At 73.5% G+C, this 56,876-nt stretch carries 49 protein-coding genes (2 of these 49 running past the window's edge); 26 read left to right on the forward strand and 23 right to left on the reverse strand.

Features of this window, described 5'->3' with window-relative positions; translation table 11 throughout:
- Positions 1-298 carry the 3' end of an efflux RND transporter periplasmic adaptor subunit gene (locus Cch01nite_RS10165; RefSeq protein ID WP_203752618.1) on the forward strand. 434 nt of this gene lie to the left of the window's left edge, so the window shows 298 of its 732 coding nt (coding positions 435-732); its start codon lies off the left edge, out of view; it ends in the stop codon at positions 296-298.
- Positions 299-306: 8 nt separating this feature from the next.
- Positions 307-2,445 carry a glycosyl hydrolase gene (locus Cch01nite_RS10170; protein ID WP_203752620.1) on the forward strand — a complete coding sequence of 713 codons (2,139 nt, stop codon included), beginning with the start codon at positions 307-309 and terminating at the stop codon, positions 2,443-2,445.
- Between the two features lie 99 nt (positions 2,446-2,544).
- On the opposite strand, the gene Cch01nite_RS10175 is transcribed toward Cch01nite_RS10170, so the two are convergent.
- From Cch01nite_RS10175 to Cch01nite_RS10185, 3 genes are all read right to left on the reverse strand, one after another.
- A complete protein-coding gene (locus Cch01nite_RS10175) occupies positions 2,545-3,846 on the reverse strand; it encodes a hypothetical protein (RefSeq protein WP_203752623.1) in 1,302 nt (433 codons plus the stop codon).
- Between the two features lie 66 nt (positions 3,847-3,912).
- Positions 3,913-5,214 (reverse strand): hypothetical protein, encoded by a 1,302-nt coding sequence (locus Cch01nite_RS10180; RefSeq protein ID WP_239070244.1) that lies wholly within the window; start codon positions 5,212-5,214, stop codon positions 3,913-3,915.
- A 184-nt stretch (positions 5,215-5,398) separates the two neighbouring features.
- Positions 5,399-5,596 carry a hypothetical protein gene (locus tag Cch01nite_RS10185; protein ID WP_203752626.1) on the reverse strand — a complete coding sequence of 66 codons (198 nt, stop codon included), beginning with the start codon at positions 5,594-5,596 and terminating at the stop codon, positions 5,399-5,401.
- A gap of 234 nt (positions 5,597-5,830) precedes the next feature.
- On the opposite strand from Cch01nite_RS10185, the gene Cch01nite_RS10190 reads away from it, so the two are divergent.
- Entirely contained in the window at positions 5,831-7,153 is a 1,323-nt protein-coding gene (locus tag Cch01nite_RS10190) for a uracil-xanthine permease family protein (RefSeq protein WP_203752629.1), read from the forward strand.
- A 20-nt stretch (positions 7,154-7,173) separates the two neighbouring features.
- On the opposite strand, the gene Cch01nite_RS10195 is transcribed toward Cch01nite_RS10190, so the two are convergent.
- The 5 genes from Cch01nite_RS10195 to Cch01nite_RS10215 all read right to left on the reverse strand — a co-directional run bounded on the left by Cch01nite_RS10195 (position 7,174) and on the right by Cch01nite_RS10215 (position 10,193).
- Entirely contained in the window at positions 7,174-7,806 is a 633-nt protein-coding gene (locus tag Cch01nite_RS10195; protein ID WP_203752632.1) for a LytR C-terminal domain-containing protein, read from the reverse strand.
- The gene (locus Cch01nite_RS10200; protein WP_203752635.1) at positions 7,803-8,099 is read right to left on the reverse strand and encodes a type II toxin-antitoxin system VapB family antitoxin; all 297 of its coding nucleotides are present in this window, start codon (positions 8,097-8,099) and stop codon (positions 7,803-7,805) included. The genes Cch01nite_RS10195 and Cch01nite_RS10200 overlap by 4 nt, the downstream gene beginning before the upstream one ends.
- 73 nt (positions 8,100-8,172) lie before the next feature.
- Positions 8,173-8,655: a hypothetical protein gene (locus tag Cch01nite_RS10205; protein ID WP_203752638.1), complete on the reverse strand. Its 483-nt coding sequence runs from the start codon at positions 8,653-8,655 to the stop codon at positions 8,173-8,175.
- A gap of 114 nt (positions 8,656-8,769) precedes the next feature.
- The gene (locus Cch01nite_RS10210) at positions 8,770-9,849 is read right to left on the reverse strand and encodes a fatty acid desaturase family protein (RefSeq protein ID WP_203752641.1); all 1,080 of its coding nucleotides are present in this window, start codon (positions 9,847-9,849) and stop codon (positions 8,770-8,772) included.
- A 140-nt stretch (positions 9,850-9,989) separates the two neighbouring features.
- The gene (locus Cch01nite_RS10215; RefSeq protein WP_203752644.1) at positions 9,990-10,193 is read right to left on the reverse strand and encodes a cold-shock protein; all 204 of its coding nucleotides are present in this window, start codon (positions 10,191-10,193) and stop codon (positions 9,990-9,992) included.
- A 460-nt stretch (positions 10,194-10,653) separates the two neighbouring features.
- Between Cch01nite_RS10215 and Cch01nite_RS10220 the strand changes: the two genes are divergently transcribed.
- The 7 genes from Cch01nite_RS10220 to Cch01nite_RS10250 are packed head-to-tail and all read left to right on the forward strand — an operon-like array spanning position 10,654 to position 18,831.
- Positions 10,654-10,746 (forward strand): potassium-transporting ATPase subunit F, encoded by a 93-nt coding sequence (locus Cch01nite_RS10220; protein ID WP_203752648.1) that lies wholly within the window; start codon positions 10,654-10,656, stop codon positions 10,744-10,746.
- 8 nt (positions 10,747-10,754) lie between these two features.
- Positions 10,755-12,407: a potassium-transporting ATPase subunit KdpA gene (gene kdpA / locus Cch01nite_RS10225; protein WP_203753306.1), complete on the forward strand. Its 1,653-nt coding sequence runs from the start codon at positions 10,755-10,757 to the stop codon at positions 12,405-12,407.
- Complete coding sequence (gene kdpB / locus Cch01nite_RS10230; protein WP_203752651.1) at positions 12,404-14,521, forward strand: potassium-transporting ATPase subunit KdpB; 2,118 nt, start codon at positions 12,404-12,406, stop codon at positions 14,519-14,521. Before kdpA ends, kdpB begins: the two co-directional genes overlap by 4 nt.
- Positions 14,518-15,159, forward strand: coding sequence for a potassium-transporting ATPase subunit KdpC (gene kdpC / locus Cch01nite_RS10235; protein ID WP_203752654.1), 642 nt, complete (start codon positions 14,518-14,520; stop codon positions 15,157-15,159). Before kdpB ends, kdpC begins: the two co-directional genes overlap by 4 nt.
- Complete coding sequence (locus Cch01nite_RS10240; RefSeq protein WP_203752657.1) at positions 15,156-17,657, forward strand: DUF4118 domain-containing protein; 2,502 nt, start codon at positions 15,156-15,158, stop codon at positions 17,655-17,657. Before kdpC ends, Cch01nite_RS10240 begins: the two co-directional genes overlap by 4 nt.
- Complete coding sequence (locus Cch01nite_RS10245) at positions 17,654-18,334, forward strand: response regulator (protein WP_203752660.1); 681 nt, start codon at positions 17,654-17,656, stop codon at positions 18,332-18,334. The genes Cch01nite_RS10240 and Cch01nite_RS10245 overlap by 4 nt, the downstream gene beginning before the upstream one ends.
- 11 nt (positions 18,335-18,345) lie before the next feature.
- Positions 18,346-18,831: a hypothetical protein gene (locus tag Cch01nite_RS10250; protein ID WP_203752675.1), complete on the forward strand. Its 486-nt coding sequence runs from the start codon at positions 18,346-18,348 to the stop codon at positions 18,829-18,831.
- Positions 18,832-18,845: 14 nt separating this feature from the next.
- Here the strand turns inward: Cch01nite_RS10250 and Cch01nite_RS10255 are convergent, their stop codons facing one another.
- Together Cch01nite_RS10255 and Cch01nite_RS10260 are read right to left on the reverse strand one after the other, a co-directional pair.
- On the reverse strand, positions 18,846-18,992 hold the full coding sequence (locus Cch01nite_RS10255) for a hypothetical protein (protein WP_203752678.1): 147 nt from the start codon (positions 18,990-18,992) through the stop codon (positions 18,846-18,848).
- Positions 18,968-19,402, reverse strand: a complete 435-nt coding sequence (locus Cch01nite_RS10260; protein ID WP_308439235.1) for a HipA domain-containing protein — start codon at positions 19,400-19,402, stop codon at positions 18,968-18,970. The genes Cch01nite_RS10255 and Cch01nite_RS10260 overlap by 25 nt, the downstream gene beginning before the upstream one ends.
- 202 nt (positions 19,403-19,604) lie before the next feature.
- Between Cch01nite_RS10260 and Cch01nite_RS10265 the strand changes: the two genes are divergently transcribed.
- The 4 genes from Cch01nite_RS10265 to Cch01nite_RS10280 all read left to right on the forward strand — a co-directional run bounded on the left by Cch01nite_RS10265 (position 19,605) and on the right by Cch01nite_RS10280 (position 24,106).
- Positions 19,605-20,222 (forward strand): hypothetical protein, encoded by a 618-nt coding sequence (locus tag Cch01nite_RS10265; protein ID WP_203752697.1) that lies wholly within the window; start codon positions 19,605-19,607, stop codon positions 20,220-20,222.
- Positions 20,223-20,293: 71 nt separating this feature from the next.
- Positions 20,294-20,656: a hypothetical protein gene (locus tag Cch01nite_RS10270; RefSeq protein ID WP_203752700.1), complete on the forward strand. Its 363-nt coding sequence runs from the start codon at positions 20,294-20,296 to the stop codon at positions 20,654-20,656.
- A 9-nt stretch (positions 20,657-20,665) separates the two neighbouring features.
- The gene (locus Cch01nite_RS10275) at positions 20,666-21,274 is read left to right on the forward strand and encodes a hypothetical protein (RefSeq protein ID WP_203752703.1); all 609 of its coding nucleotides are present in this window, start codon (positions 20,666-20,668) and stop codon (positions 21,272-21,274) included.
- A 258-nt stretch (positions 21,275-21,532) separates the two neighbouring features.
- Positions 21,533-24,106, forward strand: a complete 2,574-nt coding sequence (locus Cch01nite_RS10280; protein ID WP_203752706.1) for a rhamnogalacturonan lyase — start codon at positions 21,533-21,535, stop codon at positions 24,104-24,106.
- A 143-nt stretch (positions 24,107-24,249) separates the two neighbouring features.
- Here Cch01nite_RS10280 and Cch01nite_RS10285 read toward each other — a convergent pair whose 3' ends face one another.
- The gene (locus Cch01nite_RS10285; protein WP_203752722.1) at positions 24,250-26,940 is read right to left on the reverse strand and encodes a glycosyl hydrolase 53 family protein; all 2,691 of its coding nucleotides are present in this window, start codon (positions 26,938-26,940) and stop codon (positions 24,250-24,252) included.
- A gap of 232 nt (positions 26,941-27,172) precedes the next feature.
- Here Cch01nite_RS10285 and Cch01nite_RS10290 point away from each other — a divergent pair, with 232 nt between their 5' ends.
- The 6 genes from Cch01nite_RS10290 to Cch01nite_RS10315 all read left to right on the forward strand — a co-directional run bounded on the left by Cch01nite_RS10290 (position 27,173) and on the right by Cch01nite_RS10315 (position 32,713).
- Positions 27,173-27,838: a TetR/AcrR family transcriptional regulator gene (locus Cch01nite_RS10290; RefSeq protein WP_239070247.1), complete on the forward strand. Its 666-nt coding sequence runs from the start codon at positions 27,173-27,175 to the stop codon at positions 27,836-27,838.
- A 52-nt stretch (positions 27,839-27,890) separates the two neighbouring features.
- Positions 27,891-28,826: an ABC transporter ATP-binding protein gene (locus Cch01nite_RS10295; protein ID WP_203752728.1), complete on the forward strand. Its 936-nt coding sequence runs from the start codon at positions 27,891-27,893 to the stop codon at positions 28,824-28,826.
- A complete protein-coding gene (locus Cch01nite_RS10300) occupies positions 28,823-30,460 on the forward strand; it encodes an ABC transporter permease (RefSeq protein ID WP_203752731.1) in 1,638 nt (545 codons plus the stop codon). Before Cch01nite_RS10295 ends, Cch01nite_RS10300 begins: the two co-directional genes overlap by 4 nt.
- 73 nt (positions 30,461-30,533) lie before the next feature.
- Positions 30,534-30,914, forward strand: a complete 381-nt coding sequence (locus Cch01nite_RS10305; RefSeq protein ID WP_203752734.1) for a YchJ family protein — start codon at positions 30,534-30,536, stop codon at positions 30,912-30,914.
- Positions 30,915-30,968: 54 nt separating this feature from the next.
- Positions 30,969-31,847 (forward strand): ABC transporter ATP-binding protein, encoded by an 879-nt coding sequence (locus Cch01nite_RS10310; RefSeq protein ID WP_203752737.1) that lies wholly within the window; start codon positions 30,969-30,971, stop codon positions 31,845-31,847.
- A 65-nt stretch (positions 31,848-31,912) separates the two neighbouring features.
- Positions 31,913-32,713, forward strand: coding sequence for an ABC transporter permease (locus Cch01nite_RS10315; protein ID WP_203753322.1), 801 nt, complete (start codon positions 31,913-31,915; stop codon positions 32,711-32,713).
- 4 nt (positions 32,714-32,717) lie between these two features.
- On the opposite strand, the gene Cch01nite_RS10320 is transcribed toward Cch01nite_RS10315, so the two are convergent.
- Positions 32,718-33,326, reverse strand: a complete 609-nt coding sequence (locus tag Cch01nite_RS10320) for an SRPBCC family protein (RefSeq protein WP_203752740.1) — start codon at positions 33,324-33,326, stop codon at positions 32,718-32,720.
- Positions 33,327-33,426: 100 nt separating this feature from the next.
- On the opposite strand from Cch01nite_RS10320, the gene Cch01nite_RS10325 reads away from it, so the two are divergent.
- The gene (locus tag Cch01nite_RS10325; RefSeq protein ID WP_203752754.1) at positions 33,427-34,959 is read left to right on the forward strand and encodes an ATP-dependent DNA ligase; all 1,533 of its coding nucleotides are present in this window, start codon (positions 33,427-33,429) and stop codon (positions 34,957-34,959) included.
- A gap of 3 nt (positions 34,960-34,962) precedes the next feature.
- Here Cch01nite_RS10325 and Cch01nite_RS10330 read toward each other — a convergent pair whose 3' ends face one another.
- Positions 34,963-35,142 carry a hypothetical protein gene (locus Cch01nite_RS10330; protein ID WP_203752757.1) on the reverse strand — a complete coding sequence of 60 codons (180 nt, stop codon included), beginning with the start codon at positions 35,140-35,142 and terminating at the stop codon, positions 34,963-34,965.
- A gap of 359 nt (positions 35,143-35,501) precedes the next feature.
- Between Cch01nite_RS10330 and Cch01nite_RS10335 the strand changes: the two genes are divergently transcribed.
- Positions 35,502-37,343, forward strand: a complete 1,842-nt coding sequence (locus Cch01nite_RS10335) for a copper resistance CopC/CopD family protein (protein ID WP_203752760.1) — start codon at positions 35,502-35,504, stop codon at positions 37,341-37,343.
- Here Cch01nite_RS10335 and Cch01nite_RS10340 read toward each other — a convergent pair.
- The 9 genes from Cch01nite_RS10340 to Cch01nite_RS10380 all read right to left on the reverse strand — a co-directional run bounded on the left by Cch01nite_RS10340 (position 37,271) and on the right by Cch01nite_RS10380 (position 52,857).
- Positions 37,271-39,907 carry a S8 family serine peptidase gene (locus tag Cch01nite_RS10340; RefSeq protein ID WP_203752762.1) on the reverse strand — a complete coding sequence of 879 codons (2,637 nt, stop codon included), beginning with the start codon at positions 39,905-39,907 and terminating at the stop codon, positions 37,271-37,273. The genes Cch01nite_RS10335 and Cch01nite_RS10340 overlap by 73 nt on opposite strands.
- Complete coding sequence (locus Cch01nite_RS10345; protein WP_203752765.1) at positions 39,891-40,454, reverse strand: hypothetical protein; 564 nt, start codon at positions 40,452-40,454, stop codon at positions 39,891-39,893. The genes Cch01nite_RS10340 and Cch01nite_RS10345 overlap by 17 nt, the downstream gene beginning before the upstream one ends.
- Positions 40,455-40,461: 7 nt before the next feature.
- The gene (locus tag Cch01nite_RS10350) at positions 40,462-41,454 is read right to left on the reverse strand and encodes a multicopper oxidase domain-containing protein (protein WP_203752782.1); all 993 of its coding nucleotides are present in this window, start codon (positions 41,452-41,454) and stop codon (positions 40,462-40,464) included.
- Between the two features lie 26 nt (positions 41,455-41,480).
- Complete coding sequence (locus tag Cch01nite_RS10355; RefSeq protein ID WP_203752793.1) at positions 41,481-43,502, reverse strand: multicopper oxidase domain-containing protein; 2,022 nt, start codon at positions 43,500-43,502, stop codon at positions 41,481-41,483.
- Positions 43,495-44,772, reverse strand: a complete 1,278-nt coding sequence (locus tag Cch01nite_RS10360) for a multicopper oxidase domain-containing protein (RefSeq protein ID WP_203752804.1) — start codon at positions 44,770-44,772, stop codon at positions 43,495-43,497. Before Cch01nite_RS10360 ends, Cch01nite_RS10355 begins: the two co-directional genes overlap by 8 nt.
- A 22-nt stretch (positions 44,773-44,794) precedes the next feature.
- On the reverse strand, positions 44,795-50,032 hold the full coding sequence (locus tag Cch01nite_RS10365; protein ID WP_203752807.1) for a hypothetical protein: 5,238 nt from the start codon (positions 50,030-50,032) through the stop codon (positions 44,795-44,797).
- A 190-nt stretch (positions 50,033-50,222) separates the two neighbouring features.
- Positions 50,223-51,380 (reverse strand): sensor histidine kinase, encoded by a 1,158-nt coding sequence (locus tag Cch01nite_RS10370; protein ID WP_203752810.1) that lies wholly within the window; start codon positions 51,378-51,380, stop codon positions 50,223-50,225.
- Positions 51,352-52,023: a response regulator transcription factor gene (locus Cch01nite_RS10375; protein WP_203752813.1), complete on the reverse strand. Its 672-nt coding sequence runs from the start codon at positions 52,021-52,023 to the stop codon at positions 51,352-51,354. The genes Cch01nite_RS10370 and Cch01nite_RS10375 overlap by 29 nt, the downstream gene beginning before the upstream one ends.
- A gap of 252 nt (positions 52,024-52,275) precedes the next feature.
- Complete coding sequence (locus Cch01nite_RS10380) at positions 52,276-52,857, reverse strand: DoxX family protein (protein ID WP_203752816.1); 582 nt, start codon at positions 52,855-52,857, stop codon at positions 52,276-52,278.
- Between the two features lie 244 nt (positions 52,858-53,101).
- On the opposite strand from Cch01nite_RS10380, the gene Cch01nite_RS10385 reads away from it, so the two are divergent.
- On the forward strand, positions 53,102-53,974 hold the full coding sequence (locus Cch01nite_RS10385) for a universal stress protein (RefSeq protein ID WP_203752819.1): 873 nt from the start codon (positions 53,102-53,104) through the stop codon (positions 53,972-53,974).
- A 3-nt stretch (positions 53,975-53,977) separates the two neighbouring features.
- On the forward strand, positions 53,978-54,493 hold the full coding sequence (locus tag Cch01nite_RS10390; RefSeq protein WP_203752822.1) for a flavodoxin family protein: 516 nt from the start codon (positions 53,978-53,980) through the stop codon (positions 54,491-54,493).
- A 27-nt stretch (positions 54,494-54,520) separates the two neighbouring features.
- On the opposite strand, the gene Cch01nite_RS10395 is transcribed toward Cch01nite_RS10390, so the two are convergent.
- Positions 54,521-55,087 carry a TetR/AcrR family transcriptional regulator gene (locus Cch01nite_RS10395; RefSeq protein WP_203752837.1) on the reverse strand — a complete coding sequence of 189 codons (567 nt, stop codon included), beginning with the start codon at positions 55,085-55,087 and terminating at the stop codon, positions 54,521-54,523.
- Between the two features lie 84 nt (positions 55,088-55,171).
- Here Cch01nite_RS10395 and Cch01nite_RS10400 point away from each other — a divergent pair, with 84 nt between their 5' ends.
- Both Cch01nite_RS10400 and Cch01nite_RS10405 read left to right on the forward strand, forming a co-directional pair.
- Positions 55,172-56,068, forward strand: a complete 897-nt coding sequence (locus Cch01nite_RS10400; protein ID WP_203752840.1) for an SDR family oxidoreductase — start codon at positions 55,172-55,174, stop codon at positions 56,066-56,068.
- A gap of 92 nt (positions 56,069-56,160) precedes the next feature.
- Positions 56,161-56,876: the 5' portion of a hypothetical protein gene (locus Cch01nite_RS10405; protein WP_203752843.1), read on the forward strand. It continues 295 nt past the right edge of the window; only the first 716 of its 1,011 coding nucleotides appear in the window; the start codon lies at positions 56,161-56,163; its stop codon lies beyond the right edge, outside the window.

Below are 56,876 nucleotides of genomic sequence, written 5' to 3' on the forward strand. Positions count from 1 at the left end.
CGAGTACACGCTCACGGCCAAGGAGTACGCCCGGGTGAAGGACGACGCCGCCGTGACGGTCGTGCTCCCCAACCAGCGGACCGTCACCGCCCACGTCGACAAGGTCAAGGTGAAGACGGTCGCCGGCGAGGCGCAGGCGGTCATGACCCTGACCGGGGAGTCGCTCAAGGACGGTGCCCAGAACGGGCTCGTCGCCGCCGGCACCCCCGTGACTGCCGAGCTGAAGCTCGAGAACGACGGCGTCGTGACGCGAGCGTCGGAGGACGTCAAGAACTACCTGGGAGGCATCTTCGGATGACGGTACGCATGAGTGAACCCACGACCGAGGTCCGACCCCCGCCCACGAACCGTCGCCGGTGGTTCATCGCCGGCACGGCTGCGGCGCTCGCCGTAGTCCTGGGCTCGGTGGTCGCGCTCTGGGCCCCCTGGTCCGGCGACGAGACCGCGTCCGACGGCACCGGCTCGGCGCCCGAGGGACCCGTCAGCGGTCCCGCGGACGCCACGCCGCCGAAGGTCGACAGCGCGGCGCTCGTCGCGGCGGTGCCCGACCAGCAGGTCGCCAAGATCGACCCGGTGCGGCTCGCCGACGGCGTGGTCCCGCCCACCAACCGCTGGTACAGCGGTCTGGTGTTCGGGGACCAGCCGCAGCCGGTGTTCGCCGAGCCGCTGTCGTTCGGCCTGACGGACTCGGGCTTCACGCTCGGGCTCCCGACGCCGACGGTCAGCGAGAAGACGATCATCGCGCCGCACGTGGCGACCGTGACCGTGGACGCCGGGGCCGCCTCGGCCCAGGTCAGCGCCGCGGACCCGGTGAGCGTGACGATCGACCTGCTCGACGCGTCGGGTGCCGTGCTCGGCCACGTGGTGCTCGCGGAGGGCTCGCCCTTCGTCAGCTTCACGGCCGAGAAGGACGTGACGCTCAGCTCGACGGTCGCCGGCGGCTCGTTCGCAGCCGGCGCCGACGGTGCGGCCACGGCCGACGCGGGCACCTCGCAGTGGGGCCTCGTCGGCGGGACGTCCGACGGCGGGTCCACCACGCTCGGCAAGGGCGAGTCGGCCAGCTGGTACGCGCTGCCCCCGAAGGCGTCCGCCGCGGCGAAGAAGGCCCTCGCCACGGCGGCGGCCGACCCGGTCACCGGTGTCGACACCACCTACGGGGTGGGCGACGACGTCGCCCGCACCACGCTCACGTACAAGACGGCCGGCGGCTCGCCGACGGCGTACGTGACCATGCCGCACCAGCGCACCGGCGACCAGCCGGCGCGGGACTGCGGCCTGGGGGCGTACCCGAGCGTGTACGGCGACCTGGAGCTCTGCACGGGCTCGCAGCTCACGTCGTACGCACCGGCTCTGCCGGCGGACGGCGAGCTCGACCTCGAGGGCATCTCGGCCGACCAGAAGTCGGCGATCGTGGACGCCCTGAAGGCCGACGTCGCGGCGACCCCCGACTACCCGTCCGACACCTACTTCGGCGGCAAGTGGCTCAACCGCGCGGCGTCGCTCGTGGTGCTCGGCGACCAGCTGGGCGTGCCGGACGTGGTCGCGGACCTCAAGACGAAGTCGGTCGGCGTGCTCAAGGAGTGGGCCGAGTCGGACGGGTGCACCCAGCGCGACGCCCGCTGCTTCGTCTACGACAAGTCCGCCCGCTCGGTCATCGGCCTCACGCCGTCCTTCGGGTCGGACGAGCTCAACGACCACCACTTCCACTACGGCTACATCCTGGCCGCCGCCGGCTTGCTCACGCAGGACGACCCGGCGCTCGCCAAGGAGATCGCCCCCGTGATGAACCTGATCGGTCAGGACATCGCCGCCGCGAAGCCGTCGTCCGAGCTGCCGCAGCTGCGGTCGTTCGACCCGTACACCGGTCACTCGTGGGCGTCGGGCACCTCGCCGTTCGCCGACGGGAACAACCAGGAGTCGTCGTCCGAGGCGGTCAACGCCTGGAACGGCCTGGGCCTGTGGGCGAAGGCGTCGGGGCAGAAGGACCTCGGGACCGAGGCCACCTGGCTCGCGTCGACGGAGGCCTCGACCGCCCGGACGTACTGGACGGCCCCTGACATGAGCTCCTTCGAGGGGTTCGACCACACCATGGTGTCGCTCAACTGGGGCGGCAAGCGGGACTACGCCACGTGGTTCAGCCCCGACCCGAACGCCATCCTCGCGATCCAGCTCATCCCGATGGGTCCGGTGCAGACGTACCTGGCCGCCGGGGTGGACCCGGAGAAGATCCGGGCCTCGGTCAAGGAGGCCACGCCGCAGGGCTACGGCGTGCAGTTCGGCGACTACCTGCTCATGTACTCGGCTCTCGCCGGCGCGGACGACGCGGCGGCGGCCTGGACGGAGGCGACGAGTCTTCCGGACACGTCGATCGACGACGGGAGCTCGCGTTCCGCGATGCTCGCGTTCATCGCCTCGGCCCAGGCGCACCCGACCGCCGGTCGCTGACCAGCAGCACCGACCGGTCGCACGAAGCGACGCCCGCTCCCACCGCCCCCGGGAGCGGGCGTCGTCGTGCCCGGCGCGCCCCCGCGGGAGGTCGGCGACCTACCAGCCGCTCGGCGTGTCCGGCTCGGAGTCCACCCAGGTCGTCCTGTCGTACCCGAGGTCGCTGAGCACGTTGCCGGCGAGGGTGGCGACCGCGTCCTCCGGTTCGCCCAGTGCCCGAGCGCCGGCTTCCCTGAGCTGGCAGGCCATGATGCAGACGTCGATGTCGAGCCCGGAGGCGGCGACGATCGCCGCTCCCGCGTCGACCCCGTACCCCCGTCGTGCCAGGAACTGCGGCATCCGGGCAGCGGCCGCGACCGCCGCCGTCTGCCTCGCGGTGTAGCGGCCTCCGGCCCGCGTGCCGGCACGGACGAGCGCGTGCGCGAGCTCCTCGATCCGTTCTCGCTCGTCGTCGTCCTCGTTGCGGGCGGCCGCCAGGTGCAGGATGTCGCCGATCCGCAGCTGGACGCCGGGGTCGCCCCCGGGCAGCCGCGGGTGCTGCCCACGGCGCACGGCGGTGACGACGTCGCGTGCGACTGCGCCCGGGCGTCGAAGCCCGGGGGGCAGCGGCCCCGCCCAGGCCTCGTCGATCCAGGGCAGGTGGCTGTACGAGGGGTACGAGGGGTTCTTCGGGTGCCGCACGTCGAGGAGCCGGGCGATCCAGCGCTGCCGTGCCTGGTCGACCGGCCCGAACGCGAGGCTGGCCCCCAGGTAGACGGCGCGCACCTGCTCGCGCAGCTCCTTGTCGCCCTTGACGCGGCGGACGCTCTGGCGTGCCCACGACCCGGTCAGCGCATACCCGAGGGCGACCCGCGGGTCGCCGCCCGTCAACCAGGTCTTGTCGATCGCCGCCTCGATCTTGTCGGCCAAGGAGCCCTCCAGCTCCCAGTAGACCGACCGCGGGGTCTCCTCGTACTCGTCGTCGTCCTCGTCCTCGTCGAAGTCGTCGTCCTCGTCGTCGTCCAGGGCTGGACCGACTCGCGACGCGCGCAGACGCTGCTCGAGGTCCGCCAGCAGGCCCTGGCCGGGTGCGGGGCCGCGATAGGCGTGCAGGTCGAGCCAGACACCGTCGGTGAACCACAGCTGCAGGTCCCACGGAGCGAAGATCCGGTCGACCGCGGACGCGAGGCCGGCGGCGACCATCCCGCCGACCCCGAAGCCGAAGAACGTCCGACCGTCGACGCTGACGTTGGCGTCGTCCACCAGCCTCGCCGCGATGTACGCCGGTTCGCTCCCGTCCGGGGAGGCCAGGGCGAGTGCTGCGTCCGGCCGCTCGTGCGGTGCGAGCCGCAGGTACACCGTCTGGCGGAGCATCTCGGGCCCCCACCCGCCGCCGCGGATCTCCATCTGCGTCCAGTCCACGTCCTGAAGATCGGCGCCGGGCCGGGCTCCATGACCACCTGATCGGGCGAAACCCGACAGGACGAGCTACGCGACGGGCGCCTCGACGTCGACGGTCGGCTCCGGCTCCGCGGCCGGGGTGTCCGGCCGGGCGACGTGCTGCCGGAGCAGGGCCCGGACCGTCACCACCGTGAGCACGACGAGGGCCACGTTGCGGGCGGCGAGCACCAGCGTGACGCCGGGGCCGGCGTTCAGGACCTCGTCGTACCCCCACGGGAACACGACCTGCGTCGCGGCGGCGACCCCGAGGGTCCACCACGCGGTGGTCCGCCAGCCGGGCAGCCGCAGCGCGAGCGCGACGGCGACGGGCGGGGCCAGCCACCCCATGTACTGCGGCGACCCGACCTTGTTGAGCACGAGCATCGTGAGCGTCAGCAGCATCGCGCCGCGCACCACGAGCTCGCGCTGCGCGACGGGATCGGTCCAGAACCCCTCACCGGCACGGCGCCGGCACCACCACAGCAGCCCGCCCGCCGCGACCAGCCCGAGCGGGAACAGCGTGCCGAGCACGTCGGCCGCCACGACCGTGCCGGGTCCGCGGATCTCCCACGTGACGATCGGCTCGTTCAGCCAGCGCACCACGTCGTCGGACCACAGGCCGGCGACGAGCCACGGCGTGGCACCGGGCGACTCGACCTGGAGCCCACGCTCGCCCTGCTCGAGCAGGAACGACGCGACGTGCGACGTGCCGCCGCCGACGGCGACCGCCGCGAGGATCCCGATCGAGACGAGGGCGGCGGGGACGACGACGTCCCGCCAGGGCCGACGGACCGCGACGACGACGGCGAGGAGCAGCGCCCCCGGGGCGACCTTGACCCAGGCGGCCGCCGTGAGCAGGGCCGAGGAGACCTTGGGGTGCCGCAGCGTGACGGCGAGCGCGACGACCACGACGGGTGCGACGACGGCGTCGAGCCTGCCCATGGCGATCGGCCCGAGCAGCAGCAGGAACCCGATCCACCACCAGGCACCCGCGGTGGTCCGCGGCTCGTGCAGGTGGTGCCCGCGGGGGTGGTCCTGCGCGCCCACGGGCCGGGCGATGCGCGGCGCGTGCAGCAGCACGCCGAGGGCGGCGGCGTCGAGCGCGGTCACCATGAGCGACCACGCCCACATGTACCCGGAACCGGCGGTGACGCCGCCGACCCCCGCCACGAGCATCGGGACGACCGCGCCTGCGGGGTACACCCACGAGCCGGACAGCACGGGCCACTGCCCGTCGTGGATCCCCAGGTACATCCAGTAGCGGTACAGCCCGAGGTCCCAGAAGGCGCGCTCCGGGATCAGCACGACGCCGACGTACATGAGCCAGCCGTGCACGAGGAGGAAGGCCACCCACACGGCGGTGAGCGAGCGCGACAGTCGGCGGAACAGGGTGCGCCTCCGGCGGGAAGGGGCCGCCGAGCCGACCCGGCGGGCAGCGGGGACGCCAGGGTAGCCCGCGCGCCTGTGACCAGGAGGCCCCCGTCCGCGCGTCCCACCCCGCGAGCTCACGACCCGTCGGGCCGGCCGGGACGCGTCAGGTGATGCCGCCCCCGGAGACCGGGGGGTAGGACGTGGGGCGCAGGCTGTCGTGGTCGTCCTCGTCGCCGAGCTCGGGGGCGTACTCACCCTCCGGGGGTGGCGGCGGGGCCGTCGGGGCGGTCGCGATGACGGGGTCGGGGGCCCCGCCCGGGACCACCTCGCGTGGGGGCGGTCGCAGCTGGTCGTCGGTCACGATCGGTCCTCCTCGTGCTCGGGCCGCGGCTCCGCCGGAGGTTCGACGTGTGCCGTCAGGGACACCGTGGCACGTCGGCCCCGCGCGCGCCCGACGAGGGCGCCGAAGGTCCCGTCGGCGCCTGTCACCAGGCCCTAGCCTTCGGTTCAGCGGCCACGAGCCGCCGGCCCCTGGCGCGTGCCCGGGTGCGCTCGGACGGCGTGGGCCGGCCTGCCGGCCCGGGAGGAGGACGGCATGGACCTGCTCGCGTGGAGGCTGCACGGGAACGGCAAGCACGTCCCGCCGGGCGAGGTCGTCGCGCCCGACGAGCGGCTCACCTGGCCGCGGACGATCGGCATCGGCATGCAGCACGTCGTCGCGATGTTCGGGGCCACGTTCGCCGTCCCGCTCATCACCGGGTTCTCCCCGCAGACGACCCTGTTCTTCTCCGCGGTCGGCACGCTCGGCTTCCTGCTGATCACCCGGAACCGGCTGCCCAGCTACCTCGGGTCGAGCTTCGCGTTCATCGCGCCGATCCTCGCGGCGACCGCGTCGGACGGCCAGGCCGTCGCCGTCGGGGGCATCCTCGTGACCGGTGTGGTGCTCGCCGCGGTCGGCCTGGTGGTGCACCTCGTCGGCACGCACTGGATCGAGGTCGTGATGCCGCCGGTGGTCACCGGCACGATCGTCGCGCTCATCGGGTTCAACCTCGCGCCCGTCGCCTGGCAGTACACGCAGCAGGCGCCCCTGACGGCGATCATCACGCTGACGGCGATCATCCTGTCCACCGTGCTGTTCCGCGGCATCCTCGGACGGCTGGCCATCCTGGTCGGCGTGGTCGTCGGGTACGTCGCCGCGCTGGTCCAGGGACAGGTCGACTTCTCCCAGTTCGACAGCGCTCCGCTCGTCGGGCTGCCCGACTTCGTCACGCCCCGGTTCGACGCGTCCGTGCTCGGGCTGTTCGTGCCCGTCGTCCTCGTGCTCGTCGCGGAGAACGTCGGCCACGTGAAGTCCGTCGCCGCGATGACCGGCCGCAACCTCGACCCGCTCACCGGCCGGGCGCTGCTCGCCGACGGCCTCGCGACGACCCTCGCCGGTCTCGGCGGCGGATCCGGCACCACGACGTACGCGGAGAACATCGGCGTCATGGCCGCGACCCGCGTGTACTCGACGGCCGCGTACTGGGTGGCGGGTGCGTCCGCGCTGCTGCTGTCGATGTCACCGAAGTTCGGCCAGCTCATCCAGACGGTGCCCGCGGGCGTCCTCGGCGGCGCCACGACGATGCTCTACGGCATGATCGGCCTGCTCGGCGCCCGCATCTGGATCCAGGCGAAGGTCGACTTCGGCAACCCGGTGAACCTGGTGCCCGCCGCCGTCGCGCTCGTCGTCGGCATCGCGAACTACACGTGGGTCGTCGGCGACCTCGAGTTCGCCGGCATCGCGCTGGGCACCGCTACCGCGATCGTCGTCTTCCACGTCATGCGGGTCCTCGCCCGGTGGCGGGGCACCGCCGCGGAGCCGGTGTCGCCGACGTCCGTCGAGCCGGTCGAACCCGTCGACGACGGGGCCGCCCGCTGACCGCCCCGGAGGGCTGACGCTCAGCCGGCGGGCGCGGTGGGCGTCGGCTGAGCGACGGGCGTCGCCTCGCTGAGCGGGGTGCAGCCCGGCGGAGGCGTGAACGGCACCGCCGGGTCGAGCAGCACCGTCTCGGCGGGCTTCAGCTCGGCGTAGTCGCTGCCGAGCGCGAGGTCGACGCTCGGGTCGGCCGGGTCCTTGTTGACGAGCAGCAGCGTCGCGCCCTCGATCTGGGCCGCGAGCGTGTACGCCTGCGCCACGCCGCCCGGGCCGAACGAGATCAGCGCGACACCCGAGTACGCCGACCCGTTCTGCGTCGTCCCGACGTGGAACCCGCGCTCGCCGAGCACCTCCGCGGTGGCCGCCGCGAGCCGGACGCGGGTCGTGGCGTTGTACACGTTGACGGTGACCTGGTCGTACGGCACAGGGAGCGCGCCCTCGGGCGGGCACGGACCGACCGCGTTCGCCGCCGTCGGGCTCGCGGGAGCGGTGCTGAACCCGCGGCCGATCACGGGCAGGTCGAGGCTGCCGGTGTACACGGCGGCGGCACCCAGCCCGGCGACCGCGAGGCCGGCGAGCAGGACGCCGAAGATCACGGCCTGGCGTTCGTGCATGTGCCGGCGGCGCAGCGCGCGCCCGCGGTCCTGGTCGCTCACTCGATCACCAGGACGCGCGCGTGCAGGACCGGGCGCTGCTGGAGCGCGGCCCGGACGGCCCGGTGCAGGCCGTCCTCGAGGTACATGACGCCCTTGTACTGCACGACGTGCGCGAAGAGGTCGCCGTAGAACGTCGAGTCCTCGGCCAGCAGCGCCGTGAGGTCGAGAGTGCGCTTGGTCGTCACGAGCTCGTCGAGGCGCACCACCCGGGGAGCGACCTCGGCCCACTGCTTGGGGGTCTCGAGCCCGTGGTCCGGGTAGGGCCTGCCCTCGCCCACCGCCTTGAAGATCACGGGGGGAGTCTAGGGGGACGCCCACCCGCGAGACGGCCCGCTCCAGGGTGAGCCGTCCCGCGGGCGGGTGGGTTCACCCGCCGAGACCCTTCTGGGCCGCGTCGAGCGCGATGTCGTGGGCACGTTCGAGCGACCGTGCTGCGTCCGTCTGCTCCCACGCGGACTGGGACGCCTCGAGGAACAGCGCCAGGCCGAGGTTGTAGTCGGCGAGCCACGGATCGGGCTGCGGGCCGCGCGGCCACGGGCCCCAGCCGCCCGGCGGGCGCGGGGGCGTCGGGCACCAGTCGTCGAGGTCCGGGTCGAACGCGAGGCGCAGCTGCGTCGCGGTGCGGGCGAGCCGGAACAGGTCCTGGCCCGCCTGGAAGCCGACGGCCAGCGGCGGCAACGGTTGCGGGTTGAGCTCCGCGGCGGCGTGCGCGGCGTGCGCGACGTGAGCCTGCAGGCCCACCTGGATGCCTCCGACGGTGCCGTACGGGCCGTGCGGGTTCCCCAGGATGTCGAAGATCTCGGGGTGGATGCGGCCGATCAGGTAGATCGCCGCCTTGGTCAACGCCATCGTCGCCCTCCTCGTCCACGGGCGGCCGTGCGGGTTGCGTGGCCGCGGGTGCGGTGCTGCACCCGACGAGGAGGAGGACGGCCCGAACGGCCCAGATACGGCCGCGCGACGACGTCAGACGCGGTAGGCGGCAGTCACCGGGCAGGCGAACAGGTCGCGGTCGGGGCGCCCGACGCTGTTGAGGTGCCGGACGATGATCGCGTACGACCGCGGCAGCGACACCGACGCGTACGGGATGTTGTGCGCCTGGCAGTACGCCTTCACCAGGGGCTGCGCCCGACGCAGGCTCGGGCGGGGCATCGACGGGAACAGGTGGTGCTCGACCTGGTGGTTGAGCCCGCCCATGAGCACGTCGACCCAGCGGCCGCCACCGATGTTGCGGCTGGTGAGCACCTGGCGGCGCAGGAAGTCGATGCGCGCGTCCTTGGGGATCAGCGGCATGCCCTTGTGGTTCGGGGCGAACGACGCCCCCATGTAAAAGCCGAACAGGGCGAGCTGCACCGCGAGGAACACGACGGCCTTCGTCGGCGACATCACGAGCAGCACGAGGCCGAGGCCGCCGAGCAGGCGGACGGCGAGCATCGAGATCTCGACGCCACGACGCTCCATCGGCTCGCGCGAGGCCACCCGCTTGATGGCCGCGACGTGCAGCGCGAGGCCCTCGAGGAACAGCAGCGGGAAGAAGAACCAGCCCTGCTTGCGCAGGAACCAGCGCGACAGCCTGCTGCGGTGCCGGGCGATGTCGTCGGGCGTGAACGCGATGACCTCGAGGTCGATGTCCGGGTCGGCGCCGACCTGGTTCGGCTTGGCGTGGTGGCGGGTGTGCTTGTGCTGCCACCACCCGTAGCTCAGCCCGACGAACAGGTTGGCCAGCACCAGGCTGGTCCACGTGTTGGCGCGGCCGTTCGTGAAGATCTGCCGGTGCGCGGCGTCGTGCCCGAGGAACGCCACCTGCGTGAGGATGATCGCCGCGCCGACGGCGATCGCGACCTGCCACCAGGAGTCGCCCACGAGGACGATCCCGGCCACGAGGGCGCCCATCGCGAACACCGCGGCGGTGATCCGTGCGGTGTAGTGGCCCGGCCGGCGGCGCATGAGGCCGGCGGCCTGGACCCGTCGGGTGAGCTCGGTGAAGTCGCTGACCGCGCGGTCGCGGGGTCGCGTCGGTGCGTCGACGGAGGCGTCGATCGTCATGTCAGTCCGTCCTGTCGTCCCTGTCAGGGTCCTGGGGGAGTGGACTTCGCGACGTGTCCGGCCTCGTCGTCCGATGAATACGACGAGACCCCGGCCGAGGGGGCCGGGGTCTCGTGCGGATGCTCAGTGGTGAGCGTGGATCACAGAGGCGTGATGTTCGAGGCCTGCGGGCCCTTGGGGCCCTGCGTGACGTCGAACTGGACCTTCTGGTTCTCCTCGAGCGTGCGGTAGCCGCTCGTCGCGATGGCGGAGTAGTGCGCGAAGACGTCGGGGCCGCCGTCCTCGGGGGCGATGAAGCCGAAGCCCTTCTCGGCGTTGAACCACTTCACGGTGCCAACAGGCATGATGCTCTCTTCTCTCAGGATGCGTACTGACAACCCCGTCTGACCGGGACCGGTGATCACGGTGGTCGTCGTCCGTCCGTCGAGGAAGCCTCGAGAACGTCGTGCCGGGTCTCCCGCGGCGGTCATGACAAGCGATGCACAGCGACTACAGGCACCACCGTACGGCACGGATGCCTCAGATGGGAAAGGTCACACCGAATCTCGGTGCCCGAGGTGTGGGCGTGCGGTACCCGTCAAGGGTGGTCGCGCGGGCGTCAAGGATCCGTCAAGGACGCCGGTCGCGGCCCTGAGCCGGGTCTACACCTGAGGAGCGGGCCCCTGCCGGGGCTCGTCCGGAGCGGCCCCTGCGACCGCCCGGCCGTTCGTCGAAGGTGCCTCCCGTGGCCGACCTGGCCTTCCTCGCGCTGACCGTGGTGTTCTTCGCCGCCGTCGCGCTCGTCGCCCAGCGGGCGGACCGGTCATGAGCGCGGCGGACGTCGCCGGGCTCGTCGTGGCCGCCGCGCTGCTCGTCTACCTCGTCGTGCAGCTGCTGCGCTCGGACAAGGTGCGGTGAGCGGGCCGATGGTCGTCGTCGCCCAGATCGGGCTCGTCGTGCTCGTGCTGGCGCTCGCGCACCGGCCCCTCGGGGAGTACATGGCCCGGGTGTTCACGTCGCCGCGGCACCTCGCCGTCGAGCGCGCCGGGTACCGGGTGATGCGGGTGGACCCGGACGCCGAGCAGCGGTGGAGCACCTACCTGATGTCGCTGCTGGGGTTCTCGCTGGCGGGCGTGCTGCTGCTGTACGGGCTCGCGCGGCTGCAGGACGTGCTGCCGATGTCCCTCGGGGCGTCGCCGTTCGACCCGGCGGGGGCGTGGAACACCGCGGTGTCGTTCGTGACGAACACGAACTGGCAGTCGTACTCCGGCGAGGTCGCCGCGGGCCACCTGCTGCAGATGACGGGGCTGGCGGTGCAGAACTTCGTGTCGGCCGCCGTCGGGCTCGCGGTCGCCGTGGCGCTGGTCCGGGGGTTCGCGCGGTCCGGGACGGACGGGCGGGTCGGGAACTTCTGGGCGGACCTGGTGCGCGGGAGCGTGCGGGTGCTGCTGCCGCTCGCGTTCGTCGCGGCCGTGGCGCTCGTGGCCGGTGGCGTCATCCAGAACTTCCACGCGCACACCGAGATCACGACGCTCGCCGGGCAGACGCAGCACGTGCTCGGCGGGCCGGTCGCGTCGCAGGAGGCGATCAAGGAGCTCGGCACCAACGGCGGCGGCTTCTTCAACGCCAACTCCGCGCACCCGTACGAGAACCCCGCACCGTGGACGAACGTGCTCGAGGTCGTGCTGCTCCTGCTGGTCCCGTTCTCGCTGCCGCGGACGTTCGGCGTGATGGTCGGGGACAGGCGGCAGGGGTGGGCGGTCCTCGCGACGATGGGCACCCTCTGGGCCGGTGCCGTCGCGCTGCTCACCTGGGCGGAGACCGCCGGGCCGGGGCTCGCGCCGCTCGCCGCCGGCGGGGCCATGGAGGGCAAGGAGACCCGGTTCGGCCTGGCCGCCTCGGCGTTGTTCGCGGCGTCGACCACGGGCACGTCGACCGGGGCCGTCGACGCCGCGCACGACTCGCTGACCGCGCCGGGCGGCGGGGTGGCGATCGTGAACATGCTGCTCGGGGAGGTCGCGCCGGGCGGCGTCGGGACGGGGCTCTACGGGATGCTCGTGCTGGCGGTCGTCGCGGTGTTCCTCGCGGGGCTCATGGTCGGGCGGACCCCCGAGTACCTGGGCAAGAAGATCGGCCGGCAGGAGATCACGCTCGTCGCGCTGTCCGTGCTGACGATGCCCGCGATCGTGCTCGTCGGCACCGCGGTCGCGGTCGCGACGCCCGAGGGTCGCGCCGGGATCCTCAACGCCGGGCCGCACGGGCTGTCCGAGGTGCTGTACGCGTTCACGTCCGCCGCGAACAACAACGGGTCCGCGTTCGCCGGGCTGACCGTCGCGACGCCGTTCTACAACACGCTGCTGGGGCTGGCGATGCTCGCCGGCCGGTTCGTGCCCATCGCGCTCGTCCTCGCGCTCGCCGGCCGGCTCGCGTCCCAGCGCAGCACCCCCGCGAGCGCCGGGACCCTGCCGACCCACGGGCCCCTGTTCGTCGGCCTGCTCGTGTCGGTGACCCTCGTGGTCGTCGGCCTCACGTTCGTCCCCGTCCTGTCCCTCGGTCCCGTCGTGGAGTCCCTGTCATGAGCACGACCCTGGTCCCTCCCCGCGCGGCTGCCACGCCGCACCGCGTGCCCGCGGCGGCGTCCGCGCTGTCCGGGCGTCAGCTTCTCGACGCACTGCCCGGTGCGCTCCGTGGGCTCGACCCGCGGCGGCTGTGGGGTGCGCCCGTCCTGTTCGTCGTCGAGGTGGGGGCGGCGTTCACGACCGTGCTCGCCGTCGTCGACCCGAGCGTGTTCGCGTGGGCCGTCGCCGCGTGGCTGTGGCTGACCGTGCTGTTCGCGACGCTCGCCGAGTCCGTCGCGGAGGGGCGGGGGAAGGCGCAGGCGGCGACGTTGCGGGCCACGCAGCGGACGACGACCGCGCGCCGGGTCGTCGCGCCGGCCGACACGCTCACGGAGACGACCGGGCTGGCCGCGCTGCCGACGACCGAGGTGCCCTCGTCCACCCTGCGGGTCGGGGACGTGGTCGTGGTCGAGGCGGGGCAGGTGATCCCGTCCGACGGCGACGTGGTCGAGGGGGTCGCGTCCGTCGACGAGTCCGCGATCACCGGGGAGTCGGCGCCCGTGATCCGGGAGTCCGGCGGGGACCGGTCGGCCGTCACCGGCGGGACCGTCGTGCTGTCCGACCGGATCGTCGTGCGGATCACCGCGCAGCCCGGGCAGACGTTCGTCGACCGGATGATCGCGCTCGTCGAGGGGTCGGCCCGGCAGAAGACGCCCAACGAGGTCGCGCTCAATGTGCTGCTCACGACCCTGACGATCGTGTTCCTGCTGGCCGTCGTCACGCTGCAGCCGTTCGCCGTGTACTCCGGGGCACAGCAGTCGCTCGTGGTGCTCGTCGCGCTGCTCGTCTGCCTCATCCCGACGACCATCGGCGCGCTGCTGTCCGCCATCGGGATCGCCGGGATGGACCGGCTCGTGCGGCGCAACGTGCTCGCGATGTCGGGGCGGGCCGTCGAGGCCGCGGGCGACGTGGACGTGCTGCTGCTCGACAAGACCGGCACCATCACGCTCGGCAACCGGCAGGCCGCGGACCTGCTGCCTGCGTCCGGGGTCTCGCCGGAGGCCCTGGCCGACGCCGCACAGCTGTCCAGCATGGCCGACGAGACGCCCGAGGGGCGCTCGGTGCTGGTGCTGGTCAAGGAGCGGTTCGGGCTGCGGGAGCGGCACGACCTCGCCGGGGCGGAGCTCGTGCCGTTCACCGCCGTGACCCGGATGAGCGGGGTCGACCTGCCCGGGCGTCGGGTCCGCAAGGGGGCGGCCGTGGCCGTCACCCACTGGGTGCGGTCGACGGGCGGGCACGCGGGGGCGGACGTCGCCGCGACGGTCGACGCGATCTCGGCGTCCGGCGGCACACCCCTCGTCGTCGCCGAGCAGTACGGGAACTCGCCGGCGCGCGTGCTCGGCGTCATCCACCTCAAGGACGTCGTCAAGGAGGGCATGCGCGAGCGGTTCGACGCGCTGCGCGCCATGGGCATCCGGACCGTGATGGTCACCGGCGACAACCCGCTGACGGCCGCCGCGATCGCCGCCGAGGCCGGGGTCGACGACGTGCTCGCCGAGGCCACCCCGGAGGACAAGCTCGCGCTCATCCGCCGGGAGCAGGAGGGCGGGCGGCTCGTCGCGATGTGCGGCGACGGCACCAACGACGCCCCGGCGCTCGCCCAGGCCGACGTCGGCGTCGCGATGAACACCGGCACGACGGCCGCGAAGGAGGCCGGGAACATGGTCGACCTCGACTCCAACCCGACCAAGCTCATCGAGATCGTCGAGATCGGCAAGCAGCTGCTCATCACCCGCGGCGCGCTCACCACGTTCTCCATCGCCAACGACGTCGCGAAGTACTTCGCGATCCTGCCGGCGATGTTCGTCGTCGCGTTCCCGCAGCTCGGGGTGCTCAACGTGATGCACCTCGCCAGCCCGCAGTCCGCGATCCTCTCGGCCGTCGTGTTCAACGCGCTCGTCATCGTCGCGCTGCTGCCCCTGTCCCTGCGGGGCGTGCGGTACCGGCCCGCCGCGGCCTCCGTGATGCTGCGCCGCAACCTGCTGCTCTACGGCATCGGCGGGCTCGTCGCGCCGTTCGTCGGCATCAAGCTCCTCGACCTCGTCATCTCCCTCCTCCCCGGGATCGCCTCATGACCAGCACCCTCGCCCCCCGTCCCGTCGGCACCGTCGCGGTGTCGTTCACCCGGCAGGCGCTCGCGGGCCTGCGCGTGCTGCTCGTCCTCACCGTGCTGCTCGGGATCGTCTACCCACTGGCCGTCTTCGGCGTGGGGCAGGTGCTGTTCCGGTGGCAGGCGTCCGGGTCGCTCGTGGCGGCGGACGGGTCGCAGGTCACCTCTCCGTCCGCTGCCGTCGGCTCGCTGCTCGTGGGCCAGCAGTTCGCCGGGGAGCAGTGGTTCCACCCGCGGCCCTCGGCGGCGGGCGACGGGTACGACACGCTCGCGTCGAGCGGGTCGAACCTCGGGCCGAACAACCCGGACCTCGTCTCGGCCATCGAGGCACGGCGGGCGCAGGTCGCCGCCGAGGAGGGCGTGGACCCGGCGCTCGTGCCGCCCGACGCGCTCACCGCGTCGGCGTCCGGCCTCGACCCCGACATCTCCCCGGCGTACGCGCGGCTGCAGGTCGCGCGGGTGGCCAGGGAACGCGGGCTGCCGCAGGACGAGGTCGCGGCGCTCGTCGAGCGGACCGTCGTGGGCCGTGACCTGGGCATCCTCGGTGAGCCGCGGGTCGACGTGCTCGCGCTCAACCTGGCCCTGAGCACAATGGGCTCGTGACCAGCGCGGACGAGGGCCGACGGCGCGGGCGGCTCACCGTGTACCTCGGGGCCGCGCCCGGGGTCGGCAAGACGTACGCGATGCTCGACGAGGCCCACCGGCGGCTCGCCCGCGGCACCGACGTGGTCGTCGGGCTCGTCGAGACGCACGGGCGGGCCGCGACCGCCGCGCAGCTCGACGGGCTCGAGGTGCTGCCGCGTCTCGCCCTGACCCACCGGGGGAGCGACTTCACCGAGCTCGACGCGGACGCCGTGCTGCGCCGCGCGCCGCAGGTCGCGATGATCGACGAGCTCGCGCACACCAACGTCCCCGGCACCCGGCACGCGAAGCGGTGGCAGGACGTGCACGACCTCCTCGAGGCGGGCATCGACGTGGTGACGACCGTCAACGTGCAGCACCTGGAGTCGCTCAACGACGACGTCGAGGCCATCACCGGCATCAGGCAGCGCGAGACCGTCCCCGACCAGGTGGTGCGGGACGCCGACCAGATCCAGCTCGTCGACCTGCCGCCGCAGGCGCTGCGCCGCCGGCTCGCCCACGGCAACGTGTACCGGGCCGAGCAGGTCGACGCGTCGCTCGCGTCGTACTTCCGGCTCGGCAACCTCACCGCCCTGCGGGAGCTCGCGCTGCTGTGGCTCGCGGACAGGGTCGACGACGCCCTCACCGACTACCGCCGCGACCACCGCATCGAGACGCCCTGGCCCGCCCGGGAGCGGGTCGTCGTCGCCGTCACCGGCGGCCCCGAGGGGGACACCCTGCTGCGGCGGGGCGCCCGCATCGCCCAGCGGGCCGCGGGTTCCGAGCTGCTCGCCGTGCACGTGCTCGCCACCGACGGCCTGCCGAGCGCGCCGCCCGGACGGATCGCGGAGCAGCGGGCCCTCGTGGAGTCCCTGGGCGGCACGTTCCACACCGTCGTCGGGGAGGACGTCGCGACGGCCGTCGTCGACTTCGCGACCGGCGTGAACGCCACGATGATCGTGGTCGGCGTGTCCCGGCGCAGCCGGTGGCGGGAGGCCCTCTCGGAGGGCAACGGGACGGAGATCGCGCGGCTCGCCGGGGCGATCGACGTGCACCTCGTGACGCACGAGAAGGCGCGGTCCGGGCGGCCGCGCCTGTCGCGCCGGTCGCCGCTGTCGCCGTCGCGGCGGATCGCCGGGTGGGTGCTCGGGATCGTCGGGCCCGTGCTGCTCACCTGGGTCCTGTCGCTGCTGCGCGACTCCGTGAGCCTGCCGACCGAGCTCCTGCTGTTCCTCGCGCTCACGGTGCTCGTCGCCCTGGTCGGGGGGCTGTGGCCCGCCGTCGTCAGCGCCGTCGCGGGGTTCCTGCTGCTCAACTGGTTCTTCACGGCCCCGACCGGGCGGCTCACCGTCGACCGGCCGGAGAACGCGCTCGCGCTCGCGGTGTTCGTGCTGGTCGCCGCCGGTGTCGCGTCCGTCGTCGACCTCGCGGCCCGGCGGACCGGCGAGGCGTTCCGGGCGCGGGCGGAGGCCTCCGCGCTCGCGTCCGTGTCGCGCGCCGTGCTGTCCGGGGACGACAGCGCGTCCGCGCTCGTCGAACGGCTGCGGGAGACGTTCACGCTGCGGGCCGTGTCGCTGCTGGAACGGTCGGGTGCGTCCTGGACCGTGCTCGCGTCGTCGGGCCCGGACCCGGCTGTGCGCCCCGAGGACGGCCAGGCGGTGCTGACGGTCGACGACGAGCGGGTGCTCGCCCTGTGCGGGCGGGTGCTGCCCGCGAGCGACCGACGGGTGCTGGAGGCGTTCGCGTCCCAGGTCGGCGCGGTCCTCGCGCAGAACCGGCTCCGTGCGCAGGCCGAGCAGGCACGGGTCCTCGAGCAGGCGGACACGACCCGGACCGCCCTGCTCGCGGCCGTCTCGCACGACCTGCGCACGCCGCTCGCCACGATCCGCGCGTCCGTCGACGCCCTCACCGGCCTGTCTCTCGGCCCCGAGGACCGTGCCGCCCTCGTCGACGCGCTCGGCGAGTCGACCGGCCGCCTCGAGCGCCTCATCGACAACCTGCTCGACCTGTCCCGCCTGCAGACGGGCAGCGTCCGCCCGGTGCTGCGTGACGCGAGCCTCGACGAGGTCGTGCCGCTCGCCGTCGAGGGGTACCCCGGCGACGTCGTCCGGCTCGACGTCCCCGAGACCCTGCCGCTCGTGCGCACCGACCCCGGGCTGCTGGAACGCGTCGTCGCGAACCTCGTCCAGAACGCCGTCCGCTACGGTCCGCCCGTGGTGGTCAGCGCGTCCGACTCGCCCGGCGGCATCGAGGTGCGGGTGCAGGACACCGGACCCGGGCTGGACGACGAGCAGAAGGAGCGCATGTTCGAACCGTTCCAGCGGCTCGGCGACACCTCCGCCGACACCGGGCTCGGCCTCGGGCTCGCCGTCGCCGACGGGCTCGCGACCGCCGTGGGCGCGGAGGTCCACGCCGAGGACACCCCGGGAGGCGGGCTGACGATGGTGGTGCTGGTGCCGCGGGCGGGCGCGGGCGCATGAGCCACGTGCTGGTGGTCGACGACGAGCCGGGCCTCGCGCACGCCCTCGGCATCACCCTGCGCGCGTCCGGCTGGACCGTCACGACCGCCGACGACGGCGCGCACGCCCTCGCCGCCGCCGCGCACCACCACCCCGACGTCGTGCTGCTCGACCTCGGCCTGCCCGACATGAGCGGCATCGACGTCATCACCGCCCTGCGAGCCTGGACCCGGGTGCCGATCGTCGTCCTGTCCGCCCGGCAGCACGGCGAGGACAAGGTCGACGCCCTCGACGCGGGGGCCGACGACTACGTGACGAAGCCGTTCGCGATGAACGAGCTGCTCGCCCGGCTGCGGGCCGCGGTCCGCCGCGCCGCCGCTCCTGCCGACGGAGACGAGGCCGTCGTGGTGGCCGGTGCGCTGACCGTCGACCTCGCCCGCCGGCGGGTGCTGCGCGACGGCACCGAGGTGCGGCTCACCCCCACCGAGTGGTCGATGCTCGAGGTGCTCGTGCGCAACCGCGGGCGGCTCGTGTCCCGGCGGCAGCTCCTGCAGGAGGTGTGGGGACCGGGGTACTCCGACGAGACGCACTACCTTCGGGTCTACTCCGCGCAGCTCCGGCGCAAGCTCGAGGACGATCCGGCTCATCCGCGGCACATCGTGACCCAACCGGGCATGGGGTACGTGTTCGAGGCGTGACAGGAGGGCGTGTGACGACCAGACCTGCTGCGGCTCTCGCCCTGGCTGCCGCCCTGAGCGTCTCGCTCGGAGGCTGCGCTGACCCCGGGCTGCCGACACCAGGGATCGCCCTGGTCACGGCGGCCGACGGGACGACGTCCGTCGTGAGCCTGACGTGCGAGCCGGCGTCGACGTTCGAGCTGAGCCTGGGCACCGACCTGTGGTCGGAGCCGGACGTCGAGGTGGAGCTCGACGCACCCGGGTCCCGCCAGGAGATCAGCCTCCCGGCGATCGCCGACAGCGGCACCGTCGTGGCCGGAGACCAGCAGGTGGTCGACGAGATGTCCGGGCCGTTCGCCGTGCGCCTCTACGGCGACGGTGGCGCGCCCGTCGGCGCGGTGGTGTTCGACGGCACCCCGGAGGCGGGTCACGGGTCGGTGGTCCTGAACAACGGCGACAGCGAGCCGAGCGAGGTCGAGGCTGCCGACGTGGCCAGGCTGAACCAGCCCGCCTGCTAGCCGCGATCTCTGGTTCAGCCGCGGTCCCAGACCTCGTCGTTCGTGCGGACGGGAGTGCTGATCGTGTCGAGGAACGGGATGACCACCCGCCCGTCGACCCGCCTCGTGCTCGACAGGCCCCGTTGCGTCTGCTCGCTCAGCGCCCGGACGTGCGGCAGCACGACGTCGGCGAGCAGACGTCGGCGAACGCGACCCAGTGCTTCGCCTCCACCTCCCCGAAGCGCTTCTCGCCGCCGATCGATTGCGCGACCGACCGGTACCGCAGCCGTCCCGCCGTGTCAGGGATGAGGCCGGTCGAGACGTCGTAGAGGGGCGCGAACCGCACCCCTGGTCCGGCCAGCAGCAGTGAGTAGTTCTTGGCGTGGCCGTCCGGGGCGCCGAGCAGGTAGTTCGTGACGACCGCCTCGACGAACCGATCCACAGCCTCCTCGCCGACCGCGGAGCGGAGGCGTTGCGCGATGCGCGCGACGCCGGGACCGCCGTCCGCCTCGTACTTGCGCCTCGGCATGAGGGCGAACGTCTGGAGCATGTCCTCCTGATGGATGCGCGCGACGTCACAAGTTTGTGATATCTGTCCGCCTCAGCGAACCCCGACTGCGGGTGACGGGTGACGGTCCTCGCGATGACGGGTGCGTGGCGTCCGCACAGGACGCCGACCGTCGGGGCGTTCCGCGCCCGATTTCGCTGCGCCCCACGGCGTCGTGCTGCCACACTCGCCTACGCCCACGCTCCTACCGGCGACGGGAACCGGCCGTCAGAGCGAGGAGCGCAGGGTGTCGAACATCCGACCTGCCGCGCGGGCCAGGTTCGCCGACAGCGTCGACCTCGACCCGCACTGGCTCGCGACCCACGCCCCGACGGTCGTGTCCGTCGCCCGACCGCGGTGGATGTCGGTCGACCCGTACGGCCTCGCCGTCGGGGACCCGGTCCTGGCCCGGTGGTCCACCGTCCTCGACGTCACCGGTCACCACGTCGTCCTCGACCCGGACGACCCTGACCACGTCCGGTTCTTCGCCGAGTACGGGCCGTACTCCGCAGCCGCGATGGTCGGGATGACCGGCCCGGGCGACGTGGTGCTGGAGGCGGTCGACGGGGAGTGCGTGGGCCTCTACCTGACGGACGCCGAGCTCGCCGAGTCCCGGATCGACGTGTCGGGCGACGAGTGGCGGACGCAGCACTGCACGCGGGGTTCCGGGTGTCCCGGACGGTTCCGCGCACGGACCGCCATCCGGTCGCGACTGCCGTGGTTCCTGATCCGCCTCGGTGTCGCACAGAAGGCCGCTCGCGACTGCGGCTGCCACGACTGGTACCGCTCCGGCGACGACGACTGGCGCTGCTACCACTGCCTGGTCGGGCACTCGACCACCCGACCGCCGGCGCCGGGGTGCTGATGTCGTCGTCACCACCGCCGGCGACGATGCCGAGGTCGACGAGCTGGCGTGCCCTCGCCGTATCGGCGGCGATGCCCCTCGCCCTGGCCGCCGCAGTGGCGGCGACGAGCTTCACGGGGATCTCGCTCATCTTCCTCGTCGGCGGGGTGGTGGTGGTCGCGCTGGCCCGGATCGCGTCGGGCTTCCCGTCGCCCCGCGCGGACGGTCCGCCGAGGCGGTTCTCGGAGCTGGCCGGTGCGTCACGGGAGTACCTGGAGCTCCACGGGGCGAACGTGGGCCTGCGGCCCGGGCTCGCGACCGTCGTCGTGCGGGTGCTGTGGTCACCGCTCGTCATGAGCCTCGTCCTGCTGTGGGGGCACGCGTTCGTGGACCTCGCCGCGCAGGTGTGGCACGAGGTGGGCACGCTCGGTGCTTCGCCGTTCGATCGCGTCTGAGGGGTTGTCGTGGGCATCTACTGGCCGCCGTTCGTGGGCGGGATCGTGCTAGGTGCCACGTCTGCCATCGCCGACCGGCCCGAGATCGGGGAGGTCGTGCTGCGCTTCAGGTCGAACGACATCGCCAGGCTGTGCAGCTGGGTCGTCATGCTTCCGCTCGCGGTGCTTCTCATGGTGCTCGCGTTCGCGTCCTACCCCACGATCGATCCCGTGGCAGTCGTCCTGTCGTTAGGGACGTGGATCATGGCGGCGAGCTGCTTCCTGATGCCGTCGGTCGCACTGCACGAGAACGCACTCGTCATCGTCAACCCGTTCCATCTCCGGGTCGTGAGTCGGCACGCCGGGCTGAGCTTCACGTCGTCGAGCTTTCTGTCCATCGTCACGTCACGTCCTCCGCGTTCCTTCCGGGCGCTCGCGATCGAGGGTTCACAGCTGTCGACCGCGTTGGCCAGGCCGACGCGGGTGACGTCCGTCGCCGCTGCGCTCACCGCGGCGAACGAAGCGCACCCCCTGGGCATCGATGTTCCTGAGGTGGCGCGGGTCGCGGCTCCGCTCGCCAGCTTCTGGTTCGGCCTCGCCATCCTGGGGATCGCTGCCACTGCCGCTGCGGCGTGGTAGTGCTTCCGTTCCCGCGTCTCCCGACCGGTGGGCGCACGGATGACGCGACGGCGGGCGGTGTGGCACGGGAGAGGGATAGCGTTTTCCGTCGTGTGGTGGCGCTCCCACCACGGAATCGGTCGTTCTCGCCGCTGACGGTGTCATCCGGACGATTCACCGGCTAGGTTCGGCGGTGGTCGGGGCAACGGCGCCTCGGCCGCTTCTCGTCCGGCGTGCAATCACCGGCGGGCAGCCCTGCCGATTTGAAAGGATTCAACGATGAGTCGTCCCCACCTCGGTGGTCGTCTGGCTGCCGTCGGCGGAGTCGCAGCACTGGTCGGGTGCCTGGCCGTCCCGGCGGCGAGCGCGGCGCCACCCGGCCCCGGCGCGGGCTCCGGCACCAGCGGTCTGACGATGGAACGGCTCGACCGCGGCCTGGTCGCCGCCACGACGAGCGAGGGCGTGTTCGTGTCCTGGCGCCTGCTCGCCCCCGAGGTCACCGGCGCCACGGCGACCGGCCTGACCGGCCCGGCGTTCGCCGTCTACCGCGACGGCACCAAGGTCGCGACGGTCACGGACTCGACGAACTACCTCGACACCGCCGGCACCCCGACGAGCCGCTACAAGGTCGCCGCGGTCGTCGACGGGCACGAGGTCGACGGCGCCGAGGCGACCCCGTGGGCGCAGCCGTCCCTCGACATCCCCCTGCACAAGCCGGCCGACGGGGTCACGCCGGTCGGGGAGGCGTACACGTACTCGGCGAACGACATGTCGGTCGGGGACGTGGACGGCGACGGGCAGTACGAGTACGTCGTCAAGTGGGACCCGTCGAACTCGAAGGACGTCAGCCAGGTCGGCTACACCGGCAACGTCTACGTCGACGCGTACGAGCAGGACGGCACGCAGCTGTGGCGGATCGACCTGGGCGTGAACATCCGGGCGGGCGCGCACTACACGCAGTTCCCCGTCTACGACTTCGACGGCGACGGCAAGGCCGAGCTGATGATGAAGACGGCCCCGGGCTCGAAGATCACCACGTACAAGGCCGACGGCTCCGTGAAGTCGGAGAAGTACGTGACGATCCCGAAGGACGACCGCAAGGCCGGGGTCACCGACACCGTCGACTACCGGCTGAGCAAGACCGGCTACTACGAGCACCTCGTGACGATGTTCAAGGGCTGGTCGACGCACCCCGAGGTCGTCGCCGGGCACTGGCCGGCCACGCTGGAGCAGGCGTTCGGCATCGCGCCGCAGTACACCTACCCGCTCAGCGACGCGGACGCCCGGTCGCTCGTCGACTACTTCATGGACGTCTACGCGCCCGCCCGCTCCACGCGCAACGTGCTGCGCAACTTCGAGGGCTTCATCGTCGACGGCCCCGAGTACCTGACGGTCTTCGCCGGGGACACGGGCAAGGAGCTCCAGACGGTCGACTACAAGCCCGGCCGCGACGACGACGGGCTGCTCTGGGGCGACTACGCGATGGCCCGCATCGAGCCGGGCAACCGCGTCGACCGGTTCCTGTCCGGGGTGGCGTACCTCGACGGGAAGAACCCGTCGGCCGTCTTCGCCCGCGGGTACTACACGCGCTCGACGGTCATCGCGTACGACTGGGACGGCCGTGCGCTCAAGGAGCGGTGGTACGTCGACTCGGGCCACGTGCCGATGACGAACCCGTTCAACGACGGCCCGCACGGGCGCGACGGCACGGACCCGGAGTTCGGGACGCTCACGACGCAGGGCTTCCACTCGCTGTCCGCGGCGGACGTGGACGGCGACGGGAAGCAGGAGATCGTCTACGGCTCCGCGACGATCGACGACGACGGGTCGCTCCTGTACTCGTCGTTCGACACCCTGCCCGCCGGCAGCGCGGCACCGGGCCAGTACGTCCGGCTCGGCCACGGCGACGCCATGCACGTGACGGACATCGACCCGGACCGTCCTGGCCTGGAGATCTACACCTCCCACGAGGGTGCGACGTTCGCGCCGTACGGCATGGACCTGCGTGACGCCAGGACCGGCCAGGTCATCTTCGGCAAGTACTCCGGCGCCGACACGGGCCGCTCGATGGTCGGCGACGTGCTGCCGGGCGTGCGCGGGCTGGAGGTCTGGGCGAGCCTGCCCGGCGGCTCCGGGTCGCTCGGTCTGTACTCGGCGACCGGCACGTTCACGCCCGGGGCCATCCCCGGCACGAACATGAGCATCAAGTGGCTGCCCGACGGGACGACGCAGATCGTCAACGGCTCCGCCGACCAGGACGTCACGATCGACGACTGGACCCGCGGCCGTCAGCTCACCGCGACCGGCACCCGGTCGAACAACGGCACCAAGGGCAACCCGTCGCTCGTCGCCGACGTCCTCGGCGACTGGCGCGAGGAGCTGCTGGTCCGCACGGCCGACTCGTCGGCGATCCGGGTCTTCACGTCGACGGCCGTCAGCCACCGGAACATGTACACGCTCATGCAGGACCCGCAGTACCGCGTCGAGGTGGCCCGGCAGCAGACGACGTACAACCAGCCGTCCGACGTCGGCTTCTACCTCGCGTCCGACACCGACTTCACGCAGGTCCCGGTCGCGCAGTTCTGGGCGCCGGGGTCGGTGGACGCGCTGCAGTCCTCGCTCCAGGCCGCGATCGCGTCGAAGGACGTCCGCGGGCCGGTCGCCGCGGTGCTCCTCGCGGCCGTGAAGGCGGCCGACCTGGCCGCCGACCACGGAGCCGACAAGGCGGCCGTCGCGTCACTGCAGGTGTTCGTCAAGGCGCTCACCCCGCCCGGGCGCGCGTCGAGCGTGTCCGACTCCGCACGGGCGTCGCTGACCTACCAGGCGAACCAGGTGGTCGCCATGCTCCGCTGACCCGGAGCGGACCACGCGCAGCCCCGGTCGGGACGATCCCCGGCCGGGGCTGCGTCGTCGTCAGGCGTTCCAGGAGACCTCGACGTCGAGCACCCACGTCACCCCTAAGCGGTCCGTGAGCATGCCGTAGAGCGGGACCACGCTCAGTGCGTCACGGCACCCCCGCTCAGGCGGCGGCGACGGACGGCCACCGCCGCGGTGCCCGCGAGCACCAGCACGCCGGCGAGGGCGAGGATGCCCTCGATCTGCGCACCCGTGGCGGCGAGCGTGCCGGACGACGCCGCGGTCACCGTGATCTCCACCTGGGCGAGCACCTCACCCGTCGTCACGTTCCGGAGCTGCACGTGGTGCACGCCCGCCGGCAGGTTCGCCGGCAGGGTGACGGTGGCCGTCGCGGTGCCGTTCACGACCGGCACCGTGGCGAGCTTCTGGTACGTGCTCGCGACGCCGACCTCGACCTCGGTGACCGTCAGGCCGGTCGCCGTGATCGTCACCGTGTCGCCCGGGTGGGCGGAGGTGCGGCTCGCGGTGACCGTGGGCGGCGCGGGCGTCGCGGACGGGGAGGCCGTCGCGGTCGGGGAGGCCGAGGCGGAGGGTGTGGCCGAGGCGGACGGGGACGACGACGGCGAGGTGCTCGGCGTCGGCTCCGGGACCGCGACGAGCCCGTTCAGGGCGACCTGGACGACGGCCGTCGCGTCGTCGACGTCCTGCTGCGTCGCCTGGCTCCCGGCCTGGACGACGTGCGCGACGGCGACCGCCTCGTCGAGCTCGGCGAGCGACTCGGGCGTCCACGCGGCCCGGTCGACGGACGCCGCGTCGGCGAGCACCGCCTCGAGCGCGCTCGTGTCGACGGACACCGTGGGCTGCGCCGGGACGAGACGGACCTCGTCGAGCGTGCCCCACGCGCCTGCGGAGAGGGCGAACCGGGCGCCGACGGTGACGACGCCGTCGTCTCCGACCTGGACCGGGACCGTGGCCGTCCGCCACTCCTTGTAGCCCGCGATCTCGAGCGGCGCGCTGACCTCGCCGGACGACGTCGTGGCGAACAGCTCCCGTGCGTCGCTGCTGGGGGAGTTCGTGCCCTGGGTCGTCGCGGAGAGGACGTACGCGCCGGGCGGGACGTCCTCGATGTGCTGCGTCACCTCGAACGAGTAGGCGCTGCCGGACCAGAAGGCCACGCCCTTCGCGCCGCTGAACGGGGTGTCCGTCCCGATGGTCGGGACGGCGGTGGAGAACGCCCACATGCTCGTGTCCGGGTCCTCGAACCCCGGGTTGACCACCACGTTCTCGGCCCGCACGTCCACGGTCGCGGTGACGTCGATGCCGGTCGTGGTCCGGCCGGGGATCACGTACGTGCCCGGCCCGCGGATCCAGCTGACGGCGCCGCTCCAGTAGACGGTCGGGTGCTCGACGGACCGGTCGTTGTAGGTGACGGCGACCGAGTCGGGCAGGTCGACGGGCTCCCCGGCGCGGAGGTCGAGCGCGACGGTCTCGACCTGCGTGACGACGCGCGGTGCGGTGGCGCCGGTGCGGACGTACTGGAAGGTGCGCAGCGACCCGAGCGGGTTGCCCTCGACGTCGAACAGCGCCTGGTTGTCCCACGACGACCCGCCGAACCACTGACCGGCGTCCACGGGGTCGAACTCACCGGCGTAGCTCGCGGCCCAGCCGGAGCCGTCGTGCTCCCACAGCAGCTTGTTGGCGTCCAGCGCCGACGGCGGACCGACGGGCAGCCACGCGGGCTCCCACCAGAACGCGCCGATGCCGGCGGGGCCGACGTCCACGACGGCCCGGATGACGTCGCTGAGCTCGTCGGCCTGGCCCTGCACGGAGGCGGCGTAGCGGTTGTTCGTCGTGGAGGTGGTGATGGTGTTCTGCCACCCGTCGCCGTCGTCGAACGTGTAGTTCCACGAGGTCTCGGCGACCATGACCAACTTGTCGTACGAGTCGGCGACCGTCTTCAGGGACGACGTGAGGTTGGCGAGCGTCCCGTGCCAGTACGGGTAGTACGAGCTCGCGAAGACGTCGTAGTCGACGTGGTTGCCGTCGAGCGCCGCGGCGTACGAGGGGTAGCGGCCGTTCTCCGGGTTGGTGAAGTGGACGGCGACGAGCGCGTCGGGGAACACGTCCCGGGCGGCAGCGCTGCCCGCCTGGTAGACGGCCGCGCAGGGCGCCCAGTTGGCCGTGGTGGCGCCGGCCGACGGGCACGCGATGCCCGCGACGCCGTTGTTGGTCTCGTTGCCGACCTGGACCATCGTGACGTCGACGCCCGCGTCCTTGAACTGCGTGAGCGCGTCCGTCGTGAAGGTGCCGACGGCGGCGGCGGTCTGCGCGGCGTCGAGGCTCGCCCACGCCTTGGGGGCCTTCTGCTTGGCCGGGTCGGCCCAGAAGTCGGAGTAGTGGAAGTCGACGAGCACCTGGAGGCCGGCCGCCGTGGCGCGCTCGCCGATCTGGACGGCGCGCGGGACGTCGACGGTGCCGCCGCCGTACCCGTTCCCCTCGCTGTCCCAGGGGTCGTTCCACACGCGGATGCGGACGTGCGTGACGCCGTGGTCGGCGAGCACGTCGAACAGGTCGGCGACCTGGCCGTCGTCGTCCCGGAACGTGACGCCGCTCGCCTCGAGCGACAGGACCGACGAGACGTCGACCCCCGCGGCGAAGTCGTCGGGCAGGCCCTCGACCTTCTGCACGACGATGCCGGCCTCGACGGGGCCGCCGTCGGTGGCGGCGGAGAGGGCGGCGGGGGCGATGAGGCCGACGCCGGCGGCGATGGCGACGATCGTGCCGCGCCGGGCGAGGGGGGATCGGGGGCGGGGTCTCTTGTGCGTCGTCATGACACTCCGTCGGGTCGTGAGCGCCGCCGTTGGCTGACGGCGGCGTTGTGCACGGTCCCAGTCTGGAACCGTGCACAACATAGGGCAAGCCGCGTGAGGGCGCGCAAGGCCTGGAGAGAGTGAGTTGTGAAACCGTGACCGTTCACAGTCTCGGGTGTGCGCTAGACGGGTGGCGGACCTGCACGGGCGGAGGGGGTGGCGCGCGGCTGAACGCGCGTTTAGAGTGGTGAACGTGCGTTCAGTCGACACCGACGACCTCACCACCCGGGCCCGCATCCGCGACGCGGCGATCGCCCGCTTCGGCCGCGACGGGTTCCGTGCCGGCCTGCGTGCCGTCGCCACCGACGCCGGTGTGAGCCCCGCGCTCGTCATCCACCACTTCGGGTCCAAGGACGGCCTGCGCGCCGAGTGCGACGCGTACGTGCTGCGCTCCATCCGGGACCAGAAGGCCGAGGCGATGACCCGGTGGTCGCCGCTGCAGGTCATCGGGGCGATCGACGACGCCGAGCAGTACGCGACGGTCTTCGGCTACGTCGTGCGCGCGATCCTCGAGGGCGGTGCGGTCGCCGCGACGTTCGTCGAGGGCATGGTGGCCGACGCCGAGTCGTACCTCGAGGAGGCCGTCGCGAGCGGGACCGTGCGCCCGAGCGTCGACCCGGCCGGCCGCGCGCGGTACCTCATCGCGACGAGCGTCGGGATGCTGCTGGTCGCCCAGCTCGAGGCGGAGGCGGGTCGCGGCGTCTCGCCGACCGTCGACCCCGCCGGGGCCCTGCGGGAGATCTGGCGGACCGTGCTGCTGCCCGGCCTCGAGCTGATGACGTTCGGCCTCCTGACGTCGAGCGACCTGCTCGACGAGTACCGAGCAGCGACCGACGGGCACGCCACCGCGCCACCGTGACGGGAGAGCACCACCCCGCTCCCACCACCACGTCCAGCAGAAGGAAGTCGTCATGAGCACCCTCGCCATCGAGGTCGCCGGGCTGCACAAGTCGTTCGGCACCACGCACGCCCTCGACGGGCTCGACCTCGTCGTCCCCGCCGGTTCCGTCGCCGGCTTCCTCGGCCCGAACGGCGCCGGGAAGTCGACCACCATCCGCGTGCTGCTCGGCCTGCTCAAGGCCGACAGCGGCACCGTCCGCCTGCTCGGCGGGGACCCGTGGACCGACGCCGTCGCGCTGCACTCCCGCCTCGCGTACGTGCCCGGCGACGTCACGCTCTGGCCGAACCTGACCGGCGGCGAGGCGATCGACCTGCTCGTGCGCCTGTCCGGCCGCCCGCTCGACCAGCGCCGCAAGGACCAGCTCCTGCAGCGCTTCGAGCTCGACCCCACCAAGCGGGCGCGCACCTACTCCAAGGGCAACCGGCAGAAGGTCGCGCTCGTCGCCGCCCTCGCGACGCCCGGCGTCGAGCTTCTGGTGCTCGACGAGCCGACGTCCGGCCTCGACCCGCTCATGGAGGCGGTGTTCCAGCGGTGCGTCCGGGAGGCGACGGCCGAGGGGGTGTCCGTGCTGCTCAGCAGCCACATCCTCGCGGAGGTCGAGGAGCTCTGCGACACCGTGACGATCATCCGGCAGGGCAAGGCCGTGCAGCACGGCACCCTCGCCGAGCTGCGGCACCTCACGCGCGCACGGGTCAGCACGGTCGTCGCAGGCTCGACGGACGCCCTCGCCGCGCTCGACGGCGTGCACGACCTCGCGACGACCGACGGGCACGTGACGTTCCACGTCGACAACGACGCGTTGCCGCAGGTCACCCGGGCCCTGGCCGACCTCGCGCCGACCGCTCTCACCATCACGCCGCCGTCGCTGGAGGAGCTGTTCCTGCGCGAGTACGGCGACGAGCTGGCCGCCCTGGAGGGCGCGGGCACCCCGGCGGCGACGCGATGACCGCCGTCGCCCTCGCCCCGACGGCCGTCGCCCCCGCCCGGCCCGGTGGCCTGCTCACCGGCACCGGGACCCTGCTGCGGCTCGCGCTGCGCCGCGACCGGGTCCGGATCCCCGTCACCGTCGCGATCCTCGTGCTGATGATGGAGTCGACGTACTCGGCGGTCGCGAGCGCGTACCCGACCGTCGAGCAGCGGCAGGCGCTCGCCGTGACGATCAGCAGCAACACCGCGTTCCTCGCGCTGCTCGGCCCCGCGCAGCACCCCGAGTCGCTCGGCGCGGTGGCGTGCTGGCGCATCGGGGCGTTCCTCGCGCTCGTCGTCGGGATCCTCGGCGCCATGACGACCGTGCGGCACACCCGTCGCGAAGAGGAGGCGGGCCGGCTGGAGCTCGTCGGGGCGCTGCGGGTCGGCCGTCTCGCCGCGCTCACCGCCGGCCTGGTCACCGCTCTCGTGCTCGTCACGGTGACGTCGTTCGCCGTCGCGATCCCCGTGCTCGGCGAGGGGGCGGACGGTGCGCTGGCGTTCGCGTGCCAGAACCTCGTGGCCGGCCTCGCCGGGGTCGCGGTCGCGGCCGTCGCCGTGCAGGTGGCCTCGGTCGCGCGCACCGCGAGCAGCATCGCGGTGTCGCTCCTCACCCTCACGTACGTGCTGCGGGCCGCCGCCGACATCTCCGACTCCGTCTCGTGGCTGTCGTGGCTCAGCCCGATGGGGTGGGGCCAGAAGATCGACCCGTTCGGCGAGAACCGGTACGGGCTCGTGCTGCTCGGGGTCGCGACGCTCGCCGTCGGCGCCGCCGTCGCGTACCGCATCGCGCTGCACCGGGACCTCGGCGCCGGCCTCATCGCCGACCGGCCCGGCCCCGCCGGCGACCCGCGCCTGCGGTCCGTCGGAGCGCTCACCTGGCGGCTGCAGGGCACCACGCTCGGCACCTGGGTGTCGCCCGTCGCCGCGTACACGCTGCTCGTCGGGTTCATCCTCGACTCCGTCGACGACTTCGCCGGGGACAGCCCCCAGATGCAGCAGATCGTCGAGCAGATCGGCGGGAAGGGCGCCCTGCAGGACGTGTTCGTCGTGACGATCATGAGCTTCGTCGGGCTCGCCTCCGGCGCGTACGTCGTCGCCGCGCTCGCCCGGCTGCAGACCGAGGAGACCGCCGGACGCACCGAGCTGCTGCTCGGCCGGTCCGTGCCGCGGACCACGTACCTGCTGGTCAACGTGGCGGTCGTGACCGTCGGCACCGTCGTGCTCGCGCTCGCCGCCGGGCTCGCGATGGGCACCGGGTACGGGATCGTCGCGGGGACGTGGGGGACGTCGTTCTGGCCGATCGTCGGGGCCGGGCTCGTGCAGGTTCCCGCGGTGCTCGTCGTCGTCGGGTTCATGACCGCGCTGTACGGGTGGGTGCCGCGGCTCGTCGTGCTCGGCTGGGCGCTCGTCGTCTGGTCGCTGCTCGTCGGGCTCCTCGGGGAGCTCCTCGGGCTGCCGTCGTGGCTGCAGCAGCTGTCGCCCTTCTCGCACGTCCCCGGGTACCCCCTCGAGGACGTCACCGCAGGTCCGCTGCTCGTGCTCACCGCCATCGGCGTCGTGCTCGCGGCGTTCGGGGTGGTCGGGTTCCGGCGTCGCGACGTCGTCGCCTGAACGTCTCCCGGCCGCGTTCCGCCGTTGCTACGGTTCTCGCCACGGGGGCCACGCGCGACAGCGGAGGACGGCCATGAGCGACTGCCCGTGCGGGTCCGGGGACGACTACGACGACTGCTGCGGCGCCCTGCACTCCGGCCGCCGTCCCGCCCCCACCGCCGAGGCCCTCATGCGGTCCCGGTACACCGGTTTCGTCGTCCGCGACGCCGCCTACCTGCTCGCCACCTGGCACCCCAGGACGCGCCCCGACACCCTCGACCTCGACGACGACGTGACCTGGCGACGCCTCGAGGTCGTCCGCACCGACGCCGGCGGACCGTGGGACGACAGCGGACTCGTCGAGTTCGTCGCGCACTACGCCGAGCCCGCCGGACGGGGTGTGCTCCACGAGACCAGCCGGTTCGTCCGGGAGGAGGGGCGGTGGCTGTACGTCGACGGCGTCGTCGACGCGTGACGACATGCCCGAAGGGTCCTTCCGGCACGACCGGACATAGGCGAGCATGTCGGCATGAACGGGACAGAGCCGGCCATCGACGTCCGGGATCTGCGGAAGCGTTACGGGGCCAAGCAGGCCGTCGACGGGCTCGACCTGACCGTGGACACCGGTGAGATCGTCGCCGTCCTCGGGCCGAACGGCGCCGGGAAGACGACCACCATCGAGATCCTCGAGGGCTACCGTCGCCGGGACGAGGGGCACGTGCGCGTCCTCGGCGCCGACCCCCAGCACGCCGGCCGGGCGTGGCGGTCCCGGGTCGGCATCGTGCTGCAGAGCGCGAACGACCTCGCCGAGGCGACCGTCAGCGAGCTCGTGCGGCACTTCGCGCAGTACTACCCGGCCCCGCGGGACCCCGACGAGGTGATCGACGCCGTGGGCCTGCGCGAGAAGGCCCGCACCCGCGTCCGGCAGCTCTCCGGCGGGCAGCGGCGGCGGCTCGACGTCGCCCTCGGGATCGTCGGGCGGCCCGAGCTGCTGTTCCTCGACGAGCCGACCACCGGGTTCGACCCGGAGGCGCGGCGGGCGTTCTGGGACCTGGTCCGGGGGCTGCGCTCGGACGGCACGACCATCCTGCTCACGACCCACTACCTCGAAGAGGCCGAGGCGCTCGCCGACCGGGTCGTGGTCGTGCGCGACGGCCGGGTCGTCGCGCAGGGGGCACCCGCCGAGCTCGGCGGGCGGGCGGCGCGGCAGGCCGTCGTGCGGTGGAGCGTCGACGGCACCCGGCACGAGGAGCGGACCGAGACGCCCACCGCCGTCGTCACACGCCTCGCCGCCGCCACCGTCGGCGGGGAGGTCGCCGGCCTCGAGGTCGTCCGGCCGACGCTCGAGGACGTGTACCTCGAGCTCATCGGCGGCGCCCACGACGACATGGTGGAGATCGCCGGGTGACCGCCCCCGCAGCGCCGAGCCGGCCCGGCACCGGGCTCCGCGCCGGGCGGTCCACCCTGCCCGGGATGCTGCGGCTGGGCGTCGCCCGCTCGCTCCTCGAGCTGCGCATGTACTTCCGCGAGCGCGACGCCGTCGTGTTCGTCTTCGCCTACCCGATCATCATGCTGGCGATCTTCGCGACGGTCTTCGGTCAGGACGGCGCGACCGTCGGCCCACCGCCCGGCATCCCGTTCGCGCAGTACTTCCTGCCCGGCATGGTCGCGACCGGCGTGATGCTGTCGAGCTTCCAGTCGCTGGCCATCTCGATCTCCGTCGAGCGCGACGAGGGCGGGCTCAAGCGCCTGAGGGGGACGCCGCTGCCGGCCGTGTCCTACTTCCTCGGCAAGGTCGGGCAGGTGCTCGCGTCGTCGCTCGTGCAGACCGCGCTGCTCCTGCTCGTCGCCGCCGTGCTGTTCTCCGTGCCGATGCCGTCCACCGCGAGCGCCTGGACGACGTTCGCGTGGGTGTACCTGCTCGGGACCGCGACCGGGTCGGTGCTCGGGGTGGCGTTCTCGTCGGTGCCGCGCTCCGGACGGTCCTCGTCCGCCGTCGTCATCCCGGTGGTGCTCGTGCTGCAGTTCATCTCCGGGGTGTTCTTCGTGTTCCAGGACCTGCCGCCCTGGATGCAGAACCTGGCCTCGGTGTTCCCGCTCAAGTGGATGGCGCAGGGGATGCGGTCCGTGTTCCTGCCGCCGTCCGCCGAGAGCTGGGAGGTGTCCGGGTCGTGGCAGCACGGGGCGACGGCGGCCGTGCTGGGGGCATGGCTCGTCGTCGGGCTCGTGGTGGGGACGCGGACGTTCCGGTGGATGCGGCGCGACGACGGATGAGCGTCTAGCCCTGGGGGCGCTCCGCGCGGTCGCGGATGCCCAGCAGCATCTTGCGCGTCATCACGGCGCTGACCAGGCAGATCGCCTCCGACGCGAGGCGGAGGCCCCGGTTCGGCGTGGCGTAGCGCTCGCGGGAGACGAGCCGGGTGCGGCCGTGGCAGTCGCGCAGCGCGAACGCCCACGTGAACGCCCGGTCCGGAGCCGACAGGACGAGTGCGAACCCCGGCTCCGCGACGACGACGTCGAGCGCGACCTTCTCCGCGAGCCGCACCACGTCGCCCGGGACGAGGTCCTGCCACCGGTCCTCCAGGCGGTTCGTGCTGTGGATGTCCAGGCCGACCAGGTTCTCCAGGCGGTCGTAGCTGTAGAAGCCGCCGCGGTCCTGCCCGATCTGCACGAGCCACTGCCAGACGACCTCCGGTCCGGCCTGGATCGTGACGGCCCGTGTCGCGACGACGCCCGCCGCCGGGACGAGGTCGTCGCCGGGCATGCGGACGGCGACCTCGTCGTCGGTGGCGCCCCAGCGCCGGGCCCGGGCTCGCACGAGCGGGGCGACGACGACGGCGGCGGTCGCCACGGCCCCGAGGGCGGCGGCTCGGCGGGTGGCGGTCATGGGTCCACCTCACACCCGCCGCGCGGCCCGGGGGAGCGACGAACGTCCTGGTGGGGCGGGACGACGCGCGGGTGTCGGTGGGGCGCGGCAGGATGCGGGGATGCTGCTGGCCGACCTCGCGGCGACGTCGTCCGCGCTCGCGACGACGCGTGCCCGGCTCGCCAAGCGTGCCCTCCTGGTGGACCTGCTGCGGCGGACCCCGCCGGAGGACGTCGCCGTCGTCTCCCGGTACCTGGGCGGTGAGCTGCGGCAGCGGCGGACGGGGCTCGGCTGGCGGTCGCTGACGTCGCTGCCCGGGCCTGCCGCGTCGCCGACCCTCGCCGTCGCGGACGTCGACGCGGCGTTCGAACGGATGTCGCTGCTCGCCGGGTCGGGCTCCGGGACCGCCCGGGCGGCCGAGGCAGCGGCGCTGTTCGGGGCCGCCACGGCCGACGAGCAGCGGCTGCTGCGCGGGCTCGTCACCGGGGAGCTGCGGCAGGGGTCGCTCGACGCGTTGCTGCTCGACGCCGTCGCCGAGGCTGCCGGTGTGCCGGCGGAGGCCGTGCGGCGGGCCGCGATGATGGCGGGCGCGACCGAGCCGGTCGCCGTCGCGGCGCTCGGGGCGTCGACGCCGTCCGAGGCGCTCAGCGCGTTGGGTGCGTTCGGGCTGGTCGTCGGGCGGCCGGTGCGGCCGATGCTCGCGCAGTCCGCGCCGGACGTGGCCGCGGCCCTGACCACCCTGGGTGGCGGCCCGGTGGTCGTGGACACCAAGCTCGACGGCATCCGCATCCAGGTGCACCGCTCCGGGGACGCCGTGCGGGTGTTCACGCGCTCGCTCGACGACATCACGGAGCGGGTCCCCGAGATCGTCGCGGTCGTGCAGGGGCTTGGCGCCTCTGACCTCGTGCTCGACGGCGAGGCGCTCGCGCTCGGCGCCGACGGGCGACCGCGCCCGTTCCAGGAGACGTCCTCCCGCACCGCCACCCGCGACGCCGACGTGCTCTCGGCGACGACCCTCACGCCCTACTTCTTCGACTGCCTGCACGTCGACGGCGAGGACCTCCTCGACGCCCCGCTGCTGCGCCGCCTCGACGCGCTCGACCGCGTCGCCGGTGCGTGGGCCGTGGAACGGCTCGTCACCGACGACGTCTCCGCTGCCCGCGACCGGTTCGACGCCGTCGTCCGTGCCGGCCAGGAAGGCGTCGTCGTCAAGGCCGTCGACGCCCCCTACGAGGCCGGGCGCCGCGGCGCCGCCTGGGTCAAGGTGAAGCCCCGGCAGACGCTCGACCTCGTGGTGCTCGCCGTCGAGTGGGGATCCGGGCGGCGGCACGGGCTGCTGTCGAACATCCACCTCGGCGCGCGCGACCCGGCCGGCGGGTTCGTGATGCTCGGCAAGACGTTCAAGGGGATGACCGACGAGATGCTGCGGTGGCAGACGTCGCGATTCACCGAGCTCGCGACGTCGCCGCTCGACGGGTACGTGGTGCACGTGCGGCCGGAGCAGGTCGTCGAGATCGCGTTCGACGGGCTGCAGCGCTCGTCGCGGTACCCGGGCGGCGTCGCCCTCCGCTTCGCGCGCGTGCTGCGGTACCGGGACGACAAGGCGGCCGCCGAGGCCGACACGATCGAGACGGTTCTCGCACTCGCGGGCTGAGCGTCAGGCGGGCGTGCGATCGGCAGCACCCCCCGACGTCATCCGGCGCCGTTCGGCTCTCCGGCGGTGACGGATGCTGAGCAGCAACGCGGCCGCCAGGCCCGTCATGCAGGCGGCCGATGCCCACATCTGCCACCAGGCCTCGATCGCGGCGACGACGACCTCGACGGCGGCGACCGTCACCATGACTCGTTCACGCGTCGACATCGGTGCCGTCTCTCGGAGTCCGTGCGGGTGGGCCGCCCCCTGTGTACCGCACCCCCGACCGTCGGCGAGGGTCCGTGGCACACGGTTCGCACGGACGGGTGACCGCGTTCGTCGGCGGATGACCGGTGGATGACAGTCTCGTCATCCCGGGCAGGAGGGGGCCCGGGCGCGCCTAGTGTGCGGCTCATCGCCACCGCGATGACCGAGGACCGCCGCCGGGAAGGTGCATCCCTCTGTCGAGCGCCCGTGTCCCAGCCGGGGGCGACGGCCAGGGTGTGCCGTCGCCAGGGGCGTCCGCGCGCCGGGCGCCGGCGCGGGCCGGAGCGGTGCTCGTCGTGCTGCTGGTCCTGACGGTGCTCGGTGCGACCCCGGCGCAGGCGCACGCCGTGCTCGTCGGGTCGGACCCGGTCAGCGGGGCCGTGCTCGCCGTCGCGCCGGACGTCGTCACGCTGCGGTTCGACGAGGAGATCTCGGACCGGCTGAGCTCCGCGCGGCTGGTCGACGGGGGCGGCGGGGTCGTCGGCGGGACGCGGTCGCAGGTCGGGCCCGACGAGCGGGTGCTCACGCTCGCCCTGCCGGACGTCGAGCCCGGGTCGTACGGGGTGCTGTGGCAGGTGCTCGCGCAGGACGACGGGCACACGTCGTCCGGGACGCTCGTGTTCACGGTCGGGGCACCGACCGGGGCGGCCGGTCCGGTGGCGTCGTCGTCGTCGGCGCCGCGGGCGTCGGACGTGGTGCTGCGGTGGGCGCGGATCGCCGGCCTGGCGGGGCTCGTCGGGGCGTTCGCGCTGCTCGGTGTGCTGGCCGGTGGGCCGAGCCGGGTCGAGCTCGCGCCGCCGACCAGGGTGGCGGTGCGGGTCGGCCGGCGACGGATGCGGCGGACCGCGGTGGTCGCGGCGGCCTTCGGCGTGGGGGTGGCGGTCGTCGACGTCGTCGCGCAGGTGGCGCGGCTGCGGCAGCCCGGGAGCGGGTGGGCCGCGACGGCGTCCGGGCTGCTCGGCGGGACCCGGTGGGGGCACCTGTGGCTCGTGCGGGGGGCGCTCCTCGTGACGGTGCTCGTGATGCTGCTGGTCGTGCGGGAGCGTGCGACGAGCGTCGTGGCGCGGCGGGCCGCCGTGCCGGTGGCCGCCGCCGCGACGGTCGGGCTCGTCGTGGTCGAGGCGGCCGGCAGCCACGCGGCCGCGGTGACGGGTGACCCGGGGGTGGCGGTCGCGGTGGACGCGGTGCACGTGCTCGCGGCGTGCCTGTGGGTGGGGTCGGTCGGCGCACTCGCGGTGGTGCTCGGGTCGCCCGTCGGGCGTGGGGGCGGTGCGGGGCTGGTGCGGGCGTTCCGGGGGAGGTTCAGCAGGGTCGTGCTGGTCAGCGTGGGGGTGGCGCTGGCGTCGGGGCTCTACGGCGCGGGCCGGCAGGTGCGGTCGGTCGACGACCTGGCGACGACGGCCTACGGGCGAGCGCTGCTCGTGAAGGTCGGGGTCGTCGCCGTGACGCTCGGGCTCGGGCTGGTGAACTCGACCCGTCTGCACGGTCGTGACCTGCGGCGGCCGGGTGCCCGACGGGTGGCCGGGGCTCCGCGGTTCACGCGGCGGCTCGTCGCGGTCGAGGTGGGTGCCGCCGCCGTCCTCGTGGTGGCCGTCGCGGTGCTCGTCGAGACCGCGCCCGACCGGGGGGTGGCGGCGCCGACGGCGGAGAGTGCCGTGGTCAGCGGCTCGGTCTCCGACCTCGTCGTGACCGTCACCGCCTCGCCCGGGCGGCCCGGGGTCAACGGGTTCACCGTCGTCGTCGCGAGCTCCCGACGGCCCCCGCCGGCGCAGGTGGACGGGGTGCGGCTCGACGTCACGACGCTCGGGCGGACGTCCGTCGCGCTGCAGGAGGTCGGCGACGGTCGGTACTTCGGCACCGGCCAGGTCGACGCCGCCGGGGTGGTGGAGGTCGACGCCGTCGTCGAGCGGGCCGGTGCCGAGGTCGTGGTGCCGCTCACCTGGCACGTCGCGCTCCCGGCGGACGACGTGACGGCGGCGGGTCGGCCGCTCGCACCGTACGTCGACGGGCTCGCGCTGCTCCTGGTCGCGGCCGGGGCGGCCGCGGGGGTGCTGGTCGCCCGTCGTCAGCGCACGACCAGCGTCAGCGACACCGCGTGCGAGAGCGACCCGCTCGTGCCGGTGACCCGCACGCTGTAGGTCCCGCGCGGTGTCGTGGTGGTCGTGCGGATCCGCAGCGTCGACGTGCCGGACGTGACGACGGGGTTCACCGAGTACGTGACCGTCGCGCCGGCGGGCAGGCCGGTAGCCGTGAGCGCGACGCCGCCGGTGAACCCGCCCTTCGGGGTGACCGTCAGGGTCGACGTGCCCGTCTGGCCGCGGGTGACCGACACGGACGTCGGGCTCGCGGCGAGCGTGAAGTCGCGCACGGGGACGACGAGCGTGAGCGCGGCGGTGTGCACGAGGCTGCCGCTGGTGCCGCGGAGGGTGAGCGGGTAGGTGCCGGCGGGTGCGGTCGTCAGGGTGGCGAGGGTCAGCAGGGACGTGCCCGCGCCGGTGACGACAGGCTTGGTGAACGTGGCCGTGCCGACGGTCGCGGGCAGGCCCGTCAGGGAGAGCGCGACGGCGCCGCCGAACCCGCTGAGCGCGCTGACGGTGGCGGTGAACGTGCCGTTCGCGCCGGCGTTGACGGTCCGCTGGGCGGGGGTGACGGCGAGGCCGAAGTCGGGCGGTGCGGTGACGACGAGCGTGAGTGCGGCCGTGCGCGTGAGGGAGCCGCCGGTCGCGGTGACCGTCAACGGGTACGAGCCGGGGGCGAGCGTCGACGTGGTCGTCACCGTGAGGGCGGAAGTCCCCGAGGCGCCGGGCACGACGACGGGGGAGAAGGCCCACGCCTGCGGGGCGGTGAGGCCGCCGAGCGTCAGCGTGACGTCACCGGCGAACCCGCTCACCGGGGTCACGGCGACCGAGTAGGCCGCGGAGCCGCCCGCGACCGTGGTGATCGACGCGGGGGACGCGGCGACGGTGAACCCGGGCGGGGCCGGGACGACGAGCGTGACGGCGGCGGCGTGCGCGATCCCGCCGCCCGTGCCGGTGATCGTCAGCGGGTACGAGCCCGGTGGCAGGGACGGGTCGGCCGTGAGGGTGAGGGTCGACGGGCCGGACCCGCCGACCACGCGGGCAGGCGCGAACGTCGCCGTGGCCTGCGCGGCGGTGACGCCGGAGAGCGTCAGGTCGACGTCGGCGGCGAAGCCGCGCAGGGCCCCGACCTGCACGGACACCGTGGCGCTGGCGCCCGGCTCGACGGTGACGGTCGGCGGCGCCGCCGCGACGGTGAAGTCCGGCGTCGTCGCCAGCCAGTCGGCGGCCGCCGCGACGTCGAGCCGCCCGAAGCCGACGTCGTCGTCGACCCCGGGCAGCGACAGGTCGACCGCCCCGGCCTCGAGCGCGGCCTCCTGGCGGTCGGCCGAGAGGTCGGGGAACTCGTCGAGCAGCAGCGCGAGCGCACCCGCGACGTGCGGCGCCGCGAGCGACGTGCCCTCGGTCGTCACGTACTGGCCGTACAGGTCGGTGGTGCGGACGGCGACCGCGGGGGCGGCGAACGTCGGGTCCGTGGCACCGGCGCACGCCGACGGGCCGCGTGACGACGACGCGTACATCCCGTCGGTGTCGTCCGTGCCGCCGACGGCGACCGCCTCCGGGTTGTTCGCGGGGCTGCGTACCGTCCCCGGCAGCGGCCCCTCGTTGCCTGCCGCGAACACGGGCAGGATGCCCGCCGCCCGCAGGCTGCGCAGGTCGGCCTGGAACTCCAGCGAGCAGCCGGGCGTCGACATCGTCCAGGAGTCGTTGACGACGTTCGGGGCGTCCGCCGTCGCCGGGTCGCCGTCGGGGTCGAGGAGCCACTGGAACCCGCGGTGGATCGCCGTCGACGTCGCGACGCCGCGGTCGTCGAAGATCTTCACGGCGATCCACGTCGCGCCGGGTGCCACGCCGACCGCGCTGCCGCCCGCCGACCCGCCGACCATCACGCCGGTCGTCGCGGTGCCGTGGCCGCTCACGTCCGTCGGGGTCGTCGGGTGCTGGCCGTTCGGGTCGAACCAGCTGTTCGTGCCGCCGCGCCACGACGACGCCAGGTCGGGGTGCGTCACGTCGACGCCCGTGTCCATCGACGCGACGACGACCCCCTGCCCGGTGAACCCCTGCGCCCACATCGCCGGCGCGCCGACGCGGGCGACGTTCGGCTCCGTCGGACCGCCCGCCGCCGCCGCGACGGCCCCGAGGTCGGCCGCGTGCAGGACGACGGTGAGGTGCACCGACGCGACGTCGGGCCGCGCCGCGAGCTCGCGGACCACCGCGGGCGTCGCCCGGACGTCGACCTCGTTCGTCACCCACAACGGCAGGACGTCCGCCGCGAGGTGCTGCGCCGTGCGCGCGGCCAGCAGGTCGCGCACACCCTTCTGCGTGCGGTCGGCGTGGGTGCGCAGCGCGCGCTCGACGGCGCGCAGGCGCTGCGGGCGGCGCAGGTTGCCCAGCGGGCGGAGGTCGGCGCGGGTGGTGAGGACGACGGCGACGTCGAGGAGGTCCGTCGGGTCGGCCGCGGCGAGGCGCTGGGCGAGCTCGGGGTCGATCGGCCCGGCGCGCAACCCCGGGCCGACCGACGTCCCGACACCCGTCGCGACCGCCGCCGTCGCGCCCGGGCCGGCCGCCAGCAGCATCGCGAGCGCCAGGCCGACGGCCGCACCCCGCCTACTCGACGACCACATGCTCCACCTGCGCGTCCCCGAGCAGCACCGAGACGACGCTGCCGGGGTGGATCCAGCCGTTCGGGTTGTCGAACACCAGGTAGTACGTGACGCCCGCGTGGAACGGCCCGCTGTGCGCGTGGTGCATGAACAGGTCGTGGACCACGAGCCCCGTGTCCTCGTCGACGAGGGCCGGCGGGGTCGCCGGGTCGTGCAGGGCGTTCGCGGTGTCGGGGTCGACCACCTGGTAGCGCAGGTCGACGAGCCCGCCGCCGCCGGTGACGACGACCTGCGTCACGCGCACGCCGCTGGCCCGGACCAGCCCGTCGGCGTCGACCGCGGGCCGTCCCCAGGACACGTCGAGCGGGTCCTCACCCGCCTCGCCCACCGCTGCGTCCGCGGTGTCGCCGGACGCCACCGACCGCGACACCCAGGTGACGACCCCGAACGCGGCCGCGGCGAGCGCGGCACCGCACAGCACGGCGAGGACGCGCACCGCGCGGCCGCGCCCGTGGGGGCTCGCGCCCGACGGGTCGGGCGTGGTCAGCGCGGGAGCCGGGCTCGTCACCGGTGGCTCACGGGTGGATGAACGTCAGCATCCCGCCGCCCGTCGCCGGGGTCGGGCTCGTGCCGGTCTGCGGTCCGTTGGTGACGTGGAGCTGCCGGTTGTAGAGCGGGAAGCCGTTCGGGCCGGGCGGCGGGGTCGTCGGGACGGTCGCGAGGGTGTCCTCCGTGGCACCTGCCGGGATCGTCTCGGCCGTGACGTCGACGGGCTGCGTGAGCGGCCGGGCGTCGCGGGCGACGACGTGCTGGTGCATCCCGAGCAGCGCCATCGAGGTGTTGTCGAACCCGGCGTTGACGTACCGCAGGAGCACCCGCTGGCCGGCAGCGGCCACGATCGGGGCGGTCGCCGGGTACGGCTGCCCGCCGATGAGCCACGACGTGGCGTCGTACCCGTGCAGGTCGGAGGTGTCGGGTGCGGCGTTGAACGCGGGGTCGACGGCGCTCAGGACGAGGACGGCCTCGACGTCGTACGCGGTCGCGGGGTCGTCGTAGGCCTGTCCGGCCGTGGCGGGCCGCACGAGGAGCGCGCCGTACAGGCCCATGGCCTCCTGCCGGCCGCCGTCGCCGCCGCTCTGGTACAGGTACGTGCCGGGGGCGCTCGCGGTGAACGTGCGGGACACGGTGGCGCCGACGGCCGCGTCGGTCGGACCGGGGTCGAACGCGATGCCGGGGGCCTCGATCCGCAGGGCGTGCGGGACTTCCGCAGTGCCCGCGGGGAGCGCGTTGGTGACGGTGAGGGTCACGGTGTCGCCCTCGGTGACGGTCAGGACCGGTCCGGGGAGGCTGGGCGTGGCGGTCGAGCAGTCGCCAGGGGTCGTGGGGACGCCGAACCCCCAGATCGGGACGGCCGCGACCTCACCGGGGAGCGTGGTGGTGCCGGCCTGGGCGCACAGCGACAGGACGACGGGTGCGGCCTGCGCGGTCGACCCGACGAGGCCGACGCCGGCGACGGCCAGGGCCAGCGCGACGAGGGCCGTGGCCCTGCGGCGCGTGCGTGCGGGCATCGCCCACCTCCGGGTCTGGTGCGGGGTCATGGCGCGTCGTAGACGACGGTGAGGAGGTTGCCCCACGTCGAGAACGGGGTCGGCGAGGGGGCCGTGAACCGCTGCGTGTGCACGAGCACGCGCACCTGGCCCTTGTTCGCCCCGGTGCCGACGTAGGCGGCGGCGGGGTTCGGCAGCGTCCAGGTGGACGTGACCGCGGTCGAGCCGACGCCCTGCGGCTGCGCGGGTGGCGGCGGGAGGGTGACCCAGCCGGGCGACGTCGGCGTCGCGCAGCCCGCCGCGCCGCCGACCGTCCAGTTGCAGATCCGGACGGTCTGCTGCGGCAGGTTCGTGGTGAGCGCGGCACACGTGCTGCCGGTGGTCGTCGCGCAGCTCGTGCCCTTGTACGTGACCTTGAGGTTCTGCGCGCCGGCGGGCAGGCCGGTGAAGCCGGCGTACCAGTCGGTCGCGAGCGCACTCACGGTGGCGTTGGTCGCGTGGGTCGCCGCGACCGTGCCGAGCTGGCCGCGGGCCACCGTCCACGTCGTCGTGCCCTGGCCGCCGGTGACGAGCAGCACCTCGTTGTCGATCCGCACGTCGTACGTGCCCGACGTCGGGAAGCCGGCCGCGGAGGCGACGGTGATCGTCGTGGCGCCCGCGGTCGTCGCGGTCGGTCTCGTCGTCGTGCGCGGGTTCAGCTGGTACGTCGCGGTGTCGTCCGCGGCGAGCGCCGTGACCGCGCCGCTCTTGAGGGTGGCGCCGACGAGCGTCGCGGACGTCGGGTAGGCCGTGCAGCCGCCCGGCGGGTCGACGCGCAGCAGCGTGCCCATGCCGCCGAAGCCCTGGTCGAAGTTCGTGAACTCGTTGAGGGCGTGCGAGTGCATCGGGAAGTACCACTCGCCGCACACGTTCTGCGAGACGGTGCCCGTGGGGAGCGTGCCCTTGCTGCCGAGGTACGGGCTGCCGCTGTAGTAGGTGTTGCCGTCCTTGAAGAACACGTTGCGGTAGTTCGGCGGGCCGACGGGCAGCGGGTGGGTGGTGGCGTTCCACTGGTCCACGTCGTCCCAGCGCAGCAGGAAGTCGGCCGTCTGCCCGGCGCCGATCGTCTCGGCGAAGTGCTCGCTGGTCGGCACCGGCCGCCCGTCCTGCGCGATCTGCGTGGTGTGGTTGCCGTGCGGGTGGAACGGGTGGTTGAGCAGCCCGGCGTTGAGCATCCGCACGAGGGCCGGCCGGGGGTTCGACGGGGTGGTGGGCTGGATGCGGACGAGCGCGCCGTACGGCTGGTTCGGGAGCTGCCCGGTGCCGTTGTCCTGCACGGTGTCGGGGAACTCGCGGCCGTTGATCGAGAAGTAGCGGTCGCGCTGCGCGTTGACGTCGTACCGCGTCGCGGTCTCGACGGCGTGGTGCAGGTCGGGGTCGATCTCGTCGAGCAGCAGCAGGTACTCGCGCGACGGGTCGAACTGCGTCCCGGTGCCGTACGCGTAGTCGGCGCCGAGCGTCGGCCGCACGACGAGCGCGCCGACCAGACCCATCTCGACCTGCTTGGCGACGTCGGACCCGCTCTCGTACAGGTAGGTGCCGGGGGAGGACGCGGTGAACGTGTACGTCACCGTGCCGCCGCCCACGGCAGCCTCCGACGTGAGCAGCCCGGGTGTGCCGCCGGTCGCGGTCACCGCGGCGTCCTGGCCGGGGAACACGACGCCCGACGGCTCGGGCAGCGAGTTCGTGAGGGCGACGACGACGGTCTCGCCCTGGTTCGCGCACAGCACCGGCCCGGGGCTCTGGAACTTCCCGGCGTCGGGGGCGTCGCCGTTGGCGTAGCTCCACATGAAGACGCTGTTGCCGTCGGGGGTGTCGATGTACCCGGTGCGGGCCGCGAGGTGGAACGTCCGGGTGCTGCCGACGAGGGTGCCGGGCGTGCAGACCATGCCGGTCGGCGGGGCGCCGGGCGGCAGGGCGACGGCGGGCGGTGCGGCGACGACGAGCGCGGCCGTGAGCGTGCTGACGGCGGCCGCGACGCGTGCGGCGATGCGGTGACGGGGGTGCGGGGCCGCCGCGCGCTCAGACATAGGTCTGGCTCACGACGGTCTGGGCGGGGAGCGGGTTGGCGTACACGCGGACCTCGGTCATCATCCCGCCGGCACCGGGCGGCGCACCGACGCTCGACAGCCGCCGCCAGTCCCGGTTCTTGAACCAGTAGACGTTGTACGGGCCGCGCCCGTCGGTGCCGGACGGGCGGGCGGCGTCGAACGCCGGGGCGTCGAACAGGACGTCGCGCGCCTCCCCGGGGCCGAGGTAGAGGGTGTTCGTCCAGTACGACGTGTCGACGCCGCCGCTGCGCAGCAGGGACGCGTCCTGCCCGACGACGTGCATCGGGATGCCGGGCAGCTGCATGGCGTGCTGCTGGTAGCCGAGGTTCGCGAGCCGCAGCAGGGCCCGCTCACCGGGGTTGACCTGCACGAGCGCGGAGTTCGGCTGGCTGTAGTCGACCGCGTCGTCGTAGTTCGGGTTCGGGGTCCCGATGCGCAGGGCGGCCGGCAGGGACGCCGCGTCGTTCGGCAGGACGGTCTGCGGGTACACGCGCCCGTTGAGCGTGAACCACTGCGGGTCGTAGTCGGTGGCGATGGACTCCTGGATGTCGCGGTCGCCGTCGTGGAAGTTCTTCCACAGCTCGTTGAGCAGGATCGCGAAGTGCCGGTGGTAGCCCGTCGACCCGTCGCCGTCGTTGTACGCGAACCTGGTGAACCCGCCGACCGACGAGCCGTCCTGCGTCGGGCGCACGAACACGATGCCGGTCATGCCCATCTGCACGTGCTCCACGTCCTCGAAGTGGCAGTGGTACATGTACGTGCCCTCGCGGTGGGGGCGGTAGAAGTACGTGAGCTGCTTCGCGATCGGGACCGCGACGGACACCTCGGGGACGCCGTCGTTGAGCGGTGACGGGACGTCGAAGCCGTGCCAGTGGATGGTGTGCGAGTCGGTGAGGTCGGGCCGCTGGACCAGCCCGAGGTTCGTGAGCGTCACCTTGATGTCGTCGTCCTGCCGGAAGTCCAGCGTGGGAGCCGTGTGCTTGGCGTGGCCCTTGTACTGGGCGGTGAGCTGCGCGACGGTCAGGGCCGGGTCGACGGGCACGAACCCGAAGATGTACAGCGGGTTCCCCTCGCGCCCGGGGACCGAGATGTACCCGTCGGTCGCGACGAGCGACAGGGACGTCGTCGCCGCGGCGGCCGGCAGCACCAGCCCACGGCCGAGCACGCCGCCCGCGACGGCCGTGCCGACGGCTCCGACGCCGACGAGCTGCAGGAACGTCCGCCGGTCGACACCTGGGCGATGCTCCATCGGGCCCTCCACGGGACGTCCCTCAGGGCAGGACCACCGGCACGCCGGCGAGCTCGTCGGCGCCGAGGTCCCACGGGGTGCGGACGCGCAGGGTCCGCAGCTGCGGCCGGTACTGGCCGTCGTAGTCGCCGATCCCGCCCAGCGCGGGCGTCAGGGTCGGTGCCTGGATGCCGCCACCGGTGCACGGGTTGAGCGCACCGGCCGGGGCGGGGAACGGCGTGTTGGAGCAGCGCACGCCGCGGTCGACGACGGGCGACGCCGTGGTGAGGTGGAAGTCGCTCGTCAGGCCGACGGGCGGGTCGCCCGCCGTGAGGGACACGGCGGCCGTCTGCGGGTCGAGCCGCGAGCCGGAGACCGTGAGCTCGGCGCTGATGCCGACCGGGTTCACGAACAGCGGGTCGACGGAGATGTTGCCCTGGCCGCCGGGCACCGCGTGCAGCACGCCGTTCGGCCCGAGGATCTGGCCGTTCGTGAGGTCGGAGTACCGCGGCGTGAACGTGTCGGCGTTGTTCGTCGTGCCGTGGATCTCGAGGTCGATGACGCCCTGGTTCACGAGCGTCGCGCCGGGTCCGGGCCGGTCGAGCGTGTAGGCGGTGTTGTTCCAGAAGACGTCGTCGAACAGCGCCGCCGGGCGGGAGAAGTCCGGGGACCCGGCCGGAAGGGTCGCCTGGAACAGCGGGTCGTTCCCCTCGGACGCCAGGCCCGCGGAGTGGGCGGTGCCGTCGGAGTTCTCGGACGACGCCGTGGAGACGTTGCTCGCGATCGTGGTGCCGATGATCCGCACGTTCGAGGAGTCGTCGAGCATCATCGCGCCGCCGATGTCGGCCGCGCCGTTGTCGACGATCAGGTCGTCACGGAAGCTGATGGCCGCGGTGAGGGCGTCGAGGACGAACACGCCGCCGCCGTCGTCGCCGCTGTAGTTGGCCGCCAGCAGGTTGCGGTCCACAGTCACCGGGCCGGTGCCCGCGCCGAGGCCGCCGCCGACGGGCAGCTCGGACTCGATGGCGAGGCCGGCGCCGGAGTCGACGGACTCGTTGTAGTAGACCTGGTTGTCGTGGATCCGCCCGTCGGGGCTGAGCCCGATGTGGGAGATCCCGGCGCCGTAGTTCACGGAGAAGTTCGAGCAGACGACGTTGTTGCCGACGTCGTAGGCGTTGGAGCCGTCGAACAGCCCGATCCCGCCGGCCTGCGTGAGCCCGCCGTTGCCGAGCACCCGGTCGCGGGAGATCCGCACGTTGTAGTTGTGGCTCGTCGGCGCGTACGGCTGCCCGACGGCGATTCCGCCCGCGACGACGCCGCCGTTGTTCTCGAGCACGTCGTTCGTGACCTGCAGGTTGTTCGCGTTGGCCTGCACCTGGACGCCGCCGGCGCCCTCGCCCTGACCGGTCATGAGGCCGATGCCGTCGGCGCGGGACGCGCTGAGGACGCCCGCCGCACCCGCAGGCACGTTGTACGCCGTCGCGGTCTGCGCCACGACCGTGAGGTCGGCGCCGCGCAGGATCGCCGGCAGGGTGGCGTCCACCGCGTACGGGGCGTGCGCGGCGACCGCGGCGTCGTACGCCGTCGAGTTCTGCTGGAAGTAGCGGCCGTCGATCACGGACCCGGTGACGTGGAACCGCGGGTCCTCGGGGTCGCGCGCCTGCAGCTCGTGGGCGCCGATGATGCCGCCGGGGCCGAGGCCCTGGAGCTTGAGCGGCTTCCACTGCAGGACGTTCTCGTTGTAGACGCCGGGCCGGAGCACCACGAGCGCGCCCGCGGGGGCGGCGTCGACCGCGTCCTGGATCGGGTGCGCGGACGTGCTGGTGGTCGGCGCCGCGACCATCCGGACGGGCGGGTTGTACGTGATGCCGCCGCCGGTGCCGAGCACGTGCACGGTGATCCCGTTGACGGTGGACACGCCGCCGTTGGCGTTGGCGGTGGTGATCGTCAGCTGCTTCTGGCCGGCCGGGAACGTGGCGCTCAGCGCGGGCACGTTGACGACGATCGTGTCGGGCGTCGACCCGGTGCCCGGCGTCCACGAGACGACGCCGCCGTTCGCGCGGGTCAGCGTGGTCGTCGCGCCGGTCCGGGCGTCCGTGAGCGTCACGCGCCCGCCGGTCGCGCCGGTCGGCCCGGCCGTGCCGATGAAGTCGGCCCGGATGGTGATGCGCCGCGGGTTGGCCGCGTTGCCGCCGTTGGCGGCAGTGGCGTTCGGCACGAACGGCGTGGAGACCTGCAGCAGCTCGGGCCGGGCCGGGACGGCCGGGTCCTCGCAGCCCGTGCCCGAGATCGGGTCGAGCGGCAGGTCGAGCTGCGTCGTCAGGCCGGGCCACGCCTCGGCAGGCGTGGTCGCGACGAGCAGGTTCGGGTTGAAGTTCGGGTTCGGGTGCGCCTTCGACCCGGGGTCGTCGACCGTCACGAGGTACATGCCGGGGCACGGGCCCTGCGGGATCGGGCAGTTGAACGTCTCGGTCGACGGCACGAGCGCCTCGAACGACCCGTCGGGGCTCGTCGTCACGGTCGTGAGCAGCCGCCAGTGGTTCGCGTCGTACGGCGCGTTGACGTTGGGCGTGGCGCACCCGGGGTCGTCCGCCGGGCAGACGGTGTCGACGCGGGCGTAGATGCCCACGGGGATGCCGGCGATCGGCCGCGGCTCGCCGTACCAGGGGGAGGCCTGGTCGCGCTCGAAGTAGATGTCGTTGAACACCTGGCCGACGAGCCGCCCGGGCTCGGGGACGTCACCGGTCCGCGTGTCGGTGTCGTCCGTGCCGTTCGGGTCGGTGCGGAAGTTCGTCATGAGGTTGAAGTCGGCGTTCGCGTTCTGGCCGTTCGTGAGGACCACGAGCCGCTTGTCGCACAGCGGGGCGTGGGCGCCGGCGACGCCGAAGTACGTGGAGCGCGTGACGAGCGTCGACTGGTCGATCACGTGGTCGTCGCCGGTGCACGTGGGCGGCGGGATCGCGGGCGTGAACCTGTTGCCGAGGTCGACGTTGACGTCCTCCTCGCGGACCGGCCGGTACAGGCAGCCGGTGCCGTCGCCGGGGATGTCGCCCTTGGCCGTGCTGACCTGCAGGAACCCGTCGGTGTTCGCCGGGTTGCACAGCCGCGTGTCCGTCGCGTCCGTCGGCATGAGGGCGTGCGTGACGTACGTGCCCGCGACGAGCGGCACCGGGTCGGCGCCGTCCGCGCAGGCGTCCGTCGCGAGGTCGTAGCCCGCCTCGCAGTAGTCGGCGAACGCGTACCCGCCGTCGAACGCGCCGTCCTTCGTGTGCTCGCCCGTGAGCGGCACCTCGAGGCACTCGGGCCCGATGCGGTCGTTGAACAGGCCCGTCACGTCCGTGCCGCTGAAGTCGCGCAGCGGGTTGCAGCTCTGCGTGAACGAGTTGCCGTCGGCCTGCGGGTCCTGCGACGCGCTCGGCTGCTGCCAGTGGTCCGTCACGTACTTGTTGAGGACGACGTCGTCGGACGTGTTCGGCTGGCCGTCCGGCCCGAGCCCTTCGAGCAGCACCGTCACGTCGGGGACGGCCGGCTCGTAGTCCTCGTGCGCCTGGAAGCGCGCGTCGAACTCGTTGCGGGTCGTCGAGAAGTAGGTGATGCCGACGATCTGGCCGGGGGTGCCCGCGGCGTAGTCGCGCTTGCCCCAGTCGACCGTGGCCCGGTGGCCCTCGAGCAGCAGCTGGTTCGTCAGCAGCCCGCCGCCCTGGTCGGTCGGGACGCACGGGTCGGCCGCGACGAGCGGCGGTGCCACGGCGCACGACGGGACGACGTCGCCGGTGACCTCGTCGTGGATCGACGGCCCCGGGTACGCGGAGAACCGCGCGAAGCCCTGCTCGCCGACGATCCAGCGGCCCAGCGCGCCGCCCTCGGCGGTCGGGTACTGGTAGTAGCCGGACGCGTCGGTGAACGTCCCCTCCTTGATGGAGCCGTCCCGCCACCGCTGGTCGACGTCGGTGTTGGGGATGACCTGCTCGCCGGCGTCCCGCTGCCCGTTCCCGTTGCTGTCCTTGTAGACGTGCCCGTCGAGCCAGCCGAACCAGCGCGAGACCCCGAGCCCCACGCTGCCGTCGTCGCCCGTCTCGTTGACGTCGACCGTCTCCCCGGCGGCGACCGTGACCGGCTTGAACCGCATGATGTAGCTGAGCTGCTCGTCCCAGACCGCGAGGTTGTACGAGCCGGCCGGGACGTCCTGGATGTCGAAGTTCCCGGCGCCGTCCGCCTGGCCGACCCACACCGTGCGGTCGGTGGTGCTGTCGGACAGGGCGACGAACGCGTTCTCGACGGGGTCGGCCGCGCTGAACGTGCCCGTCGTGTACGGCGCCCACTCGACCCAGTTCATCGCCTGGCCGGTGATCTCGCCGGTGCCGGGCGTCGCGAACGGCTGCGGCGAGCAGACGAACCCGAACCAGTACGCCGTCCGGTTGTTCGGGGCCTCCCAGAGCTGCTCGCCGGGTGCCCCGGTGCCGTCGCTGCCCTCCTCGACGGAGGCCAGGAGCTGCAGGCCGCCGTCGATCGTCGTCGTCTGGTACCAGCGGCTGCTCGGGTCGGCGTTGCACTGCGTGTCCGGCGGGTGCACGTCGATGAAGTACGTGGCCGGGCCGAGGTTGTCGAGCTGCACGAACCCGTCGTCCGCGGTGAGGCACGTGCCGCCGCACAGCGGGTCGTTGTTGTAGTCGACGGTCACCGCGCTGTGCGTCTGCTCCTCGAGCCCCACCTGGAACCCCTGGAGCCCGGCCTCCTCGGTGTCCGGGGCGCCGTTCGCCCACGCGTTGTCCTGGAACACGAACACGCGGATCTTGCCGAGCGGCAGCGGGTGCTCGTCGTTCTGCACCGTGAGGTCGACGCGTGTGGTGAGCGACCCGTTGGCGGTCGCCGGGTTCGGCAGCGTGACGTACGAGCCCCACATCTTGTGCCCGAGCGAGCGCACCGAGACCAGGTACCGGCCCGCGGGCACCGTGACCGTCGTCCGGTCCTGGTTCCCCTCCGCGACGATCGCGCTGTTGCTCTCGGTGCTCAGGGCCGTCGGGTCCGTCGGGAGCTTCGAGTTGTCGACGTTGACGACGTAGCTGAAGTCGTCCAGCGCCGTGCCGGTCGGCAGGTCCCGTGCGTCGACCGTGAGCGCGCACCCGCCGGCGGGGCACTCCGTCGCGGCCTGCGCCGGCGGCGTCGTGTCCGGGCTCAGCGCGACGACCCCGGTGACCAGCGCGGTCGCTCCCACCACGACGATCGTGCGGACCACCGCGACGACGCGTCGCGGACTGCTGCTCGACCCGGTCCGGCGCATGGCCCCACCCCTCCAGGCGGCACTGCTCCACCCCGGACGACGACGCCCGGAGGAGCCCCCAGCGCCTCCATGTAAGCGGGCGGGGCGCGGCGGGAAGGGGTTCCTGACCGAGATGTCATCGCGCAGTCACAGCGCGGTCATGTGCCACGCACAGGTTTCCCGACCGGCCGGGGGGGCCGGGCGGGAGGCGTCAGAGCGGGGTGTCGGCGCGAGGCGTCAGCGTGCTGCCGGCGTCGAGCAGGTCGTCGGCCGGGACGTCGTCGACCGGCGCAGGGGCGGCAGGGGCCGCAGGGGCGGCAGTCGCGGGAGCGCGGGCGTCGACGGGCAGCCGCATGAGCATGAGCGCACCGCCCTCGGGCGACCGCCCCGCGACGAGCCGCCCGCCGCGGGACGTCACCATCGTGCGCACCAGCGACAGCCCCAGGCCCGTCTGGGAGAGCTCGTCGCGGGGCGCGTGCACGTCGCCGTCCGCGTCCTCGTTGACGGCGGCGACGAGCTCGGCACTCAGCCCCGAGCCGGCGTCCGCGACCCCGACGACGACGTGGGCGGTCTCCCGTGTCCCGACGAGCCGCACGGTGTCGCCCTCGGCGGTGTACCGGACGGCGTTCTCGACGAGGGTGTCGAGGCACGCGCGCATCCGCTCGGCCGACCCCTCCCAGCTCCCCGCGGCCGAGTCGACGACCCAGTGCCGGTCCGCGACCTGCGTCCAGCGCTCGGCCGTCCGGCGCAGCATCGCGTCGAGGTCGACGCGCTCCACCTCGCCGCCGCGCTGCAACCGGATCACCCGCACGAGCCGCTCGGTGACGCGGGTGAGGCGGTGCAGCTCGTCCTCGACGACCACGAGGTCCCGCACCTGCTCCGGGTCGGACTCGCGGCTCAGCAGCAGCTCGACGTACCCCCGCGCGATCGTCAGGGGCGTGCGCATCTCGTGCGACGTGAGCCGGGTCAGCCGCAGCCCGTCCTCGGCCTGCTGCCGCTCCCGCTCGGCCATCACGGTGACCTCGGCGAGCAGGAGCTGCCGCCGCCGGACGTGCCACACCATGAGGACCATCAGCAGCGACATCAGCGGGATCTCCGCGGTCTCCTGCCAGTCGAGCACCCCGGTCGCGGCCCGCACGACGAGCACCACCCCGGTGAGCACCGCGTACAGCGTGAGCCCGACGACGGCGCGCCGCAGCCGCCAGTTGCCCAGGCCGTACAGCAGCGCGAACGCCGCCCACGCCACGTGGTACGGGATCGTCTCGTTGCCCGGCGACACCCACATCAGCCACGTCGCGACACCCGCGACCACGAGCCACGGGTAGTAGAGGTCGCGCCGCTCAGTCGGCGGTGAAGCAGTACCCGACACGTCGGACCGTCTCGATCGGAGGGTTGGGCTCGAGCTTGTGACGCAGCCGCCGGACGCACACCTCGACGACGTTGCTGCCCGGGTCGAAGTCGAGGCCCCACACGTCGCGCACGAGCTCCTCGCGCCGGCACACCTCGCCGCGGCGGCGCATCAGGTACGCGAGCAGCTCGAACTCCCGCTCGGTGAGGCTGGCCTCGTGGTCGCCGAGGGTCGCGCGGCGGCGCTCGAGGTCGAGCCGGATGCCGCCGGCCCACACGTAGCGGGACTCGGTGTGCCGGACGGGCCCGGCGCCGAGGTGGCGGCGCGTGCGGGCGAGCAGCTCGACGAGCGAGAACGGCTTCACGACGACGTCGATCGCCCCCTGGTCGAGGGCCTGCACGCGGGCCCCGACGTCGGCGACGCCGGTCAGGACGATGACCGGCGTCGTGTCCTCGCGCTGCCGCATCGACGACAGCACGGTCAGCCCGTTGCAGCGCGGCATGACCAGGTCGAGCAGCACGAGGTCGACGTCGTCGCCCTCGAGCCGCTCGAGGGCCCGGAACCCGTCGGCGGCGCAGACGGCCGTGTGGCCCGCCGAGGTCAGGGACCGGCTGATGAGGGTGCGGATGCGCTCCTCGTCGTCGACCACCATGACGGTGCTCACGACGGTCATCACCTTCTTCGACGGGGCACGTCGACGGTGACCGGCCCGCGTCGCTGTGGGCCAGGCGCGCCCAATGCACACCTTCCCGCTCCGCGCCACGGGAGGAACAGGGACGGACCGGGTGAAATTGGACGACGGATCGGGTCGGACGTCCGGCACGTCGGGGCGGACGCGCGACCGCCGACGGGGGAGGGCCCGTCGGCGGTCGGCCCGGGTGCTCCGGGCGGGGGTGGTCGGGTCGGCTGTCTCAGGTCAGCGCAGCCAGCGGAACTTCTGCACGAACGACAGCTTCGCCCACCTCCGTCCGAGGCCCCACGTGTCACCTGCGAGCAGGGTCGCGCACAGGATCAGCACGAGCGCGTAGATGACGTGGTAGTCGATCAGCGGGTTCGTCGAGCCCTGGATGAAGGGCCACTCGGCGACCCACATGAGCAGCATGAGGAGCGAGCCGGCCACGGCCGAGACCCGCAGCCCGACGCCGAGCATCACGGCGACGCCGACGCCGAGCATGCCGAGCATGAACAGCCAGTCGGTGAGCGGGCTCGCCATCGACGCGAACGTGTCCTTGAACGGCCCGACCGCGGCGAACTTCATGAACCCCTGGCTGGGGGTGCCGCCGTCGATCCAGGCGAGGCTCGGGGACCCCTCGGTGACCGGGGCGCCGGTGCTGTAGTGCAGGCCGAACGTCTTGTCGAGGAAGGCCCACAGGAAGATGAAGCCCGTCGCGAGGCGGGTCGTGGCGAGCACGCGGCGACCGGTGGCGGAGGTGACGAGGTCGTCCTCGACCAACGTGGCGGGGTGGGTGCTGGTGCTGACCTCAGGGTGGATGGCCATGGCTGACTTCCCTCAGGAGCGGGCCCGTCGTCGGACCCTTGGTGTGTGGATCTCTTGACGTTTCCCACACAACTCCGTCACATCTGCCGGCCCCAGGGCCGAAGGTCCCGGACCTCGCCGGGATCGGACATTAGGGACGGAGGTCCCGTGACGTGGGCGGCGTCGAGGAGAAGGCTGGGGTTCCACGAGCAGGCGTCCACAGACGAGCGGACACCGCCTGCCGAGGGATCCAAGGAGGCTCCCCATGCGAACCGACGGACCGGTCGTCGTCGCCCTGGACGGGTCGACGAGCAGCGAGGACACCATGCGCTGGGGAGTCGACGAAGCGGCGGCACGAGGCGCCGACGTCGTCCTCGTCAGGTGCGTCGACGACTCGTGGGCGCAGACGGCGTGGACCTGGTACCCCGAGGTCTCCGCGTTCCCGCCCGACGTCGAGGCGAAGGAGTACCTCTCCGACGTGCTCTTCCACGAGCAGGAACGGCACCCGCAGCTCGAGTTCGACGTCCGGATCCCGCACGGGCCGGTCGTCCCGAGCCTGCGCGACCTCAGCGACGACGCCCAGCTGCTCGTCGTCGGGTCCGGGGCCCGGCGTGGCCGTCGCCGCACGGGCGCCGTCGCCCCGCACGTCGCCGCGCACGCGCACTGCCCGGTCGCCGTCGTCAGGTCGGACCCCGACCACCCGGAGCTGCCCGCCGCGCCGGTCGTCGTCGGCATCGACGGGTCCCCGGGCGCCCTCGCAGCCGCCCACGCCGCGGCGCACGAGGCGTGGACGCTCGGCCGCGGCCTGGTCGTCGTGCACGCCCGGCCGACGGTCCCCGACCCCTTCGGGCGAGGCACCGGGGTGCCGGTCCGCACGGACGACCCCGACCACCCCACCCACCGGGCGGCCCGCGCGATCGCCGACGAGCTCGCCGCCACGTACGAGGGGCTCCACGTCGACGTCGAGCTCGTCGACGACGACCCGGCGACCGCGCTCGTCGAGCTGTCGCACGCGTCGCCGCTGCTCGTCGTCGGGTCGCGCGGGCTCGGCGGGTTCCGCGGGATGCTGCTCGGGTCGGTCTCCGCCGACGTGGTCCGCGAGGCGACGTGCCCTGTGCTCGTCGTGCACGAGGGCTGACCGATGACCGCGCTGGTGGTCTACGAGTCGTCCTTCGGCAACACCGCCGAGCTCGCCCGGGCGGTCTGGGCGGGCATGTTCGCCCGACGCCCGGACGTCGAGCTCGTCGAGGTCCGCGGCGCGCCCGAGCACCTGCCCGACGACATCGACCTGCTCGTCGTCGGCGCCCCGACGCACGCGTTCGGCCTGAGCCGTCCCCGCACCCGCGCCGACGCCGCCGTCCAGGCCGGTCGCCCGCCGGAGCCCAGCACGATCGGCGTGCGCGAGTGGCTCGCGCACCTCGACCGCCCGGGCCGCACCGTGCACGCCGCGGCCTTCGACACCCGGATCCAGAGCCCGCACGTGCCCGGGTCCGCGGCGTCGGGCGCCGGCAAGCGCCTGCGCCACGCCGGGTACGCGGTCGACGACGTCGAGAGCTTCTGGGTCACCGGCACGAAGGGGCCGCTGGCGGTCGGCGAGCTCGAGCGTGCGCGGGCGTGGGGCAGCCACCTGACGGAGGTCGTGCCGCCGTCGGCGTGAGCCCGTGCGCGGCGGGCGCCGGTGGTGTCAGCCGGCGGTGAGGGCGCGCAGCTCCTGGGTCGCGGACCGGCACAGGTCGACGAAGGACCGCTGCTCGTCGGGCGCGGTCCACTGCGTGAACGCCACGTGGAACGTGACGACCGCGGTGTGTGCGCTCAGGCTGGCGGCGGGCTCGGCGAGGCCTCGCCGGCGGAAGGCCTCGGTCATCGCGTCGGTGAGGGTCGCGAGCTTGAGCAGCTCACGCTCCTGGAGGCCGGGGTTCGCGGCGATGATCCGTCCGCGCTGCCGGGAGAACTCCCGGCGCTCGGGCGGGAAGTGCGCGGCGGCGGCGTCGAGGGCGGCGGCGACGACGGCGAGCGGTGCGGCGTCGTGGTCGGCGCCGGTGACCGCGCCGACGAACGCGTCCTGGAGCCGTGCCTGGCCGTCGAACAGCACCTCGCGCTTGTCGGCGAAGTGCCGGAAGAAGGTCCGTTCGGTGACGCCGGCCGCGCGGGCGATCTCGGCGACCGTCGTCCGCTCGTAGCCGCCGTCGGCGAACAGGGAGAGCGCGGCCTCGCGCAGGCGGTTCTGCGCGTCCGGCTCCCAGCGTCCCATGCGCACATCCTAGGTGATGTCACAGACTGACATCGGAGTGCTACGGTGATGTCATCCACTGACATCACCGTAGGGAGTGCCATCATGCGCGTCTTCGTCACCGGGGCATCGGGATGGGTCGGCTCGTCCGTCGTCGACGAGCTCCAGCAGGCCGGGCACCACGTCACCGGGCTCGCCCGGTCGGACGCCTCGGCCGCCGCCCTCGCCGCCCGGGGGGTCGCGGTCCACCGCGGCGAGCTCGACGACCTCGACAGCATCCGTGCGGCCGCGGAGCCCGCGGACGCCGTCATCCACCTCGCGTTCAAGCACGACTTCACCGACTACGCGGGTGCCGGCCGCACCGAGCGCGCCGTCGTCGAGATGTTCGGCGACGCGCTCGCGGGCACGGGTGCGACCTTCATGCTCGCGTCCGGCCTCGCCGGCGCGGGCCTCGGTCGCCCGCTCACCGAGCGCGACGCGAGCCCGCACGTCGGCCCCGACGCCCTGCGCGGCGGGTCCGAGGCGCTCGCCATGACGTTCGTCGACCGCGACATCCGCCCCGTCGCGCTGCGGTTCGCGCCCACCGTGCACGGCGCGGGCGACCACGGGTTCGTCGCACAGCTCGCCCGGGTCGCCCGCGAGCGCGGCGTCGCGGGCTACGTCGGCGACGGGACGACCCGGTGGGCGGCCGTCCACCGGCTCGACAACGCCCGGATGGTGCGGCTCGCCCTCGAGAAGGCGGACGCGGGGTCGGTCGTCCACGGCGTCGCCGAGGAGGGCGTGCCCAGCCGGGCCATCGCCGAGGCCATCGGGCGAGGGCTCGGCGTCCCGGTCACGTCGGTCGCGCCGGAGGACGCCGTCGAGCACTTCGGCTGGATCGGCCGGTTCTTCTCGCTCGACGTCGCCGCGACCTCGGACCTCACGCGGGCACAGCTCGGCTGGGAGCCGACCGGTCCCACGCTCCTGCAGGACCTCGCCGCGGGGCACTACGTCGGGGCGTGAGCCCGACGGACCGCCGGGCCGGGCGCCGGACGGAGGCGGTACCGACGACCGAACCCGCCCCGCCCAGGCCCCCGTCGCCCTACGCTCCACGCGTGGACACCACCTCGACGCCCTCGCTCGTCTGGCACACGTACACGACGGACGCCGGCTACGTCGGTCGGCAGGTCCGGGCGCAGTACCGGCGGCTCCTGACGACGCCCCAGGGATGGTTCCTGACCGCGGTGTACGTCGTGCTCCTCGTGATCATCGCCAGCGCACCGGCCGGGATGTCGGTGATGCTCGTGCCGGTGGTCGCCGTGATGGCCGGCGCCGTGGTGTGGGGTCGCGTCCGGACGGGCCGCGCGATCCCCGTCGGCACCGTCGTCCGCGCCGCGCTCGGACCGCACCACCTGCACGTGCACGGCCCGGTCGTCCAGGACGTCGAGGTGCGCTACGACGCGTTCCGGCGCGTCGTCGTGCAGGGGCGGTTCGCGGTCCTCGAGCTCCGGCCCGGACGGAGCATCGTGATCCTGCCCCTCGAGGTCCTCCCCGGCCCGGTGCTCGACGAGCTGCGGGCCAGGATCCGCGACGCCCCCGGTCCCGAGGACCGGCCGGTCGTGCCGCGTCCCGAGGGCCGGTTCACGGCGACCTACGTGACGGACGAGGGCTTCGCCCGGCGGTTCGCACGGACGGGCTTCCGGCAGCTCGTCCTCACGCCGAGGAAGGTCGCGACGCTCGCCGTCGCGGTCGCGGTGGGCGTCCTGCTCGCCTCCGGGGGTCACCTCGGGTCGGACACCGTCGTGATCCTGGTCGTCGCGCTCGGCACGGT

Source organism: Cellulomonas chitinilytica (assembly GCF_016862675.1).
GTDB classification, from domain to species: domain Bacteria; phylum Actinomycetota; class Actinomycetes; order Actinomycetales; family Cellulomonadaceae; genus Cellulomonas; species Cellulomonas chitinilytica.

Excerpts from the sequence above, each read along its gene's own strand:
- Cch01nite_RS10170 (WP_203752620.1), top strand. The coding sequence starts at position 307 with ATGAGTGAACCCACGACCGAGGTCCGACCCCCGCCCACGAACCGTCGC.
- Cch01nite_RS10190 (WP_203752629.1), top strand. The coding sequence starts at position 5,831 with ATGGACCTGCTCGCGTGGAGGCTGCACGGGAACGGCAAGCACGTCCCG.
- Cch01nite_RS10205 (WP_203752638.1), bottom strand. The coding sequence starts at position 8,655 with ATGGCGTTGACCAAGGCGGCGATCTACCTGATCGGCCGCATCCACCCC.
- Cch01nite_RS10210 (WP_203752641.1), bottom strand. The coding sequence starts at position 9,849 with ATGACGATCGACGCCTCCGTCGACGCACCGACGCGACCCCGCGACCGC.
- Cch01nite_RS10215 (WP_203752644.1), bottom strand. The coding sequence starts at position 10,193 with ATGCCTGTTGGCACCGTGAAGTGGTTCAACGCCGAGAAGGGCTTCGGC.
- Cch01nite_RS10220 (WP_203752648.1), top strand. The coding sequence starts at position 10,654 with ATGAGCGCGGCGGACGTCGCCGGGCTCGTCGTGGCCGCCGCGCTGCTC.
- kdpA (WP_203753306.1), top strand. The coding sequence starts at position 10,755 with ATGGTCGTCGTCGCCCAGATCGGGCTCGTCGTGCTCGTGCTGGCGCTC.
- kdpB (WP_203752651.1), top strand. The coding sequence starts at position 12,404 with ATGAGCACGACCCTGGTCCCTCCCCGCGCGGCTGCCACGCCGCACCGC.
- kdpC (WP_203752654.1), top strand. The coding sequence starts at position 14,518 with ATGACCAGCACCCTCGCCCCCCGTCCCGTCGGCACCGTCGCGGTGTCG.
- Cch01nite_RS10245 (WP_203752660.1), top strand. The coding sequence starts at position 17,654 with ATGAGCCACGTGCTGGTGGTCGACGACGAGCCGGGCCTCGCGCACGCC.
- Cch01nite_RS10270 (WP_203752700.1), top strand. The coding sequence starts at position 20,294 with ATGCCCCTCGCCCTGGCCGCCGCAGTGGCGGCGACGAGCTTCACGGGG.
- Cch01nite_RS10280 (WP_203752706.1), top strand. The coding sequence starts at position 21,533 with ATGAGTCGTCCCCACCTCGGTGGTCGTCTGGCTGCCGTCGGCGGAGTC.
- Cch01nite_RS10285 (WP_203752722.1), bottom strand. The coding sequence starts at position 26,940 with ATGACGACGCACAAGAGACCCCGCCCCCGATCCCCCCTCGCCCGGCGC.
- Cch01nite_RS10295 (WP_203752728.1), top strand. The coding sequence starts at position 27,891 with ATGAGCACCCTCGCCATCGAGGTCGCCGGGCTGCACAAGTCGTTCGGC.
- Cch01nite_RS10300 (WP_203752731.1), top strand. The coding sequence starts at position 28,823 with ATGACCGCCGTCGCCCTCGCCCCGACGGCCGTCGCCCCCGCCCGGCCC.
- Cch01nite_RS10305 (WP_203752734.1), top strand. The coding sequence starts at position 30,534 with ATGAGCGACTGCCCGTGCGGGTCCGGGGACGACTACGACGACTGCTGC.
- Cch01nite_RS10310 (WP_203752737.1), top strand. The coding sequence starts at position 30,969 with ATGAACGGGACAGAGCCGGCCATCGACGTCCGGGATCTGCGGAAGCGT.
- Cch01nite_RS10315 (WP_203753322.1), top strand. The coding sequence starts at position 31,913 with ATGCTGCGGCTGGGCGTCGCCCGCTCGCTCCTCGAGCTGCGCATGTAC.
- Cch01nite_RS10320 (WP_203752740.1), bottom strand. The coding sequence starts at position 33,326 with ATGACCGCCACCCGCCGAGCCGCCGCCCTCGGGGCCGTGGCGACCGCC.
- Cch01nite_RS10325 (WP_203752754.1), top strand. The coding sequence starts at position 33,427 with ATGCTGCTGGCCGACCTCGCGGCGACGTCGTCCGCGCTCGCGACGACG.
- Cch01nite_RS10340 (WP_203752762.1), bottom strand. The coding sequence starts at position 39,907 with ATGTGGTCGTCGAGTAGGCGGGGTGCGGCCGTCGGCCTGGCGCTCGCG.
- Cch01nite_RS10350 (WP_203752782.1), bottom strand. The coding sequence starts at position 41,454 with ATGCCCGCACGCACGCGCCGCAGGGCCACGGCCCTCGTCGCGCTGGCC.
- Cch01nite_RS10355 (WP_203752793.1), bottom strand. The coding sequence starts at position 43,502 with ATGTCTGAGCGCGCGGCGGCCCCGCACCCCCGTCACCGCATCGCCGCA.
- Cch01nite_RS10360 (WP_203752804.1), bottom strand. The coding sequence starts at position 44,772 with ATGGAGCATCGCCCAGGTGTCGACCGGCGGACGTTCCTGCAGCTCGTC.
- Cch01nite_RS10365 (WP_203752807.1), bottom strand. The coding sequence starts at position 50,032 with ATGCGCCGGACCGGGTCGAGCAGCAGTCCGCGACGCGTCGTCGCGGTG.
- Cch01nite_RS10380 (WP_203752816.1), bottom strand. The coding sequence starts at position 52,857 with ATGGCCATCCACCCTGAGGTCAGCACCAGCACCCACCCCGCCACGTTG.
- Cch01nite_RS10385 (WP_203752819.1), top strand. The coding sequence starts at position 53,102 with ATGCGAACCGACGGACCGGTCGTCGTCGCCCTGGACGGGTCGACGAGC.
- Cch01nite_RS10390 (WP_203752822.1), top strand. The coding sequence starts at position 53,978 with ATGACCGCGCTGGTGGTCTACGAGTCGTCCTTCGGCAACACCGCCGAG.
- Cch01nite_RS10395 (WP_203752837.1), bottom strand. The coding sequence starts at position 55,087 with ATGGGACGCTGGGAGCCGGACGCGCAGAACCGCCTGCGCGAGGCCGCG.
- Cch01nite_RS10400 (WP_203752840.1), top strand. The coding sequence starts at position 55,172 with ATGCGCGTCTTCGTCACCGGGGCATCGGGATGGGTCGGCTCGTCCGTC.